This is a genomic window from Mesorhizobium sp. M1329 (assembly GCF_040318035.1).
In the GTDB taxonomy this organism is placed as follows: domain Bacteria; phylum Pseudomonadota; class Alphaproteobacteria; order Rhizobiales; family Rhizobiaceae; genus Mesorhizobium.
Genome location: NZ_JAMYLN010000010.1, coordinates 1 through 56,249, shown reverse-complemented (window position 1 = coordinate 56,249; position 56,249 = coordinate 1). Strand labels below are relative to the sequence as shown.

General features: G+C 63.2%; 56 protein-coding genes, 1 tRNA gene and 2 riboswitches (1 of these 59 running past the window's edge). Of the genes, 15 read left to right on the top strand and 42 right to left on the bottom strand.

The window, feature by feature from the left end; translation table 11 throughout:
- Positions 1 to 822: the 3' portion of a pyridoxal phosphate-dependent aminotransferase gene (locus NKH21_RS12520; RefSeq protein ID WP_352865236.1), read on the top strand. Its footprint begins 360 nt before the window's first position; 822 of the gene's 1,182 nt are visible here — the last part of the coding sequence; its start codon lies beyond the left edge, outside the window; its stop codon occupies positions 820 to 822.
- Positions 819 to 3,278, top strand: coding sequence for a GcvT family protein (locus NKH21_RS12515; RefSeq protein ID WP_352865234.1), 2,460 nt, complete (start codon positions 819 to 821; stop codon positions 3,276 to 3,278). The genes NKH21_RS12520 and NKH21_RS12515 overlap by 4 nt, the downstream gene beginning before the upstream one ends.
- Positions 3,279 to 3,284: 6 nt before the next feature.
- On the opposite strand, the gene NKH21_RS12510 is transcribed toward NKH21_RS12515, so the two are convergent.
- The 6 genes from NKH21_RS12510 to NKH21_RS12485 all read right to left on the bottom strand — a co-directional run bounded on the left by NKH21_RS12510 (position 3,285) and on the right by NKH21_RS12485 (position 9,636).
- Positions 3,285 to 3,866: an NAD(P)H-dependent oxidoreductase gene (locus NKH21_RS12510; RefSeq protein ID WP_352865231.1), complete on the bottom strand. Its 582-nt coding sequence runs from the start codon at positions 3,864 to 3,866 to the stop codon at positions 3,285 to 3,287.
- Positions 3,867 to 4,088: 222 nt separating this feature from the next.
- The gene (locus tag NKH21_RS12505) at positions 4,089 to 5,486 is read right to left on the bottom strand and encodes an FAD-binding oxidoreductase (RefSeq protein WP_352668648.1); all 1,398 of its coding nucleotides are present in this window, start codon (positions 5,484 to 5,486) and stop codon (positions 4,089 to 4,091) included.
- Positions 5,486 to 6,787: a cytosine deaminase gene (locus NKH21_RS12500; RefSeq protein ID WP_352865467.1), complete on the bottom strand. Its 1,302-nt coding sequence runs from the start codon at positions 6,785 to 6,787 to the stop codon at positions 5,486 to 5,488. The genes NKH21_RS12505 and NKH21_RS12500 overlap by 1 nt, the downstream gene beginning before the upstream one ends.
- 160 nt (positions 6,788 to 6,947) lie before the next feature.
- Entirely contained in the window at positions 6,948 to 7,799 is an 852-nt protein-coding gene (locus NKH21_RS12495) for an ABC transporter permease (protein ID WP_352865228.1), read from the bottom strand.
- Entirely contained in the window at positions 7,786 to 8,628 is an 843-nt protein-coding gene (locus NKH21_RS12490; protein ID WP_352865225.1) for an ABC transporter ATP-binding protein, read from the bottom strand. The genes NKH21_RS12495 and NKH21_RS12490 overlap by 14 nt, the downstream gene beginning before the upstream one ends.
- Before the next feature lie 3 nt (positions 8,629 to 8,631).
- A complete protein-coding gene (locus NKH21_RS12485) occupies positions 8,632 to 9,636 on the bottom strand; it encodes an ABC transporter substrate-binding protein (RefSeq protein ID WP_352865222.1) in 1,005 nt (334 codons plus the stop codon).
- 276 nt (positions 9,637 to 9,912) lie between these two features.
- On the opposite strand from NKH21_RS12485, the gene NKH21_RS12480 reads away from it, so the two are divergent.
- The gene (locus tag NKH21_RS12480; RefSeq protein ID WP_352865220.1) at positions 9,913 to 10,296 is read left to right on the top strand and encodes a RidA family protein; all 384 of its coding nucleotides are present in this window, start codon (positions 9,913 to 9,915) and stop codon (positions 10,294 to 10,296) included.
- A gap of 99 nt (positions 10,297 to 10,395) precedes the next feature.
- Positions 10,396 to 11,199 (top strand): creatininase family protein, encoded by an 804-nt coding sequence (locus tag NKH21_RS12475; RefSeq protein WP_352865217.1) that lies wholly within the window; start codon positions 10,396 to 10,398, stop codon positions 11,197 to 11,199.
- Here the strand turns inward: NKH21_RS12475 and NKH21_RS12470 are convergent, their stop codons facing one another.
- Together NKH21_RS12470 and cobD are read right to left on the bottom strand one after the other, a co-directional pair.
- Positions 11,200 to 11,709: a tyrosine phosphatase family protein gene (locus NKH21_RS12470; RefSeq protein WP_352865215.1), complete on the bottom strand. Its 510-nt coding sequence runs from the start codon at positions 11,707 to 11,709 to the stop codon at positions 11,200 to 11,202.
- Positions 11,706 to 12,764, bottom strand: coding sequence for a threonine-phosphate decarboxylase CobD (gene cobD, locus NKH21_RS12465; protein ID WP_352865212.1), 1,059 nt, complete (start codon positions 12,762 to 12,764; stop codon positions 11,706 to 11,708). The genes NKH21_RS12470 and cobD overlap by 4 nt, the downstream gene beginning before the upstream one ends.
- Here cobD and cbiB point away from each other — a divergent pair.
- Entirely contained in the window at positions 12,763 to 13,734 is a 972-nt protein-coding gene (gene cbiB / locus NKH21_RS12460) for an adenosylcobinamide-phosphate synthase CbiB (RefSeq protein ID WP_352668625.1), read from the top strand. The genes cobD and cbiB overlap by 2 nt on opposite strands.
- A gap of 433 nt (positions 13,735 to 14,167) precedes the next feature.
- Here cbiB and cobO read toward each other — a convergent pair whose 3' ends face one another.
- The 5 genes from cobO to NKH21_RS12435 form a co-directional block, all read right to left on the bottom strand.
- Positions 14,168 to 14,785, bottom strand: coding sequence for a cob(I)yrinic acid a,c-diamide adenosyltransferase (gene cobO / locus NKH21_RS12455; protein WP_352865209.1), 618 nt, complete (start codon positions 14,783 to 14,785; stop codon positions 14,168 to 14,170).
- A gap of 1 nt (position 14,786) precedes the next feature.
- Positions 14,787 to 15,308 (bottom strand): bifunctional adenosylcobinamide kinase/adenosylcobinamide-phosphate guanylyltransferase, encoded by a 522-nt coding sequence (gene cobU / locus NKH21_RS12450; protein WP_352865206.1) that lies wholly within the window; start codon positions 15,306 to 15,308, stop codon positions 14,787 to 14,789.
- Entirely contained in the window at positions 15,301 to 16,071 is a 771-nt protein-coding gene (locus NKH21_RS12445) for a CbtA family protein (protein ID WP_352865204.1), read from the bottom strand. The genes cobU and NKH21_RS12445 overlap by 8 nt, the downstream gene beginning before the upstream one ends.
- A 15-nt stretch (positions 16,072 to 16,086) precedes the next feature.
- A complete protein-coding gene (locus NKH21_RS12440) occupies positions 16,087 to 16,266 on the bottom strand; it encodes a CbtB domain-containing protein (RefSeq protein WP_292663404.1) in 180 nt (59 codons plus the stop codon).
- Positions 16,267 to 16,302: 36 nt separating this feature from the next.
- Positions 16,303 to 16,499, bottom strand: a riboswitch (cobalamin riboswitch).
- 358 nt (positions 16,500 to 16,857) lie between these two features.
- Complete coding sequence (locus NKH21_RS12435; RefSeq protein ID WP_352865201.1) at positions 16,858 to 18,057, bottom strand: MFS transporter; 1,200 nt, start codon at positions 18,055 to 18,057, stop codon at positions 16,858 to 16,860.
- Between the two features lie 246 nt (positions 18,058 to 18,303).
- Here NKH21_RS12435 and NKH21_RS12430 point away from each other — a divergent pair, with 246 nt between their 5' ends.
- Both NKH21_RS12430 and NKH21_RS12425 read left to right on the top strand, forming a co-directional pair.
- Positions 18,304 to 19,302 carry a heparan-alpha-glucosaminide N-acetyltransferase gene (locus tag NKH21_RS12430; RefSeq protein ID WP_352865464.1) on the top strand — a complete coding sequence of 333 codons (999 nt, stop codon included), beginning with the start codon at positions 18,304 to 18,306 and terminating at the stop codon, positions 19,300 to 19,302.
- A gap of 16 nt (positions 19,303 to 19,318) precedes the next feature.
- Positions 19,319 to 19,825, top strand: coding sequence for a methyltransferase family protein (locus tag NKH21_RS12425; RefSeq protein WP_352865199.1), 507 nt, complete (start codon positions 19,319 to 19,321; stop codon positions 19,823 to 19,825).
- A gap of 18 nt (positions 19,826 to 19,843) precedes the next feature.
- Here the strand turns inward: NKH21_RS12425 and NKH21_RS12420 are convergent, their stop codons facing one another.
- Positions 19,844 to 20,230, bottom strand: coding sequence for a MerR family transcriptional regulator (locus NKH21_RS12420; RefSeq protein WP_023676566.1), 387 nt, complete (start codon positions 20,228 to 20,230; stop codon positions 19,844 to 19,846).
- A 139-nt stretch (positions 20,231 to 20,369) separates the two neighbouring features.
- Positions 20,370 to 21,788, bottom strand: coding sequence for a magnesium transporter (gene mgtE / locus NKH21_RS12415; protein ID WP_352567561.1), 1,419 nt, complete (start codon positions 21,786 to 21,788; stop codon positions 20,370 to 20,372).
- A 276-nt stretch (positions 21,789 to 22,064) separates the two neighbouring features.
- Here mgtE and NKH21_RS12410 point away from each other — a divergent pair, with 276 nt between their 5' ends.
- On the top strand, positions 22,065 to 22,286 hold the full coding sequence (locus NKH21_RS12410) for a hypothetical protein (RefSeq protein WP_352865196.1): 222 nt from the start codon (positions 22,065 to 22,067) through the stop codon (positions 22,284 to 22,286).
- 191 nt (positions 22,287 to 22,477) lie between these two features.
- On the opposite strand, the gene NKH21_RS12405 is transcribed toward NKH21_RS12410, so the two are convergent.
- Both NKH21_RS12405 and NKH21_RS12400 read right to left on the bottom strand, forming a co-directional pair.
- A complete protein-coding gene (locus NKH21_RS12405) occupies positions 22,478 to 22,960 on the bottom strand; it encodes an SRPBCC family protein (RefSeq protein WP_352668608.1) in 483 nt (160 codons plus the stop codon).
- Positions 22,957 to 23,274, bottom strand: a complete 318-nt coding sequence (locus tag NKH21_RS12400) for an ArsR/SmtB family transcription factor (RefSeq protein ID WP_023720727.1) — start codon at positions 23,272 to 23,274, stop codon at positions 22,957 to 22,959. The genes NKH21_RS12405 and NKH21_RS12400 overlap by 4 nt, the downstream gene beginning before the upstream one ends.
- Before the next feature lie 278 nt (positions 23,275 to 23,552).
- Between NKH21_RS12400 and NKH21_RS12395 the strand changes: the two genes are divergently transcribed.
- Positions 23,553 to 24,533, top strand: coding sequence for a phosphatase PAP2 family protein (locus NKH21_RS12395; protein ID WP_352865193.1), 981 nt, complete (start codon positions 23,553 to 23,555; stop codon positions 24,531 to 24,533).
- A gap of 46 nt (positions 24,534 to 24,579) precedes the next feature.
- On the opposite strand, the gene NKH21_RS12390 is transcribed toward NKH21_RS12395, so the two are convergent.
- Together NKH21_RS12390 and NKH21_RS12385 are read right to left on the bottom strand one after the other, a co-directional pair.
- Entirely contained in the window at positions 24,580 to 25,647 is a 1,068-nt protein-coding gene (locus NKH21_RS12390) for a cyclic nucleotide-gated potassium channel (RefSeq protein WP_352668601.1), read from the bottom strand.
- Positions 25,648 to 26,057: 410 nt separating this feature from the next.
- Positions 26,058 to 26,142: transfer RNA gene (locus NKH21_RS12385), tRNA-Leu, on the bottom strand.
- Positions 26,143 to 26,318: 176 nt separating this feature from the next.
- Here NKH21_RS12385 and lipB point away from each other — a divergent pair.
- The gene (lipB, locus tag NKH21_RS12380; RefSeq protein ID WP_352865191.1) at positions 26,319 to 27,062 is read left to right on the top strand and encodes a lipoyl(octanoyl) transferase LipB; all 744 of its coding nucleotides are present in this window, start codon (positions 26,319 to 26,321) and stop codon (positions 27,060 to 27,062) included.
- Positions 27,063 to 27,450: 388 nt separating this feature from the next.
- On the opposite strand, the gene NKH21_RS12375 is transcribed toward lipB, so the two are convergent.
- From NKH21_RS12375 to NKH21_RS12265, 23 genes are all read right to left on the bottom strand, one after another.
- A complete protein-coding gene (locus NKH21_RS12375) occupies positions 27,451 to 28,134 on the bottom strand; it encodes an ABC transporter ATP-binding protein (RefSeq protein ID WP_352865189.1) in 684 nt (227 codons plus the stop codon).
- A complete protein-coding gene (locus NKH21_RS12370) occupies positions 28,131 to 29,417 on the bottom strand; it encodes a lipoprotein-releasing ABC transporter permease subunit (RefSeq protein WP_352865186.1) in 1,287 nt (428 codons plus the stop codon). The genes NKH21_RS12375 and NKH21_RS12370 overlap by 4 nt, the downstream gene beginning before the upstream one ends.
- Positions 29,414 to 30,742, bottom strand: a complete 1,329-nt coding sequence (gene proS, locus NKH21_RS12365) for a proline--tRNA ligase (RefSeq protein ID WP_352865184.1) — start codon at positions 30,740 to 30,742, stop codon at positions 29,414 to 29,416. Before proS ends, NKH21_RS12370 begins: the two co-directional genes overlap by 4 nt.
- Before the next feature lie 560 nt (positions 30,743 to 31,302).
- Positions 31,303 to 31,587: a DUF1467 family protein gene (locus NKH21_RS12360; protein WP_292663027.1), complete on the bottom strand. Its 285-nt coding sequence runs from the start codon at positions 31,585 to 31,587 to the stop codon at positions 31,303 to 31,305.
- Positions 31,584 to 31,988 (bottom strand): methylmalonyl-CoA epimerase, encoded by a 405-nt coding sequence (mce, locus tag NKH21_RS12355; protein WP_352669998.1) that lies wholly within the window; start codon positions 31,986 to 31,988, stop codon positions 31,584 to 31,586. Before mce ends, NKH21_RS12360 begins: the two co-directional genes overlap by 4 nt.
- 141 nt (positions 31,989 to 32,129) lie before the next feature.
- Positions 32,130 to 33,800, bottom strand: a complete 1,671-nt coding sequence (locus NKH21_RS12350; protein WP_352865181.1) for a ribonuclease J — start codon at positions 33,798 to 33,800, stop codon at positions 32,130 to 32,132.
- A 102-nt stretch (positions 33,801 to 33,902) separates the two neighbouring features.
- Positions 33,903 to 34,724 (bottom strand): biotin--[acetyl-CoA-carboxylase] ligase, encoded by an 822-nt coding sequence (locus tag NKH21_RS12345; protein WP_352865178.1) that lies wholly within the window; start codon positions 34,722 to 34,724, stop codon positions 33,903 to 33,905.
- A 4-nt stretch (positions 34,725 to 34,728) separates the two neighbouring features.
- Positions 34,729 to 36,165: an NADH-quinone oxidoreductase subunit NuoN gene (gene nuoN / locus NKH21_RS12340; protein ID WP_352669989.1), complete on the bottom strand. Its 1,437-nt coding sequence runs from the start codon at positions 36,163 to 36,165 to the stop codon at positions 34,729 to 34,731.
- An 18-nt stretch (positions 36,166 to 36,183) separates the two neighbouring features.
- Positions 36,184 to 37,689, bottom strand: a complete 1,506-nt coding sequence (locus tag NKH21_RS12335) for an NADH-quinone oxidoreductase subunit M (protein ID WP_352865175.1) — start codon at positions 37,687 to 37,689, stop codon at positions 36,184 to 36,186.
- On the bottom strand, positions 37,689 to 39,662 hold the full coding sequence (gene nuoL / locus NKH21_RS12330; protein ID WP_352669984.1) for an NADH-quinone oxidoreductase subunit L: 1,974 nt from the start codon (positions 39,660 to 39,662) through the stop codon (positions 37,689 to 37,691). Before nuoL ends, NKH21_RS12335 begins: the two co-directional genes overlap by 1 nt.
- A 10-nt stretch (positions 39,663 to 39,672) precedes the next feature.
- Positions 39,673 to 39,981: an NADH-quinone oxidoreductase subunit NuoK gene (gene nuoK, locus NKH21_RS12325; RefSeq protein ID WP_023676620.1), complete on the bottom strand. Its 309-nt coding sequence runs from the start codon at positions 39,979 to 39,981 to the stop codon at positions 39,673 to 39,675.
- 1 nt (position 39,982) lies between these two features.
- Positions 39,983 to 40,603, bottom strand: coding sequence for an NADH-quinone oxidoreductase subunit J (locus NKH21_RS12320; protein WP_352669982.1), 621 nt, complete (start codon positions 40,601 to 40,603; stop codon positions 39,983 to 39,985).
- Positions 40,604 to 40,722: 119 nt separating this feature from the next.
- Positions 40,723 to 41,214, bottom strand: coding sequence for an NADH-quinone oxidoreductase subunit NuoI (gene nuoI / locus NKH21_RS12315; protein WP_352745068.1), 492 nt, complete (start codon positions 41,212 to 41,214; stop codon positions 40,723 to 40,725).
- Positions 41,211 to 41,468 carry a hypothetical protein gene (locus tag NKH21_RS12310; protein ID WP_352865170.1) on the bottom strand — a complete coding sequence of 86 codons (258 nt, stop codon included), beginning with the start codon at positions 41,466 to 41,468 and terminating at the stop codon, positions 41,211 to 41,213. Before NKH21_RS12310 ends, nuoI begins: the two co-directional genes overlap by 4 nt.
- Positions 41,468 to 42,511, bottom strand: coding sequence for an NADH-quinone oxidoreductase subunit NuoH (gene nuoH, locus NKH21_RS12305; protein WP_292663045.1), 1,044 nt, complete (start codon positions 42,509 to 42,511; stop codon positions 41,468 to 41,470). The genes NKH21_RS12310 and nuoH overlap by 1 nt, the downstream gene beginning before the upstream one ends.
- A 2-nt stretch (positions 42,512 to 42,513) precedes the next feature.
- Positions 42,514 to 44,595, bottom strand: coding sequence for an NADH-quinone oxidoreductase subunit NuoG (gene nuoG, locus NKH21_RS12300; protein WP_023676624.1), 2,082 nt, complete (start codon positions 44,593 to 44,595; stop codon positions 42,514 to 42,516).
- A gap of 74 nt (positions 44,596 to 44,669) precedes the next feature.
- Entirely contained in the window at positions 44,670 to 45,365 is a 696-nt protein-coding gene (locus NKH21_RS12295) for a helix-hairpin-helix domain-containing protein (RefSeq protein WP_352865165.1), read from the bottom strand.
- Between the two features lie 78 nt (positions 45,366 to 45,443).
- Positions 45,444 to 46,748, bottom strand: a complete 1,305-nt coding sequence (nuoF, locus tag NKH21_RS12290; protein ID WP_023676626.1) for an NADH-quinone oxidoreductase subunit NuoF — start codon at positions 46,746 to 46,748, stop codon at positions 45,444 to 45,446.
- A gap of 10 nt (positions 46,749 to 46,758) precedes the next feature.
- Complete coding sequence (gene nuoE, locus NKH21_RS12285) at positions 46,759 to 47,829, bottom strand: NADH-quinone oxidoreductase subunit NuoE (protein ID WP_352865162.1); 1,071 nt, start codon at positions 47,827 to 47,829, stop codon at positions 46,759 to 46,761.
- Positions 47,830 to 49,020, bottom strand: a complete 1,191-nt coding sequence (locus NKH21_RS12280; protein WP_352669969.1) for an NADH-quinone oxidoreductase subunit D — start codon at positions 49,018 to 49,020, stop codon at positions 47,830 to 47,832. It abuts the gene before it with no gap.
- Positions 49,021 to 49,623 carry an NADH-quinone oxidoreductase subunit C gene (locus NKH21_RS12275; protein ID WP_352669967.1) on the bottom strand — a complete coding sequence of 201 codons (603 nt, stop codon included), beginning with the start codon at positions 49,621 to 49,623 and terminating at the stop codon, positions 49,021 to 49,023.
- A gap of 5 nt (positions 49,624 to 49,628) precedes the next feature.
- On the bottom strand, positions 49,629 to 50,210 hold the full coding sequence (locus NKH21_RS12270) for a NuoB/complex I 20 kDa subunit family protein (RefSeq protein ID WP_292664697.1): 582 nt from the start codon (positions 50,208 to 50,210) through the stop codon (positions 49,629 to 49,631).
- Positions 50,201 to 50,566, bottom strand: a complete 366-nt coding sequence (locus NKH21_RS12265; RefSeq protein WP_023720750.1) for an NADH-quinone oxidoreductase subunit A — start codon at positions 50,564 to 50,566, stop codon at positions 50,201 to 50,203. Before NKH21_RS12265 ends, NKH21_RS12270 begins: the two co-directional genes overlap by 10 nt.
- A gap of 335 nt (positions 50,567 to 50,901) precedes the next feature.
- On the opposite strand from NKH21_RS12265, the gene NKH21_RS12260 reads away from it, so the two are divergent.
- The 5 genes from NKH21_RS12260 to NKH21_RS12240 all read left to right on the top strand — a co-directional run.
- Complete coding sequence (locus tag NKH21_RS12260) at positions 50,902 to 52,122, top strand: winged helix-turn-helix domain-containing protein (RefSeq protein WP_352865158.1); 1,221 nt, start codon at positions 50,902 to 50,904, stop codon at positions 52,120 to 52,122.
- A 28-nt stretch (positions 52,123 to 52,150) separates the two neighbouring features.
- The gene (locus NKH21_RS12255) at positions 52,151 to 52,846 is read left to right on the top strand and encodes a DUF6348 family protein (RefSeq protein WP_352865155.1); all 696 of its coding nucleotides are present in this window, start codon (positions 52,151 to 52,153) and stop codon (positions 52,844 to 52,846) included.
- Positions 52,847 to 52,905: 59 nt separating this feature from the next.
- A riboswitch (cobalamin riboswitch) is annotated at positions 52,906 to 53,109 on the top strand.
- Between the two features lie 38 nt (positions 53,110 to 53,147).
- A complete protein-coding gene (locus NKH21_RS12250; RefSeq protein ID WP_352865152.1) occupies positions 53,148 to 53,582 on the top strand; it encodes a DUF1636 family protein in 435 nt (144 codons plus the stop codon).
- A complete protein-coding gene (cobW, locus tag NKH21_RS12245; RefSeq protein ID WP_352865150.1) occupies positions 53,579 to 54,619 on the top strand; it encodes a cobalamin biosynthesis protein CobW in 1,041 nt (346 codons plus the stop codon). Before NKH21_RS12250 ends, cobW begins: the two co-directional genes overlap by 4 nt.
- An 18-nt stretch (positions 54,620 to 54,637) precedes the next feature.
- On the top strand, positions 54,638 to 56,249 hold a 1,612-nt coding region (locus NKH21_RS12240), incomplete at its 3' end, for a cobaltochelatase subunit CobN (RefSeq protein ID WP_352865147.1).

Below are 56,249 nucleotides of genomic sequence, written 5' to 3'. Positions count from 1 at the left end.
ATCGTCGTCGCGCCCTATTACGCCACCTATCCCAATACCTTCAGTGCGGCGGGCGCCGAGTTCAGCGTCGTCGAGACCCCCGCCGAGGATGGCTTTCAGCCGCGCGCCGCCGACATTCGCGCCGCACTTCGGCCGAACACCCGCGCCATCCTGATCAACACGCCCAACAACCCGACCGGTGCCGTCTATTCGCGCGAGCGCCTGGAAGAGCTAGCGCAGATCTGCCGCGAGCATGACCTCTGGCTGCTGTCGGACGAAGTCTACTGGACGCTTGGCGGTGGCGAGCACGTCTCACCACGCTCGCTGCCCGGCATGGCCGAACGCACGCTGGTCATCAATTCGATGTCGAAGAGCCATGGCATGACCGGCTGGCGCATGGGCTGGCTGACCGGGCCGGAACCAATGGTCTCGCTGTTGACCGACCTCAATCTGGTGATGACCTACGGCCTGCCGGCCTTCATCAGCCTGGCCTGCGCCGAGGCGCTCGAAAATGGCTACGGCGTCAAGGAGATCGCCGAGCGCTACGCCGCGAGGCGCACCGTCGTCCTCGATGCCATGCGCGGTATGAACAACATCACCGTGCGCGGCTCCGAAGGCGGCATGTATGTGATGCTCGACATATCGGCGATCGAGCCGGACGACGAAAAATTCGCCTGGGCTTTCCTCGACCAGGAAAAGGTCGGCGTCATGCCCGGCTCGAGCTTCGGCGAGGCTGCAGCCGGCCACATCCGCTTCAGCCTCTGCCAGCCTGAGCCGGTGCTGATGGAGGCTGCCACGCGCCTGCGCCGCTTCGCCTCCAGCTATGGTCGCGAGGCCGCATGAACGCCCTACCCCCGAAAGCCATCCCCACCAAAGCAAGGGCGGTCATCATCGGCGGCGGCGTCTCCGGTTGCTCGGTCGCCTATCATCTGGCCAAGCTTGGCTGGACCGATGTCGTGCTGCTCGAGCGCAAGCAGCTGACGTCGGGCACGACATGGCACGCCGCCGGCCTGATCGGCCAGTTGCGCGGCTCGCAGAACATGACGCGGCTGGCGAAATACTCGGCCGACCTCTACGTCAAGCTGGAGGCCGAGACCGATGTCGGCACCGGCATGCGCCAGATCGGCTCGATCACCGTGGCGCTGACGGAGGAGCGCAAGCACGAGATCTATCGGCAGGCATCTCTCGCCCGCGCCTTCGATGTCGACGTACGCGAGATTTCGCCCAACGAAGTCAAGCAGATGTACCCGCATCTCAATGTGTCAGACGTGGTCGGCGCCGTGCACCTGCCGCTCGACGGCCAGTGCGACCCGGCCAACATCGCCATGGCCTTGGCCAAGGGCGCGCGCCAGCGCGGTGCGACGATCGTCGAAAACGTCAAGGTCACCAAGGTGCATACCAGGGCCGGCCGCGTCACCGGCGTTTCCTGGGCGCAAGGCGACGAACAAGGCACGATCGAAGCCGATGTCGTCGTCAACTGCGCCGGCATGTGGGCACGCGAACTTGGCGCCCAGAACGGCGTCACCATCCCGTTGCACGCCTGCGAGCATTTCTATCTCGTCACCGAGCCGATCCCCGGGCTTTCCCGGCTGCCGGTGCTGCGCGTGCCGGACGAGTGCGCCTACTACAAGGAAGATGCCGGCAAGATGATGCTCGGCGCTTTCGAGCCGGTGGCGAAGCCCTGGGGCATGAACGGCATAAGCGAGGAGTTTTGCTTCGACCAGTTGCCGCAGGACATGGACCATTTCGAGCCGATCCTAGAAATGGGCGTCAATCGCATGCCGATGCTCGCCACCGCCGGCATCCACACCTTCTTCAACGGCCCCGAGAGTTTTACCCCCGATGACCGCTACTATCTCGGCGAGGCGCCGGAGCTTTCCGGCTACTGGATGGCGACCGGCTACAATTCGATCGGTATCGTCTCCTCCGGCGGCGCCGGCATGGCGCTGGCGCAATGGATCAATGATGGCGAGGCGCCGTTCGACCTGTGGGAGGTCGACATCCGCCGCGCCCAGCCGTTCCAGAAGAACCGCCGCTATCTCAAGGAGCGCGTCTCCGAAACGCTCGGCCTGCTCTATGCCGATCATTTTCCCTACCGGCAGATGGCAACCTCGCGAAACGTGCGCCGTTCGCCGCTGCATGAGCACCTGAAGGCCCGCGGCGCGGTGTTCGGCGAGGTCGCCGGCTGGGAGCGCGCCAACTGGTTCGCGCAGGAGGGCCAGGAGCGCGAATACCGCTATTCCTGGAAACGGCAGAACTGGTTCGGCAACCAGCGCGAGGAGCATCTGGCGGTCAGGAACGGCGTCGGCCTGTTCGACATGACCTCCTTCGGCAAGATCCGCGTCGAAGGCCGCGACGCCTGCGCCTTCCTGCAAAGGCTCTGCGCCAACGACATGGACGTGGCGCCGGGCAAGATCGTCTACACCCAGATGCTCAACCAGCGCGGCGGCATCGAGAGCGATCTCACTGTCTCGCGGCTGTCCGAGACCGCCTTCTTTCTCGTCGTGCCCGGCGCGACGCTGCAGCGCGACCTGGCCTGGCTGAGAAAACATCTTGCCGACGAGTTCGTCGTCGTCACCGATGTGACCGCTGCCGAAGCCGTGCTTTGCCTGATGGGGCCGGATTCGAGGAAGCTGATCCAAAAGGTCAGCCCGAATGATTTCTCCAATGACAACAATCCGTTCGGAACGTTTCAGGAGATCGAGATCGGCATGGGCCTGGCCCGCGCCCACCGCGTCACTTATGTCGGCGAGCTCGGCTGGGAGCTTTATGTCTCGACCGACCAGGCTGCCCATGTTTTCGAGGCAATCGCGGAAGCCGGCACCGATGTCGGCCTGAAACTATGCGGCCTGCACACGCTGGATTCCTGCCGCATCGAGAAGGCGTTCCGGCATTTCGGCCACGACATCACCGACGAGGACAATGTGCTGGAGGCAGGCCTTGGCTTCGCCGTGAAGACGGCCAAGGGCGATTTTCTTGGCCGCGATGCCGTGCTGAGGAAAAAAGAAAGCGGATTGAGCCGGCGGCTGGTGCAGTTCCGTCTGAAAGACACGCAACCCCTGCTCTTCCATAACGAGGCGATCCTGCGCGACGGCAAGATCGTTGGCCCGATCACCTCGGGCAATTACGGTCATCATCTCGGCGGCGCCATCGGGCTTGGTTACGTGCCTTGCAAGGGCGAGAGCGAGGCGGATGTGCTGTCGTCGTCCTACGAGATCGAGATCGCCGGCGAGCGCTTTGCCGCCGAGGCCTCGCTCAAGCCGATGTACGATCCGAAGGCGGAACGGGTGCGGATGTAACGCACCTCAGAACGCGTCCATCCTGGCCGCGACCTTCGCCACGAACCTCGCCCGTTTCTCGTCGGTCGACAGGTTCATCGAGTATTGCGCGAGGTAGGAAACCGACCCGCCGGGCTTGATGGTCGCACGCAGCACCCGCTTGACCAGCTTGCGCGGCGGGTCACCCATCAGCATGGCGCGGAACCGGCTGCCGCCATAGGTGGTGACCGCGACCACCTTGCGGATGTTGTGCAGCGACGGCTGCACCTTGCCGTCGACCAGCTTGAATGACACGCCGGGCAGGAAGACGCGATCGAAAAAGCCTTTCAGAATGGCCGGATAGCCGAAGTTCCACACCGGAAACGACAGCACCAGCGCCTCGGCCCGCAGCAAGCGCTCGACATAAGCCGACGCCGGATCGCCGGCACTGCGCACGTCGTGATAGGAGAGCCGTTCGGCCCGCGTCAGCCTGGGATCGAAACCCTCGGCATAGAGATCGCAATCGTCGACGACATGGCCGGCCGCCTTCAGCCGCTCGATGATGGTCCGGTGCAGGCCGGCATTGAAGCTGGTCTCGACCGGATGTGCATAGAGGACGAGGATGTTCACCCAAGTCCTCGCAGGCCGGCGCGAGGCACCCCCCTCTGCCCTGCCGGGCATCTCCCCCTCAAGGGGGGAGATCGGCTATCAGGATCGCTTTCGCCAGTTGACGATGTTGGAAGATGGTCGAGACGATGGAACTGCCAATCTCCCCCCTTGAGGGGGAGATGCCAAGTGGTGGCAAAGAGGGCAGGCCAGAGGGGGGCATAGCGCCATACGCCCGTCATCGTCTCAACCCGTCTTCTCCAGCCCCTTGAACAGGAACGACTTGCCCGAGCGATAATCATAGTCCGGGTTTTCCCAGGCGATCATCTTGCCCGGATTGAGCAGCCCTTGCGGGTCGGTCTCGCGTTTGAAAGCCAGTTGCACTTCATCCGTCCGCTTCATGCCGCCTTCTTCCAGCGTGTAGCGATGCGGGTTGAAGATCCAGCAGCCATTGTCCTCGTGGATGCGGATGATCTCGTCGAGCCGCTCCGCCGTGGTGAAGCGGACCAGCGGCAGCCCGGCGATGCCGATGGCGCCGTCGAAGCGGATGAATTCGAGATGCGCCGGCACCTCGTCGCCGAAGCGTTCGACCATCGCCTTGACGTGACCGAGGTGGTCCGGCGACGGATAGCGGGTCTGCAGGTAGGTGATCGTCGGATCGACCCGGATGGCACGCAGCGTGGTGTGGTTCCAGGTCAGCTCATAGGCCGGCGGCAGCCCTTTGAGATCGGCCTCCTCGTCGGCACGAAAGACGATCTCGCCCTTGCTGCGCGCCGTGAAGGCAAGGAAGGCATCCATCGCATGCGGCGCGATCATCAGGACGACGATGCTTTGGCCGCGCCGGAAAAACCGCTGGTGGCGCTTGAAGTAATCGTAGGGGATAGGTGCTGCGATCGGCGTGATCAGCTTCGCCAGTATGCCGTCCTGGATGGCGAGATCGTTGCCGAAGCCGGCCGCATCCATGAAATCGTCGAAGCCGACGATGACGTCGATCCAGTCATAGCTGGCGGTCAGCGGCATCTCGACTTCGGTAATGATGCCGTTGGTGCCGTAGGCGTGCATGACCTTCAGCACATCCTCGCCGGTGAGTTCCATCACTCGCGGCTGTGCCTCCATCGTCACGGTCCTCAGCCGGATGACATTACCGAGGTCGCGCAGTCCGCCCCAGCGGATCGAGCCGATACCACCGGAGCCGCCGGCGACGAAGCCGCCGATCGATGCGGTGTTGTAGGTGGACGGCGACATACGGAGCTCCTGGCCGGAATGCGCCCGCGTCGCTCTGTCGATGTCGGCGAGTACGGCGCCGGGGCCGGTGACGACACGGCCCGGCGCGATCGCCTTGACCGCGTTCATCTCGGCGAGATTGAGCACGACGCCGCCGGATAGCGGCATCGCCTGCCCGTAATTGCCGGTGCCGCTGCCGCGCGGCGTTACCGGCACGCCATGCCGGTGGCAGGCGGCGAGAACGCGGACGACCTCGTCTTCGGTTTTCGGCGTCACGATCAGGTCGCCGGTGACATGCTCGAGCTGCTGCTTCAGCACCGGGCTATACCAGTAGAAGTCGCGGCTCTTCTGCTGGACGATCGCCGGATGGTCGTCGACCTTGAGGCCGTCCAGGTCGCGCTTGAGCGCCGCAATATCCATCATTCCACCATCAGATCATCGAGTTCGACATAATCGGGCAGCTGGCGCTCGATCGCATGCCCGTCGCGCACGACAATGCGATCCGATTCGGGCCGCGACAGCAATTCCGTCCAGCTTCGCCCCTTGAAGACGACGAAATCGGCCGGCGCTCCGGCGGCAAGCGTGCCGAAACCGTCGAGCCGCATCACCTTGGCCGGCGTCGCGGTGACAGCTTGCGGCCAGTCGGCAACGGGATGGTCTAAATGCAGGATGCGCGTCGCCATGCGATAGACCTCCAGCATGTCGAGATCGCCATAGGCGTAGAACGGGTCGCGCGTATTGTCGGAGGCGACGGCGACGGCAATGCCGCGCGCCTTCATCTCGTGCAGCAGCGTCACCCCGCGCCAGCGCGGCGTTGTCTTGTCGCCGCGCCGGTCCTGCAGATAGAGATTGCACATCGGCAGCGACACCACCGCCAGGCCGGCTTTGGCGACCTTGTCCAGCGTGTCGAGCACGTCGAGGTCGGGCTGGCGCGCCAGCGAACAGCAATGACCGACAAGGATGTTCCCGTCAAAACCGTTCCAGAGGGCGGCTTCGGCAATCTTCTTCAGCGAGATCGCCGAGACATCGTCGGTCTCGTCGGCATGGAAATCGAGGTCGAGGCCATGCTTGATCGCCTGCTCAAACACCTGGTCGAGCAGTTCTTCGAGATCCGGCACCATGTAGGTGACGACGCCGAGCACGCCCTTGGCAGCGGCCACCCGTTTGGCCAGCCTCTCGAACCATTTCCTGTCGCGCACGCCCTCGATGCCGAGCAGACAGGCCGCCTGCAGCTCGATGCGGCCGCGCCATTTCTCCCGCATCGTCTCGAACACCGGCCAGGAGATCTGTTCCTGCGGCGCAACGCTGTCGAGATGCGTGCGCAGCGCCTTGGTGCCATGCGCATAGGCCGAGCGCAGCGAAAAATCCATGCGACGCGCAACGTCGTCGGCGCTCCAGCGCGCCGCGCGGTCGGCGCCCGTTGCGTTCAGCGCGCTCATGAAGGTGCCGTCCGGGTTGGGCTTTCGAGGCCAGATATGGCCCTTGTCGATATGGGTGTGGCAGTCGACGAAGCAGGGCAGCACGATGCGGCCGCCGAGGTCGGTGGCGTCTGCCGGTGCCTTGGATCGGCTATGTCCGACAATATTGGAGATTCTGCCGTCTGCGACGGCGATATCGGCAAGCGCAAATCCGTCGGCCTCGAACGGAGCGGCGAGCCCTGGTGTCAGTGACGCGTGAAGCCGGACGTTGGTGAGTACGAATTGACCGGATTGAGGGATCATCGTTGAGGTCATCGCTGCCCCTCATCCGCCTGCCGCCACCTTCTCCTCGTATAGTGACGGGGAGAAGGGATTGCCCGCAACGCTGGCGCCCCCCTCTCCCCGTTCTCCACGGGGAGAGGGTAAGGGTGAGGGGCAGCGCCTGCCTGCGAGAACAACTCCATCACCGCTCCTGCCTCAGCGCGCTCTCGTGCCAGCGCCGCAAAATGAGATGCGATATCAGCGACAGCACCAGGAAGATCAGGATGCCGGTGAGCGAGATCAGGATCAGCGCCGCGAACAACCTTGGTGCATTGAGCCGGTAGCCGGCCTCGATGATGCGCGAGGCGAGGCCGGACGACTGGCCGGTGGCGCCGGCGACGAACTCGGCCACCACCGCGCCGATCAGCGACAGGCCGCCGGCGATCTTCAGCCCGCCGAGGAAATAAGGCATCGCCGCCGGCAGCCGCAGGTAGCGCAATTGCTGCCAGCGGGTGGCGCCGTTGAGCTTGAACATGTCGCGCAGATTGCGGTCGACGGAATTGAGGCCGAGCGTGGTGTTGGAGAGGATCGGGAAGAAGGCGACGATCCAGGCGCAAAGCAAAAGCTTTGTCGTCTGGTTGTCGACATAGATGTTGATCAGCGGAAAGATCGCGACGATCGGCGTCACCTGGAGCACGATGGCGAACGGAAAGAACGACATCTCCACCCATTTCGACTGCGCGAACAGCACCGCCAGCCCGACACCGCCGACCACGGCAAGAGCCAAGCTGAGGAAAGTGATCCGAAGCGTCACCAGCAGTGAGGAGAACAGCAGCCCGGCATCGTCATGCAGCGTCTGCAGCACCACGCCGGGACGCGGCAGGATGTATTTCGGGATGTCGTTCCAGACACAGATGCGGTCCCACAGCCAGATCGCCAGGACCATGATCGCCAGCGGCAGCAGCCATCTGCCGATGCGCTCGAAGCGCTCCTGGCGGACGCGGCGCGCCTCCTCCGGGTCGAGTGCCAAGACTGGTTCTTCAATGGCCGTCATGATGCGGTCCGGCAGTTGAGTTGATGGCGCCGATCAGCACGTCGGACGCCTGGCGGCAGAGCGCGGCATAGTCGGGCGAGGTGCGAAACGCCTCGTCGCGCGGATAGGGCGCATCGACGGCAAGCTCGGCAAACACCCGGCCCGGCCGCGCCGCCATGACGACGACGCGGTTGGAGAGGAATACGCTTTCGAAGACGCTGTGGGTGACGAAAACGACGGTAAAGCGCTCATCCTGCCATAGCTCCAGCAGGTCGTTGTTGAGCTTGAAGCGGGTGATCTCGTCGAGTGCCGCGAACGGCTCGTCCATCAACAGAATGCGCGGCTTGGTTACCATGGCGCGGGCGATCGAGACGCGCATCTTCATGCCGCCCGACAGTTCGCGCGGCACCGCATTCTCGAAGCCGGTCAGGTGAACCCGCGCCAGCATCTCCATCACCGCCGGCGTCGCCTTGGCCCGCGACACGCCCTTCAGCCGCAGCGGCAGCCAGACATTGTCGAAGACATCGGCCCAGGGCAGCAGCGTCGGCTCCTGGAAGACGAAGCCGATATTCGAACGGTCGCCGATAGTCGAACGATCGAGGCCGCCGCTGCCGCGCCAGTCGAGCACACCCGAGGTCGGCGTCGACAGGCCGGCGATCAGCCGCAGCGCCGTCGATTTGCCGCAGCCCGACGGCCCGAGCAGGCTGAGGAAATCGCCTTCCCGGATCGTCAGCTCGACATTGCTGAGCGCGGTGACGCCGTTGGAAAACACCTTGCCGACGCCACGCAGCGCCAACAGCGTCTGCCCCGATACGCTTCCTGGCTGTTGCGCCACTTTCTCCAGCTTCACGGCCTACTTCTTCAGGTCGAGCCCGACGCTCTTGTTGACGAAGGCCAGCGTGTAGGCCTTCTTGATTTCGACGCCCGCCGGCGCGACCTTGGCCTTCACCATCTTGTCGTAAAAACTCTGGATGCGCGCGTCGCTCATGGCGCCGATGCCGAGCTTTTCGCTGTCGCCGGAATCGACCACGCCGAACTTCTTCAGCTGCTCGATCGAGAAGGCGATCTGCTCATCCGTCATGTCCGGATTTTCCTTTTTGATCATCTCGTTGGCGGCCTTGTTGTCACCATAGAGATAATTGTACCAGCCCTTGGCCGAGCCATCGACGAAGCACTGGACCACCTCGGGACGCTTGTCGATCGTCTCCTGCATGGTCTCGACCGTCGTCGCATATGTGTCCCAGCCATAGTCGGCCAGCAGAAACTGGTTCGGCGTGAAACCGCCCTGCTTCTGGACGGCGAATGGCTCCGAGGTGACGTAACCCTGCTGGATCGACTTCTTGTTGGCGATGAACGGCGCCGGGTTGAAGGTGTAGGGCACGCGCTTGGCGGCATCGAAGCCGAGGTCAGTAACCATCCACTGGAAGAAGGTCTGCGCACCTTCGTCGCCGAGGATGTACTGGTCGGCGTTCTTCAGGTCTTCCCATTTGTCCAGCCCCTGCCCGGGATGGGACATGATGACCTGCGGGTCCTTCTGGAAGTCGGCGGCCACGACGCGCATCGGTATGCCTTGCTGCACGGCATCGAAGGCCGACAGCAGATTGCCGCCCATGTAGAAATCGATCTTGCCGGCCAGCAGCAGCGGCCGGCCGCTGACCTGTGGGCCGCCCTGCATGATTGTCACGTCGATGCCGCAGGCGGCATAGGTACCATCCACCACGGCCTGATAGTAACCGCCATGTTCCGGCTCGGCCAGCCAGTTGGTGCCGAAGGTGACTTTTTCGTTCGCTGCCGCGGCAAGCGTGCCTGCGCCAAGCAGCACGATCGCGCTGGCTGAAATCTTGAGTTTTCCGTACATCCACACCACCCTTTGTTCGCTCCGCCGCGTCACGCGCCGGGCTCGACACCATTGTTTCAAGAAGCAAGACACATGCCACCGGCGCGTTGCGCCGGGACCGCCCGCTTGTGCAATGCCCGCCTGTGCAATGGCGGCGCGAAGGCCGGACGGGTCATGCTGTACGAAAGGCATCGTGCCTATTTTTTGATCGCCTGTCCATAATCGCCCTCGTGACATGCACCGCCATCTTGATGCCCGCATCGATCCCGCTTTACGCTGCTGTGAACGGAGATTGCCATGTTCAAATTTCTCACGCCGAAGTCGATCAAGCCGCCCTTCGCCCGCTACAGCCATGGCGTCGAATTGCCGCCAGGCAAGCGACTGGTGCTGTGTTCGGGCCAGGTCGCGATCACAGCGGACGACCAGATCCCGGACGAGGCCGGCGCCCAGGCCGAGCTCTGCTTCCAGAACATAGCGGCGATCCTCGGCGAGGCCGGGCTCGGCCTGTCCGACATTGTCCGCATCAACGCCTACGTCACCGACCGCGCCTTCCTGCGTCCCTATATGGAGGTTCGCGACCGGCTGTTCGCCAGCCCTGCGCCCGCCTCGACGCTGATGATCGTGTCCGGTTTTGCGCGGCCGGAATTCAAGGTCGAGATCGAGGTCATCGCGGCGGGATGATCGACAGGGTCGGAATCGACAGGCAGATGATCTCCAGTTACACGACAAGGTTGGCGCTGCCCCTCATCAAGCGCGCATTCAGTCTCCTCGAGGTTCAAAATGGCCGGAACAAAAAAACGCGTATGGTGGGGCGACTACCGGACAACCGAATACGCGACCGTCGATCCGGAGGCGACGATCGCCATCCTCCCGGTGGCGGCGATTGAGCAACACGGCCCGCATCTGCCGGTCTCGACCGACACTTCGATCATGAACGGCATGCTCGACACGGTGATCGCCCGCCTGCCCGGCGATCTCGACATCCGCATCCTGCCGGTCCAGGCGGTGGGCAAGTCGAACGAGCACCTGCATGCGCCCGGCACCCTCACTTTGCCGGCGACGACCCTGGTCGAGGCGTGGACCGAACTCGGCCTGTCGGTCGCGCGCGCCGGCGTCCGAAAACTGATTGTCGTCAACTCCCATGGCGGCAATGAAGAGATCATGGGCATCGTCACCCGCGAATTGCGCGTGCGGGCAAAGATGCTGGCGGTAAAGACCAGCTGGCAGCGTTTTGGCCGGCCGGCCGGCATGTACACCGACCTCGAAGACCGCCACGGCATCCATGGCGGCGACGTCGAGACCTCGCTGATGCGGCACTTCCGGCCCGACCTCGTCGATATGGGGAAGGCCGACAATTTCGTGTCCAAGGTCGCCCGCGCCGAAAAGGAATTTTCGCTGCTGCGCCACACCGGAACGCACGCCTTCGCCTGGATCGCCAGCGACCTCAACCCGAATGGTGTGGTCGGCGACGCCAGCATTGCCACCGCCGAAAAAGGCCGACTCACCGCCGAACATCAGGCCGACGGTTTCATCAGCCTGCTGAGGGACGTGCGCAAGGCAAAGCTGGCGGACTGGCTGGCGTAGTTACCCCTCGATCTTCAACGCAAACGGCGTGCCCTCAAACGCCTCAGTGCCGCGCCCGATCGCCTCAATGGCGCGGCTCATGCGGCCGTTGCGCTCGAGCAGTGCGTCGGCAATTGCGATCAGCCGCGGATTGGGCGTCGCGGTGGGCGACAGCGCGCGCAGAGTCTCAGCCAATTCGGCTTCGTCGCGCTTCGGCGCCAGCGCTGCCGCGATGATATAGGCCGAAGCGGTCGAGCGGCTGATGCCGGCGTAACAATGCACGACCAGCGGCCGCGAGCGATCCCATTGGCGCGCGAAATCGAGCAGGTTCAAGACATGCTCCTCGCCCGGCATCGTCATGCCCTCCTGCGCCACCGCAATGTCGTGCATGACCAGATGCAGATGGTTTTCCCTGGTGATCGAGGCCGGGCGCACCACCTCGGTGCCGGCAGCGAGCAGCGAAAGCAGCCGCTCGGCCCCGGTCTTCGTTACCGTTTCCTCGACTTTGGACAGCGAACAGACGTGGATCATTGGGTCGTTTCTCCCTTGGCATCATCGTCGCGCCGCGAGGCCCAGCCGGCAAGCGCTGATTCGAGCCGCCGCCATTCTTCGTCGGCTCCCGGCAGGCCGGCGCGCAGCACATCCGGCCGGCCGGCGAAATGCCGAAGCAGGATGCCGCGCTGGCCAAGCGCCGAAAACAGGCCGGCGGCGTTCGCCAGCCTGAGATAGCGGAACAGCGTGGTGCCACCGGCGACAGGCACGCCGAAGCGGCCGAACAACGTATCGAGCCGTGCGGCGTCCTCGACCAGACGGAGCCGCATCCCGGCCTGCCAGCCGTTGTCGGCAAGCGCCCTTATGCCATATTCGAGCGCCGGCCCGGCAACCGCCCATGGCCCGAATTGCGCCTCCAGCCGCTCGACCGTCAGCGCGTCGGCCAGTGCAAAGCCAAGCCGCAGGCCGGCCAGGCCGAAGAACTTGCCGAACGAGCGCAGCACGACGATGCCGCCCCGGTCGACCTCGCCGGCCAGGCTTTCGCTGCGCGGGCCGACATCCATGAATGCCTCGTCGACGACCAGCAGCCCGCCTCTGGCGCGTAATGTCCCGGCAAGTCGAAGCAATCTTTCGCGCTCGACGACGCGCCCGTCCGGGTTGTTGGGATTGACGACGACGGCAAGGTCGGCCGCCGCCAAGGCTTCGAAATCATCGACTTCAGCCGCCGCATGGCCGGCGATGGCCGCTGCCCGCCGATGCTCGGCATAAGTCGGCCCGAGCACCAGCGCCTTGCCCGGGCTGACCAGCGAAGCGACGCGCGGCAACAGGACCTGCGTGCCGGGCGCAGCTGCGACATTCACTGCCGACGGCGCGCCATAGGCGCTTGCCGCGACCGCAGCCAATTCACGGGTACGCGCGGCTTCCGGCAATCGCGACAGGGCGGTGGCGGGCAAATCGAAAAGCGGGTAGGAGTGCGGATTGATCCCGGTCGAGAGGTCGACGAAAGGCAGCGGCGCGTGAGGGAAAAGCGCCCTCGCCCGGCCAAGGCTTCCGCCGTGGTCCACTACTGCCGTCACTCCATCAAGAGACTTCATGTCGATCCTGATCGCTTTCCTGTCGCTGGCCATCGAACTTGTACTCGGCTACCCGGCCCGGCTCTTCGATGCCATTGGCCATCCCGTCACCTGGTTCGGCAGGCTGATATCCTTTCTCGACCGCAGGCTCAACCGCGCCACTGATTCCGACGCCGACCGTCGCCGCTGGGGCGTCGTCGCGTTGCTGGTGATCGTGCTGGTGCCGGCCGCCGTCGCCCTCTGGCTCGAGATCGTGCTTTGGAGCATTCCCCTCGGCTTGTTGGTCACCGCAATCCTGGCGACGTCGCTACTGTCGCAGAAGAGCTTGGCCGAGCATGTCGAAGCGGTCGCCGACGCACTCGACAGCGGCGGACTGGACATGGGCCGCATCGCCGTCTCGCGGATCGTCGGCCGCGACCCGGAAAAGCTCGACAGGGCCGCTGTCTGCCGCGCCGCGATCGAAAGCCTGGCCGAGAATTTCTCCGACGGCATCGTCGCGCCGGCCTTCTGGCTCGGTGTCGGCGGGCTCGCCGGCGGCGTCGCCTACAAGGCCGCCAACACCGCCGATTCGATGATCGGTCATCGCACCCCGCGCCACGAGGCCTTCGGCTGGGCGGCGGCGCGCTTCGACGACTGGATCAACCTGCCGGCGTCGCGGCTGACGGCGCTGCTGATCGTGCTAGCGGCTTTCCTGGTCAAGGGCGCCGACGCCAAAGCCGCCTGGCACGCCGTGCGGCGCGATGCGAAAAAGCACCGCTCGCCCAATGCCGGCTGGCCGGAAGCAGCGATGGCCGGCGCGCTCGGCCTGGCGCTCGCCGGCCCCCGTTCCTATGACGGAGTCATGGTCGAAGACGCATTGATGGGCGAAGGCGGCCGGCGCGACGACGTCGAGAGCACCGACATCCGACGGGCGTTGAAACTCTACCGCGTCGCCGACTTACTGCTGATCGGGCTGTTCGGGGTGGTCGCAGTGGTTGTCATACTGGCGTGACCTGCGCTCGAGATCGAGCGCAAACAGAAAACCCGCCATGCGGCGGGTCGTTGGAGCCAATTGGCACTATACCGCAATTAGTAGCATAGCTGCCGGCACAAAGCAAGAACAAAATAGGGCTACGCCGCAAAATAATCGCTTCAGGTCGGCGCTGCCCCATTGCAGACGCTTAACGTTCGAAGTTGGCGAAAGACGAAGCGACATCCGATCTCCCCCCTTGCGGGGGAGATGTCCGGCAGGACAGAGGGGGGTGGGCCGGATCGCCAATTTTTCGATTTAGCCCTATTCCGAATAGCTTGATTGCCTGGCAAGTCGGCGGGACAGCACCCCCTCTGCCCTGCCGGGCATCTCCCCCGCAAGGGGGGAGATTGGCAGCTTCGTCGACGGCACCGCATCGGCATTCTGGAGGGCGCCTACCGATCGCCAACACTCCTCAGAACTCGATCCCCTGCTGCGCCTTCACGCCGGCGGAAAAGTGGTGCTTGGTCACGCCCATCTCGGTGACCAGATCGGCCGCCTCGACCAATGCCGGCTTGGCATTGCGGCCGGTGACGACGACATGCAGGCCTTCGCGACGCGCCTTCAGTGCCGCGACCACCTTTTCGAGGTCGAGATAGTCGTAACGCAGCGCGATGTTCAGCTCGTCGAGCACCACGAGGCTGATCGACGGCTCGGCCATCAGCTCCAGCGCTTTCGCCCAGGCGGCCTCGGCCGCCGCGATGTCGCGCTTCAGGTCCTGCGTCTCCCAGGTAAAGCCCTCGCCCATCGCGTGCCAGACGACACGATCGCCAAAACTAGCAAACGCGTCTTTCTCGCCGGTGTGCCATTTGCCCTTGATGAACTGGACGACGCCGACGCGCTTGCCATAGCCGAGCATTCTGAGCGCCAGACCGAAGGCGGCCGTGGTCTTGCCCTTGCCCGGTCCGGTGTTGACGATCAGCAGCCCCTTCTCGACCGTCTTGGCCGCGACCTCGGCGTCCTGCACCGCCTTGCGCTTGGCCATCTTGGCGCGGTGGCGTTCCTCGTCCTTGGGATCGATAGCATCAGCCATGTCATTTCACCTTGAGCGGCAGCCCCGCCACCATCAAAAGCACTGTGCCCGCGACGGCCGCGACCTCCTGGTTCAGCCGGCCGGCGGCGTCGCGAAACCGTCTTGCCAGCGCATTGTCCGGCACGATGCCCTGGCCGACCTCGTTGGACACCACGAACCAGGGCCCACGCGGCCGCGACAGCACATCCGCCAGCCTCCGGCATTCGGCCTCGACATCATGTTCGGCCAGCATATGGTTGGTCAGCCACAGCGTCAGGCAATCGATCAGCGCCGGCTGGCCGTCAGGCAGCGCTCCGACCGCGCCGGCAAGGTCGAGCGGCGCCTCGATGGTCGTCCAGCCGGCACCGCGGCGCGAGCGGTGCAACGCGATGCGCTGGCGCATCTCTTCGTCATAGGCTTGCGCCGTGGCGATATAGCTCCAAGGCGGCGGACGGGCCGTTACCAGCCTCTCGGCATGCGCGCTCTTGCCGGGGCGCGCACCGCCGATGACCAGGGTCAGTGCCCCGGCAGCGCGGTCAGGCAAAGCTGTCGCGCAGGCTGGTCGCCGTGCCGGTGAAGCGTCCGCGCACCACGCCGACGACCGCGCCGAGCACCAGCCAGAACACCAGATTGGTCAGCGTCACCGCCACCACGAACTGATGATGCAGGCCTTCCGGGATCGCCGTCTCGAAACTGTCGGGCTGCGGCGCGCCGACGATATGCGGCGCGACGATCAACGCCACGGCAAGGACCGCCAGCGGCAGCGATCTGCGGAAGGCGATAAGGCCGAGACCGGCCGCGGTCGCCACCACTGTTGCCCACCACCAGATCTGGCGTTGGACAAGGTCGGCCGTCGGCATCGCCGGCAATTCCGGCGGCAGGCCGAGGCCCGGCGCCAGCGTGAACACGGCAAAGCCGGCCAGCCCCCAGAACAGGCCCTGGCGCCAATTGCCGATGCCGCCGGCGAATTCCGAAACCGCAACCAGGACCAGCGCAAAGCCGATGCCGGTGACGATATTGGCAACGACGCTGAAGCCGAAGCGCTCGAAACCGTCGGCCGGTGCCCAGCTTTCCTCTTCCGCCGGAGCCATTGCTTCAGCCGGCGCGGCGCTGCTCATAGCCGTCGTGCCCGTGGCAGCCGGTGCCGCAGGTGCCGCGGCATGGTCATGGCCGCCGCCGGCCTGTTCGTAGACTTCCGCTTTGAGGATGAGCGGCACCGTGGCATAGGCCTGCATGCAGGCGAGAACGACGCCGGCCACAAGCCCTGCGATCGCCGCGATGAACACGACGTTGCGAAACAGTGTCATGATGTCAGCCCCTTGTTAGTGGCAGGGAAAGCCCATCGAATGGCGATAGTCGTGCGCGGCATTGTGGACCGCATCGATATGCGAGAAGCCGACAAAGCCCATGACGAAAATGCCGAGGAATGCAGCAAGCGCCAGCTGCATGAAACGCGACTGCGAGGAGGCGGAAGCGCCGAGCGAAACGGAAGCGGTATTCATGTCTTGTCCTTTCGCCCTCCACCCGAGGGCATAGAAGTCAGTTTCCTGTCGCCGGCAGGTCTCCTGGCTCGCGGATCAGCGCCCTTCCCCACCTTCCCGAAGGCGAACCTTCAGTGGCATATGGAGAGGACTACCGCACACAGTTGCGGGGGCAGCCACGGCATTGGGCAAACAACTTGCCCTCACCGCATTCCCTCTTGGTTCCAAACGGAACCGACGACATCAGCGACTATAGGCAGAATCGCCGCGCCCGGCAAACCAAATTCCGCCGGATCGTGTGGCGAATGCGCCGCCCAGGTAATCGGTTTTGGTTCAACTTCGGCCCTCACTTCGAAGCATTGCGCTGCCCTCACCTGCCTGCCAGCATCCTCTCCCTGTATAGTGACGGGGAGAGGGGCGCTGTTGTCGGCAGTTTCGCCAATCGCCAAGGTGTCGATGGTGCGCCGACGGTGCGGTCAGCCCCTTTCTCCCGGTCGCGATAGGGGGAGAATTGCGCTCGATGCGCCACAAAGCCGGCGTGCTGATGCCGGAGGAATATGATTTGCACCGCTTCCACAACTGGGTGCGCGAGCGCCATGCGGCGCTCGAACATCAAAGCGATTTGGGCAGATAGCGCCACGTGACGAAGCTGCAGATCGCCGCCAGCAGGCCGAGTGTCGCGAAAACCGCGCCCAGTCCGAAAAACGCCAGCACCACGGAATAGACCAGCGGCGGCGTCAGCTCGGAAAAGTCGAGATAGGTGCGGTAGACCGCCGCCATCTGTGCCCGCTCATACGAGCGCACCGAGCGCATGAAGGCGGTCGAGCCCAGCGCATCGAGCGCGATGGTGAAGAAGGCACCGCAAAGCAGCAACGCGCCGGTGACCAGCGGTGCGGCCTCGCCGACGGCACCGGCCGCCAGCAGCGTTGCCGACATCGCGAAATAGGCGAACGTCATAGTCCGCCGGCCGCCGAAACGCTTTCCTGCCCTGCCCCAGAAGATGGCCATGAACAAAAGCGCATTGCCGGCCGAAACCAAGAGGCCGCCGGCGAGCTTGCCCTCGCCGGTGATCACCATGAACAGCGGCCCATAGACGAAGAATGTCGTCCAGAAGCAGGAGCGGCCGAAGGCGATCAGCCAGGCCAGCCTCAGCCTTGGCTGCGCGACGAAGCGGCCGATATTGGCCAGCGGATTGACCGGCCGCGTCTTGCCGGGGCGGATCGACGGATTGTCGCCAAGCCGGTAAGTCCAGAACAGCGCCAGCAACGCCATGGCGAAGACGGCCACCGCGCCATGCGCGGCATAGATGCCGAAACGCGTGTAGAGGAAAATGCCGAGCGTCGGCCCGGCGGTCCAGGCAAGCATCGACCACGCCATGCGCAGCGACTCGGCCTGCATGAAATCGGTCTTGCGGATATGGTCCATGATGTAGAGGTTGAGCGTGATCGCCAGCGCGCCGGCGCCGACGACGCGGCAGAGCATGCCGACCACCTGGCCGGCCAGCGTATGGGTGACCAAGAACAGCGAACCGGCGGCCAGCAGGCAGGCGCCGGCGGTATAGACCCAGCGCCGGGCAAAGCGGGCGATCAGCATCGGCATGAACAGCGTCGCCGACAGGCCGAGCATCGCCACGATCGTGTAGAGGATCGAAACGATCTGCTCGTTGTGCAGGATCTCGTAGGCCTGGATCGGGATGACGCTGGATACGGTGGCGCGCGCGAAGGATTCGACCGCATAAAGCGAGGCGAAGGTGCGGGCATCCGCCGGCCGCAAGGCCGCAAGCCAGATCGGATGGCGCACATGGGTAGCCATTGCTTTCCCCGAAGCAGAATCGCCCGAAGCAGGGCTTGGAGCACAAATCTGCCGCGGCGATTCCTTGCCGGGTAACAGGAAACCGACGCCTTCACGGCAAAAAGCGAAGCCGGCCAAAGGCTTTCCGGCTCTGGCCTAAAGCAGCTCTGATGCCGACCGGCACCAACGCGACGCAAGGCCCTGCTTCTTTTGACGGTGGCAACCGTGATAGTCGTCTTGCCGGGGCTGAACCAACACAGCGAGATCATGAGCATCGACACGCCGAGCGCAGCCGTTCAGGATCAACCGAAGTCGACGCGCATCGCCGCTATCGACATAGCACGCGGCATCGCATTGCTTGCCATGGCGAGCTATCATTTCACCTGGGACCTCGAATTCTTCGGCTACACCGATCCCGGCCTCACCGCCTTCGGCTGGTGGAAAATCTACGCGCGCTGCATCGCCTCGAGCTTCCTGTTCCTGGTCGGCATCAGCCTCTATCTCGCCCATGGCAAAAAAATCCGCTGGACCGGCTTCTGGAAGCGCTTCGCCATGGTTGCCGGGGCAGCGCTCGCAATATCGCTGGTCACCCGCATCGGCATGCCCGACGGCTTCATCTTCTTCGGCATATTGCACGAGATCGCGCTCGCCAGCCTGCTCGGCCTGGCGTTCCTGCGGCTCCCGGCGCTGCTGACGCTTGCCGGGGCGGCCCTCGTTATCGCCGCGCCTTTCTACCTGCGATCCGAGCTTTTCGATCATCCGGCTTTGTGGTGGGTCGGCCTGTCGGCGACCAACCCGCGCTCCAACGACTACGTTCCGCTGCTGCCCTGGTTCGGCGCCGTACTTGCCGGCATCGCGGTTACCAAGCTCGCCGCCACCTCCGGCGCGCTGACGCGGCTGTCGGCCTTGACGCCGGGCCGCTGGGCAAACCCGCTGGTCTTCATCGGCCGGCACAGCCTTGCCTTCTATCTGATCCATCAGCCGGTGCTGATCGGCTCGGTCTGGCTGTTTTCGCAATTCATGCCGGCGCAGGCCGAAACCAGGGAGGTGAGTTTTCTGAAATCCTGCCAGGTATCCTGCGAGCAGGCACGCGACACCGAGTTCTGCTCCAGCTATTGTGCCTGCATGCTGGACACTCTCCAGGGCGAAGCCTCGCTTGGCCGGCTCTACAGCAACGACCAGTCCCCGGAGTGGAAGGCGCATATTGGCGAGCTCGCCGGCACCTGCACCGCCCAAACCGAGGCGGCGGAACCGGGAACGCGCTAATCGAGGGAGGACAATAATGAGCGACAGTCACCCGAAACCCGTGCAGCAAAATCCTGGGCAGCCGAAGCTGGGGCACATCCCATGGCCGCCGCTGATCTATATCGCCGCCATCATCATCAGCGTCGCGCTAGGGCTGTTCTATCCGCTGCCGTGGATCGGCGATCTTCTCGGCGACATCCTGTTCGCCGCCGGCCTTGTAGGGTTGGTGGCGGTCGCCGCGCTCTGGTTCACGGCAATTCGCACCATGATCCGCGCCAAGACGACGCTCAACCCGAACGGCGTGCCGGACCATCTGGTGACCGCCGGACCCTTCGCCGTCAGCCGCAACCCGATCTACCTCGCCAACACGCTGCTGCTGGTCAGCCTCGCCTTTGTCACTGGGATCGCCTGGTTCCTGCCGCTGGCGGTCATCGCGGCGTTCCTGACGCAGAAGCTGACGATCGAGAGCGAGGAGAAGGTGCTGACGGCCAAATTCGGCAAGAAATACCGGGACTACGCCAAAAGGGTGCGGCGCTGGATTTGAGCCGAGGCTGACGCCGGCTTAGGTGGTGACGCCGAGTTCCACCAGCCGCTCGACGCAGGACTCCTCGGCCTGGTCGAGCTCGGCCAGGGTCTCTTCGAGGTCGCGGCGTTTTTGGCGCAAATCCTCGCGCTTTTCCTCGATGCGCTTGATCATCAATTTGAGCTGGCCGACCTCGCCGGGCGGCTCCCTGTACATCTGGATGATTTCGCGGATCTCGTTGATCGAGAAGCCGAGCCTCTTGCCGCGCATGATCTGGCGGATGAGATGCCGGTCCGACGGACGGAACAGCCGGGTGCGGCCGCGCCTTACCGGCTGCACCAGCCCTTCGTCCTCGTAGAAGCGCAACGTCCGCGTCGACACGTCGAATTCGCGGGTCAGCTCCGTGATCGAATAATATTCCCGCATCGTCACTCCAATGCCCCGGCCACGCCGCGAGTTCCAACTGGCCGGCGCCGCCGGCGCCCGGGCGCGCACCAGAATCGGCGTACAAGGCACCTTCCAAAGCCTCGCACGACATTTACGTAAAAGTCAATTGAGGTGCCGTTCAGCTTACGCCGAACCACCATGTGGCAAGCCCGAGAAAGGCAAAGAAGCCGACGACATCGGTGACCGTGGTGACGAAAACCGCCGAAGCCACAGCCGGGTCGATCTTGAAGCGGTCGAGCAGCAGCGGGATCAGGATGCCCGCCAGAGCCGCCACGAACATGTTGATGATCATCGCAGCCGCGATGATGCCGCCGAGATTGCGATCGTGGAACCAGGCAGCAGCGACGAGGCCGATCAGGATGGCGAAGATGATGCCGTTGATGAAGCCCACCCCGATTTCGCGGCGGATGATGCGGCCGGCATTGTAGATGTCGAGGTCCCTGGTCGCCAGCGCCCGCACCGTGACCGTCATGGTCTGCGAGCCGGCATTGCCGCCCATGCCGGCGACAATCGGCATCAGCACCGCCAGCGCCACGATATGCTCGATAGTGCGGTCGAACAGGCCGATCACCGAGGCAGCCAGGAAAGCCGTCAGAAGATTGACCAGCAGCCAGGGTACGCGCGAGCGCGAGGTCGAAAAGATGCTGTCCGAGAGTTCTTCGTCGCCGACGCCGCCCATGCGCAGCAGATCTTCCTCGGCCTCCTGCTGGATGACGTCGACGACGTCGTCGATGGTCAGCACGCCGACCAGCCGCTCGTTCTCGTCGACGACGGCAGCGGACAGAAGATCGTATTGTTCGAATTCGCGCGCCGCCTCCTCCTGGTCCATGGTGGCCGGGATGGCATGCCTGGTCTCATGCATGACTTCCTCGACCTTGACCGAGCGCTTGGTGCGCAGGATCTGGTCGAGGTCGATGGCGCCGAGCAGCTTGAAGCTCGGATCGATGACGAAGATCTGGCTGAAACGGTCAGGAAGATTGTTGTCCTCGCGCATGTAGTCAATGGTCTGGCCGATCGTCCAGAAGGGCGGCACCGCGACGAACTCCGTCTGCATGCGGCGGCCGGCGGTCTCTTCGGGATAATCGAGCGAGCGCCGCAGCCTGATCCGCTCGGTGAACGGCAGCTGCGACAGGATCTCGTCCTGGTCCTCCTGGTCGAGGTCTTCGAGAATGTAGACGGCATCGTCGGAATCGAGATCCTGCACACCTTGAGCGATCTGCGCATTGGGCAGACTGTCGACGATGTCGCGGCGGATCGCCTCGTCGACCTCGGTCAGCGCGGAAAAGTCGAAATCCTTGCCCAGCAATTCGACCAGCGCGCGCCGCTGTTCCGGGTGCAGGGCCTCGAGCAGGTGACCGAGTTCCGACTGGTGCAGATCGTCGACTTCACGCTTCAGCGTCAGTGTATCGCGATCGGCGATCGCGGCACCGATCTGGGCGAGGAACGACGAGAGGATGACGCCGTCCTCGTCATAGATGTCGGCGCGGCGCTCCTCGGCCGCCCTGGCGCCGGTCATATGTTCGTCCTGGCCTTCCACCAGCGCCTCCAGCCATCGGATTTCCGGATAAGGTGCCTGTCAGGTCTAGACCATGATCCTGAAAAGTGGAAACCGGTTTTCCGAAAAGATCTTGGTCGAACACAAAGATGGAGCGGCGGCATGATTCGCTTGAGAATCGGCCTCTCTGTGCGCAACGGACGGATATCAGACCACCTTGCGAGCTGCCGGTTGCCCAAGGTTGATAATTCAAGATTGAAAATTAGATAATTCTAATTTAGTATCTCTATAATTATCACTAATAAATGGAGGGTGTTTATGGGGAAGTATCTGTTTACCAGCCTTGCGTTGGTTTGTTCGGGAATAGTTTTGAGCCCGATTACCGCCGAGGCAAAGGCCTTCAAATCTTTTCAGGGCAAGGAATGCAAGCCTGACTACAAACGGCTTTGCCCAATGACACCGATCGGCAAATGCGACCTTCAGAGCATGATCGAGCAGTTGTCACCCGCCTGCAAGGCCTTCGTCGAGAAGCACCGGTAATCCAGCTCTGGTACCGCCGCGGACCAACCGCCGGGTGGCCTGCGACAACGCTAGGTGTGGGTGTGCCCGCCGTTCCGGTTGGGGGCATCGTTCACCCAACAATATTGGTCCCAGTGGCCGGGCAGAGCGGCACATGCTGCACCGGGAATGAGGCGAGGCCGACGGTGCGACGGCCTCGCTGGTATTCCCGATCAGGCGGCGTGGCGCTTGGCCTCAGCCGCATAGCGGTCCAGGAGACCGCTCCAGCCACCCTCGGATTCGAAAGCCTGGCGCATTGCCTCTGCGGTTTCGCCCATGTTCTCCAGAAGCCTGTGCTCGAGTTCCACACGCGTCGCGTTCTCGCCGAGCGCGACAAAGCGAATCTCGACTTCGGTCAGCAATGCCGGATCGTAGCGCCAGCCGGCTCCAATGCGCCAGGCGAGCGTCAGCCTGGACGGCGGATCCCAGGCGAGAACCTCGCCCCAATCGCATTGTGACCCATCCTCGCCGATCTCGTACCAGCGGCCGCCGGCTTTCGGTTCGATCACCGCGGTCGTCAGGGCGGATTTGCCGATCGAGTGCGAAGCCGGCCACCAGCGCCCGAATCCTGTGGTGAACACATCGAATGCCTTGTCGAGCGGCACCTCCACCGTAACCGACTTCCTGACCGGCGCGGGCTTGATCATGGTCGTCATTTCCTCTTCTCCTTGCTGTTGTCGACTTCCCGCTTGAAGGCGTCGAGCGCATCGCCCCACATGCGGTCGAGCCAGGCGCGCATCTCGCCGAGCCCATGCGGGTCGAGATGATAGATGTTGCTGGCACCCTTGGGCTCTGCGCGGACCAGCCGGGCCTCCTTCAAGACCTTGAGGTGCTGCGATACGGCCGGCTGCGAGACCGGAAGCACTCGCGTCAGATCGATGACCGAGCGTGGCCGATCGGCAATGAGCTCGAACACCTTGCGGCGCGTCGGATCGGCCAACGCCACCATTCCTGCATAATCATAAACCATGACTTATGATAAGCTAAAACTTATGATACGTCAACTGAGGGAGCGGTGGACCGGTGTTTAAACACCCGGCCGGTTCGGCCCCCGAGGCTCGGGGGCGTTCCTTCACAAGGGGGCATGGACAGCAACGCGGATGCAAGATTGCTCAGGGAAACAATCCACCCGCGTGCGGGCCGGACGGCAAATGTCGATCACCGGGGAAAAAGTAAACCCGGCGGCAAGGTTTTTACCTTATCGGGTATGTGTCTCTCCGGCGAAACGTTAAGAACGGGTAAATTGGTTTGGCCCTCACCACGGAAGCCTCTCGCTACAGGCCCTCCGCCATATGGCAATTGCGCCTCTCCCTGTTCATGGCGACATACGTTTTAGGCGCATCTGCACTATATCCAGAAGTATTCTATACGTCAGCCTCAATCTATTCTCACAAGTTTCTTGTTGGCATTCCGGTGTTGTTTATCGGTGGCGTCTGTTGTGCCGCGCTAATCCATGGCCGGCGGCAACCGGTTCGCTACGCACTGGATTTGGTTCAAGGGCGCTGGCGCGGCTGTCTGCTGGTGCTGCTGTTCTTCTTTGCCAGCTTGACCGCGTTCTCTACCTACAAGATCGCCATCCCGTCCGTCGTCCCATACTTTGCCGACAACTGGTTGGCCGACGCTGATGAATGGCTGCACGGGATGCCGCCATGGGAGATCGTCCATAAGCTCGACAGCAACAATTGGTCGTTCGTCGTCTTCAACAGCTATGAAGTCATTTGGTTTTACCAGTGGTTCGGCACCATCCTTTTCGTGTCGCTCTGGTCGGACGAGATTGCCCGCATCCGCTATCTCTGCGCAGCAGCGCTGACGTTGTGCGTTCTCGGAACGGTCTTGGCCCTGGCGCTGGCATCGGTCGGACCGGTTTACTACCACCACTTTGTTGGCGTGGATCGCTTCCACGGATTGAATGCAGCCTTGGACAGACTGGACCATAGTTACATGGTGCGGGAACCCGCGGCATATCTCCTGATGGCTTACCAGAGCGGCCGGCCAAGTCTCGGCGGCGGCATCTCGGCCATGCCAAGCATGCATGTCGCCTTTACCGCATTGAACGCCTATTTGCTGTCATCGATCAATCGCTGGCTTGGCGTTCTGGGTTGGACCTTTGCAGCCCTGATCCTGTACGGATCGGTGTTCACTGGCTGGCACTATGCCGTGGACGGCTACGCATCGATCGTTGTTGTGTCGGTGATCTGGTGGGCGACTGGACGCCTGGTGCGCGAATAATTATGTGCGCTTGTGGATAGATGGCCACGCCGAACACCTAGTACGGTCAACCCTTAGGCGCCGCACCGCGCCGCTCGAGTGCGGTCTTGCGGATGATTTCTGCGATCTCCGGGCTGCTGCTGCACAGCATCTGGAAATCCGCCGCGTGCAGCGACAGGAGTGAGACCACCGTTGTGGCGCTGACGGTCGCCGAGCGCGGTTCGCCGGTGATCAGCGCCATCTCGCCGAAGAAGGCGCCAGGGCCCAGCTCCACCGGGTTCGGCGTCGCGACGCTGACGCGCCCCTCCACGACGAAGAACATCTGATCACCGGTCTCGCCATTGCGGCAGATCACAGCGCCCGCCGGCACGATGCGGGGTCGTAATGCGCGCACGATCTCGACTAGTGTGGCCGGGCCGAGCTTCTGAAACAACGGCACGGCGGCGATCAATTGCCAATTGCGGACGAAATCCTCGCGACGGACTTCTTGATAAAAGCCTGTGGCAAGAATGCCAGCCCAGAGCGCGAAGATGCCGATGCCACTCATCATGACCGCCCCGGCAAGGACGCGGCCGGCGAAGCTTTGCGGAATAGCGTCGCCATAGCCGGTAGTAGACAGCGTGACCACCGCCCACCACATTGCCTGAGGGATGCTTCCGAACTTTTCCGGTTGGACGTCGCGCTCGATGACATAGGCCGCGAGCGAAACACCGAACAGAACGATGCTGAAGACCGTGGTGACGCCGATCAGGTTACGCGCTTCGTTGGCCAGGATCCTGCCCAGCAGCGGGAAGAAAGTCGAGTCGCGCAGCGGTTTCAGCAGCCAGACAGCACAGTAGAGGCTCCGGTCAGGCGTGCCGACGAGCAGAAATGCGGCGAGTGGAACCAAAACCGCGAGCATATCAATGGCAATTGCCGGCGTCCTGACCCGAACGTCTCCCGCCCGGCGCTTGAGGACCGTCTCAGCCAGTTGCAGGAGATAGACGCCCCAAATGACCGCAAGCACGGTAGCCAGAGCCAGTCTGCTTCGTCCGGACATATCCGGTGTCGTGAGCGCAGCCACCGCCACGAGCCCAGTCGCAGCCAGCAGCGCGTTGAGCGGTGCGTAAATTCTTAAGAAAGGCAGTACCGACATTCTATGCTCACGAGCGGCTACTATCCTCCAGAGTAGGATGCCTTCAAGGTAAGCGCAAAGGTGCTTACTTTCGCTGCGATGTTCATCACCAACGGTGAACTCAGATGTCCGGGAAAGTGAACAGACAGGCTACAACGCAGCCCTGATCCTGTACGGATCGGTGTCCACTGGCTGGCACTATGCCGTGGACGGCTACGCATCGATCATCGTTGTGTCGGTGATCTGGTGGGCGACCGGACGCCTGGTGGCGAATAATCGAATAATTATGTGCGCTTGTCGGTAGATGGCCATGCCGCCGATGGCCACTTCGCATCGACCAAACTCGCGACCGCAATCAGGCAAAAAGCACGTGCCCTGACAAGGGCGCTCCCTGCCGTGCTCGGGTAAGAGATTCCGCTTTCGAATGTAATTGGTGCGGTCGAGAAGACTCGAACTTCCACGGGTTGCCCCACAGCGACCTCAACGCTGCGCGTCTACCAATTCCGCCACGACCGCACGTGGTAGGAGCCGGAAACAACCGGCCCGCGGCGTGTAGCAAATCGTTTCCGGTGAAACAAGTGCGCGGCCAGCAATAATCGGCCGAACATCGGCATAACTCTTCAAGGGCCGAGCGTGCCCGGAACTGGACGTTTATACCGATTGCCGCCATATGAGTGGCGAGACGAGATATCATGACAGAACGCAGCCAGATCGCCACGTCGTTCCTGCCCTCCCCCGGCTCGGCACCGGTCGAATGGCGCATCGAACCAGGCCTCACCGCCTACCCCGATGCGCTCGCCGTGATGGAGGCGCGCGCCGAGGCCATCCGCAGCGGCACCGCCGTCGAGATGGTCTGGCTGGTCGAGCACCCGCCGCTCTACACGGCCGGCACCAGCGCTCGCAGCGAGGACCTGATCGAGCCGGAGCGTTTCCCGGTCTTTGCCGCCGGGCGCGGCGGCGAATACACCTATCATGGGCCGGGCCAGCGCGTCGCCTATGTGATGCTCGACCTGAAGCGGCGGCGCGAGGATGTCCGCGCCTTCGTCGCCGCACTCGAACAATGGATCATCGGCACGCTCGCCGCCTTCAACGTACGCGGCGAACGCCGCGAGGACCGCGTCGGCGTCTGGGTGGTTCGGCCGGACCGCCCCGCTTTGCCCGACGGCTCGGCGGCCGAGGACAAGATCGCCGCCATCGGCATCAGGCTGAGGCGCTGGGTGAGCTTTCACGGCATCGCCATCAATGTCGAGCCGGACCTCAGCCATTTCAGCGGCATCGTGCCGTGCGGCGTCCAGGATCACGGCGTCACCAGCCTTGTCGACCTCGGCCTTCCCGTGACCATGGCCGACCTCGACCTGGCGCTGAAATCCGCTTTCGAGGACGTGTTCGGGCCCGCCGCGGTGTCGCCTGTCGAAGTGTCCCGCAAGGCCGGCTGAAACACTCGTCGAACGCCTGCGCCGAGGTGCGAAGGCGGCCCTCGCTCATCAGCGTCGAGCTACATCCTCAGCCATTCCTCACATCGCGCCGATCCAGATTGCCATAGAAATGAGGAACGTGCTCATGCACACCAGCGAGACGACATCCTGAACAAGATCGGTCATAACTCTCTCCTGTTGTTAGTATGTTCGTATTTTGTTCTAATTTTGTTCGAATGTCAACGATCCCAATCCCGGCATGTCCGGAATTGGGATTGGTCATTTTCGGCAGGGTTAAGAAAGGGTTGAGAGGGAGATTGCCGACGTTTCGGGTCGACAGCGCCCGCAGAAAGCGGCGGGACGGCGCACGCCAGCTCGCAGGCCGTCATCGCCTCAATTGCGGCGTACCCTAAAGCGGCACGACCTTGCCGTCGGCCAGCGTCACGCGGCGGTCCATGCGCGAGGCAAGCTCGTGATTGTGGGTGGCGATCAGCGCCGCCAGGCCCGATTGCCGGACCAGCGCTGCCAGCGCCTCGAACACATAGGAAGCGGTCACCGGGTCGAGATTGCCGGTCGGCTCGTCGGCCAAAAGCACCAGCGGCGCATTGGCGACGGCACGCGCAATGGCGACCCGCTGCTGCTCGCCGCCAGAGAGCTCGGAAGGGCGATGCTGCGCCCGCTTGCCGATCTGCATATAGTCGAGCAATTGCGCCGCCCGCTCGGCCGCCTCCTTGCGCGGCAGCCCTTTTATCAGCTGCGGCATCATGATGTTTTCCAACGCCGAGAATTCAGGCAACAAATGATGGAACTGGTAGACGAAGCCGATATCGTTGCGGCGGATCGCCGTGCGCTCGTCGTCGGAAAGCCGGCCGCAGGCGCGCCCCGCCAGGATCACGTCGCCGGCGTCCGGACGCTCCAGCAGCCCGGCCGTATGGAGCAACGTCGACTTGCCGGTGCCCGACGGCGCCACCAGCGCCACCATCTCGCCACGCTTCAGCGAAAAATCGGCGCCGTTCAGGATGGTCAGCTTGCGCGGCCCCTGCACATAGTGCCGCTCGACGCTCTTCAACTCGATAATGGCCTCGGCCATCATTCGTACCTCAGCGCTTCGACCGGATCGAGCCTGGCCGCGCGCCAGGCCGGAAACAGGGTCGCCAGGAACGACAGCGCCAGCGCCATGAGAACGACCGAGATCGTCTCGCTGGCATCCATCCGGGCCGGCAGCTGGCTTAGGAAATAGAGCTCGGGATTGAACAGCCGCTCGTTGGCCAGCCAGGAGAAGAACTGGCGGATGCGCTCGACGTTGAGGCAGATCACGATGCCGAGCAGCACGCCGGCGATGGTGCCGACAACGCCGATCGCAGCCCCTGTCATCAGGAAGATGCGCAGGATCGCGCCGCGCGTCGCGCCCATGGTGCGCAGGATGGCGATGTCGTGGCCCTTGTCCTTCACCAGCATGATCAGCCCCGAAATGATGTTGAGGGCCGCCACCAGCACGATCAGCGTCAGGATCATGAACATGACGTTGCGCTCGACCTGCAGCGCGTCGAAGAACGTCTTGTTGCGTTGCCGCCAATCGACAAGGCTGATCGGCCGCTGCGCCGCCACTTCGACCTTCGGCTTCAGTGCGTCGATATTGTCGGGATTGTCGGCGTAGATCTCGATCGTCTGCGCCCTGCCGTCCATGTTGAAATAAAGCTGCGCTTCCGAAAACGGCATGTAGACGATGGAGCTGTCATATTCCGACATGCCGACCTCGAAGATCGCGGTGACCGGATAGCCCTTCATGCGCGGCGTCGTGCCGAGCGGCGTGATGTCGCCCTCGGGCGAGATCAGCGTGATGGTATCGCCGAGCACAAGGCCGAGATTTTCGGCCATGCGGCTGCCGATGGCGACGCCCTCGCCGGTGTCGAAGCCGACGATCGAGCCCTCTTTGATGTTGTTGGCGACGATGGTGATCTTGCCGAGATCCTCGCCGCGTATGCCGCGCACCAGCGCGCCGGTGCCGCCGCCGACATTGCCTTGCGCCAGCACCTGCCCGTCGATCAGCGGAATGGCGTATTTGACGCCGGGCACGCCGTTGATGCGGCCGGCGAGCTGGGCATAGTCCTCCAGCGGCATGTCGAGCGGCTGCACGATCAGGTGCCCGTTGACGCCAAGGATGCGCGTCAGCAGTTCGGCGCGAAAGCCGTTCATCACCGCCATCACAACGATCAGCGTGGCAACGCCCAGCATGATGCCGAGGAAGGAGATCGAGGCGATCACCGAGATCACCGTCTCCTTGCGGCGCGAGCGCAGATAGCGCCACGCCACCATGCGCTCGAAGCCGGAAAAGGGTCCTGCCCCCGAAGGCTTGGCTGCTGCCGCTTTGTTCATGCGGCGGCACCGAAACGCTTTTTCACGTCGCCGATCGGCAGCGTCTCGCGCTCGCCGGTCTTGCGGTTCTTGATCTCGACTTCGCCGGCGGTGACGCCGCGCGGACCGACGATTACTTGCCACGGGAGCCCGATCAGGTCGGCGGTGGCGAACTTGCCGCCCGGCCGCTGGTCGGTGTCGTCGTAGAGCACCTCCTTGCCGGCGGCGGCAAAGGCGGCATTCAGCTCGTCGCAGACGCGGTCGCATTCGGCATCGCCAGCCTTCATGTTGATCAGGCCGACATCGAACGGTGCCACCGCTTCCGGCCAGACGATGCCGTTATCGTCGTGGCTGGCCTCGATGATCGCCGCGACCAGTCGGGACGGGCCGATGCCGTAGGAACCGCCAGAGACGAAATGATCCTTGCCGTCCGGCCCGGTCACCTTGGCGCCCATCGGCTTGGAATATTTGTCGCCGAAATGGAAGATATGGCCAACCTCGATGCCGCGCGCCGAGACCCGGTCGCCGGTCGGCACCTTCTCCCATGCCGCCTCGTCATGCATCTCGTCGGTGGCGGCATAAGGCGTCGTCCACGTCTTAACGATCTCGGCGATCTCGGCGTCGTTCGAAAAGTCGGTATCCGCCCCCGGCACCTCAAGCGAGAGATAGTCGCGATGGCAAAACACCTGGCTCTCGCCGGTGTCGGCCAGAATGATGAACTCATGGCTGAGATCGCCGCCGATCGGCCCCGTGTCGGCGCGCATCGGAATGGCCTGCAGCCCCATGCGGGTAAATGTCCTGAGATAGGACACGAACATGCGGTTATAGGCGGCTTTGGCGCCTTCATAATCGAGGTCGAAGGAATAGGCGTCCTTCATGAGGAACTCGCGCGAACGCATGACGCCGAAGCGCGGGCGCACCTCGTCGCGAAACTTCCACTGGATGTGATAGAGGTTGAGCGGCAGGTCCTTGTAGGACTTGACGTAGGAGCGGAAGATCTCGGTGACCATCTCCTCGTTGGTCGGCCCGTAGAGCATATCGCGGTCTTGCCGGTCCTTGATACGCAGCATCTCCTTGCCGTAATCTTCATAGCGGCCGCTTTCGCGCCACAGCTCGGCCGATTGGATGGTCGGCATCAGGATTTCGAGCGCGCCGGCGCGATTCTGCTCCTCGCGAATGATCCGGCAGACCTTGTCCAGCACCCGCTTGCCGAGCGGCAGCCAGGAAAAGCTGCCCTGCCCCTGCTGGCGGATCATGCCGGCGCGCAGCATCAGCCGATGCGAGACGATCTCGGCCTCGCGCGGATTTTCTTTGAGAATGGGCAGGAAATAGCGCGACAAACGCATGGACTGGTCCGTGAGAGAGGATGGCGGCGCCGGAATCGGCGCAGCGCTGGCTTGCTTGCCCCGGCTTCATAGCCATTTCATGGCGGAATGGAAACCCGGCCCAGGCGCTGCATAGACGCCGCAATTGCCGCACACGGCTTGCTGGGCGTTTCGCAAGCAACGCCTGCCGTACTATTGTGCACTGCAGCACGAGATTGCCTGTTTCCGGGCAAAATTCTTCGTGACATTTTCACCCGCCTTAGGCTAGTGTGCCCCCATAACCGAGAGGGTAGAGAAAAATCTGCTCTCCTACGCGGTCAAAGTCTTGGGAGGATGCGATCTAGGCGCGGTAACTCGCTGCCGCCGGACACCGGAAACAGATCGGACGCGTTTAAATTGCAAGGCCTCGCGCCTTGCATTTTTTTTGTGCAATCATTTGGTTAGCACGACAGATTACCAAACTACATGACGTTGCGTCAGCCCAAACCCGCCCCGGCCTTTACTTTGGGTTGACCTTGCTGGCGCAGCTTGATTTCAGGGCGTCGGCTAGGCTGGGATAGCCGGACACGGTAGGTAGCCGGCTAATGCGCTGGGCTCTGGTTGAAATCCGGCACGATGTGCGGGATGTCGTCGATACCGAGACCAAGCCCTCTCGTGATGCCGTAGAAGATACCCATGAGGACCAGCGTGGCGATTGTCGTGCGTAGCGCCGCGCGCAACATGTGCGGTCCGCGCGGTGCACTCGGAACCGTGCCAAGCGTCACGTCCTGGTCTTCGTCCTGCGTCCGCATGCTGAACGGCAGGACGGCGAACAACACCACCCACCATGTGGCGAAGAACAGGGCGACAAACGAAACCCAGCTCATGCTTGCTCCAGTTCGACCAGCGTGCCGAAGAAATCCTTGGGGTGCAGAAACAATACCGGCTTGCCATGTGCGCCGGTCTTCGGATTGCCGTCGCCCAGCACGCGCGCGCCGCTGGCCTTGAGACGGTCGCGCGCCGCAACAATGTCGTCCACCTCATAGCACACGTGGTGCATGCCGCCGGACGGATTCTTCTCGAGGAATGCGGCGATCGGCGAGGCTTCGCCGAGCGGCTCGAGCAACTCCATCCTGGTGTTGCCGACGTCGACGAACACCACCGTAACGCCATGCTCCGGCAGCCGCTGCGGCGCAGTCACGCGGGCGCCAAGCGTATCGCGATAGACCGCCGCAGCCGCAGCCAGATCCGGCACGGCAAGCGCAACATGGTTGAGACGTCCGAGCATAGAGTACTCCCGGGTTAGGGGAGTAGGGGAGTAAGGCAGTAGGGGAGTAGGGAAAAACTGGATCTAGAAGTGCATCTGTTTGCGCTCCTACCTGCTACTTCCCTATTCCCCTACTGCCTTACTCCCCTACTCCCTTGTTCGTCACCGCGTGACGAACACTGTCACCAGCGGCTTCTTGCCCCAGGCTTCGTTGGCCGCGCCACGCACCGCGCGCCGCACCGCCTCCTGGACCAGGTCGAGGTCTTTTCGGCGCTGGCGGGGGATGGAGTCCACGGCGCCGATTGCCGCATCGATCATCAGGTCTTCCAGGCTCTCGCCGCTGCCGTCGGCCTCGGCGACGCCGATGGCGACGAGATCGGGATCGCCGGCAAGCTCGTATTTGTCGTCGAGCACGACATTGACGGCGACATGTCCGGCGAAGGACAGCTTGCGGCGGTCGCGAATACCCATCGCCTGGTCGGTGCCGATCAGCCTTCCGTCCTTGTAGATGCGGCCGAACGGCACCTGGTCGATAATGGCGGCGGCACCCGGATACAGCCTGAGCATGTCGCCGTCGCGCACCTGCGCCACCTGGCCGATGCCGGACGTCGACATCAGCGAGCCCTGCGCTACCAGATGCGCCGCCTCGCCATGCACGGGAACGCCGATCTGCGGCCGCACCCATTCATACATCTTGCGCAATTCGCTGCGGCGTGGATGGCCGGAGACATGCACCAGCGCATCGCCATCCTCGATGATCTTGATGCCGAGATCGATCAGGCGGTTCTTGATCTCGAGGATCGCCTTCTCGTTGCCGGGAATGGTGCGCGAGGAAAACACCACCGTGTCGCCGGCCGTCAGCGCTACCGACTTCATCTCGTCGCGCGACAGCTTGGCAAGTGCGGCAAGCGGCTCGCCCTGGCTGCCGGTGCAGATGATGACGAGGTTTTCGCGCGGGATGAAGCCGTAATCCTCCTCGGCGATGAATTCCGGCAAGCCGTCCATATAGCCGAGTTCATCAGCCACATCGATGACGCGCTTCATCGAACGGCCAAGCACCAGGCACTGGCGGCCGGCATCCCGCGCTGCCCTGGCGATGGAGACGATGCGTCCGACATTGGAGGAGAAGCTGGTGACGGCGACCCGGCCCTTGGCGTTCTGGATGACGCTCTTGAGACCCTCGCCCACGGCCACTTCGGACGGCGATTCCCCTTCCCGCATCGCATTGGTGGAATCGCAGATCAGCGCCAGCACGCCCTTGTCGCCATAGGCGCGGAAGCGCGCCTCATCGGTCATCGGCCCGACCGTCGGCGCCGGATCGATCTTCCAGTCGCCGGTATGGATGACGACGCCGGCCGGCGTGGTGATCGCCAGCGACATCGGTTCGGGAATGGAGTGCGCGACGGGGATGGCCTCGATCTCGAACGGACCGACGGTGAATTTCTCGCCAGCCCGGTAGATCGTCACCGGGATCTTCGGCGCCCCTGGTTCGCCCTGCCGCTTGGCTTCCAGCAGGCTGGCGCTGAACGGCGTCATCCACACCGGCGCCTTGAGCTTCGGCCAGATGTCATGCAACGCCCCGTAATGGTCCTCATGCGCATGGGTGATGACGATGCCGCGCAGATTGGCGACATTCTCCTCGATGAAGCGGATGTCGGGCAGTACCAGGTCGACGCCGGGCAGGGTTGCATCGGGAAAAGTAACGCCGACGTCAACGACGATCCATTCGCGCGCATTGGCCGGCCCATAGCCGTAGAGGGCGAAGTTCATGCCGATCTCGCCGACACCGCCGAGCGGCACGAAGACAAGTTCGGCGTTTTCCGCTATCGCCATGGTCTTTCCTTCCTTGCCGGTTAAAATTGTGGGCCGGTCAAAATTGTCGGCCGGTCAAATTCAAGCTGGTCAAATACCTGGCCAGTCAAACGTATTGGCCAGTCAACCGCCAGCCGAGGCAACCGCGCCGAAATGCACGTCGCCGGCAGCGATCGTCAGAACCGAACCTTGATCGTCGCGGATCACGAAACGGCAGTCCTCGTCAATGGTCTCGAAGGTGCCGCGCACCACATTACCGTCAATTCTGACAGCAACCTGCCCGCCAAGCCCCGCCGCACGCGCCAGCCACCGCCGCCTGACGGCGGCAAGCCCACGCCCTTCGTTCCACAGCCGCGCATTCTCGCTCCACGCATCCGACAGCGCCAGAAACAGCGTCTCGGCATCGCAAGCAGACCCCAGCGCGTTGAGCGACGTCGCTGGATAGGGCAAATCCTCAGGGTATGCCACCACGTTGACGCCGATGCCGACAGCCACCGCCCAACGGTCGCCATCCAGCATCGCCGATTCCAGCAGGATGCCGGCGAGCTTGGCGCCCGAGGCAAGCACATCGTTCGGCCATTTCAGCTCGAAACGGTTCTTGCCTTGGCTCGCACCATCGAGGCCGATCGCGATCCTGCCCTTCGGCACGACGGCGTCGAGCGCGTCGGCCAGCGCCAGTCCGGCAACGAAGCCGAGCGTCGCGGCAAGTCGAAGCTCGGTGTTGGTAATCACCAGCAGCGTCGCGGCCAGATTGCCCTCGGGCGTCGCCCAGGCGCGGCCGCGGCGGCCACGCCCGGCCTCCTGCTTTTTTGAGACGACCCAGAGTTTGCCCGGATCGCCGGCCCGCGCGTGCTCCAGCGCCAGCGCGTTGGTGGAGCCGACCGTATCGTGCGCCTCGAGCCGGAACCCTTCCGAAGCCGCGGTTGGAGCAAGCCTGAACGTCATTCCGTTAGAAGAAGGTCTTGGCCGCGGCTGCCGCGTAGGTTCCGATCGGGCCGCCGATCAGCACGTAGAACAGCACGAAGGCGCCACAGACACCGAGCACGACGCGCAGTTCGGTCGCCATCGGCACGAAGCCGCCGACCGGTTCGTCGAACCACATGATCTTGATGATGCGCAGATAATAATAGGCGCCCACCACAGAGGCGAGCACGCCGATGATCGCCAGCGCGTAGAGATTGGCATTGATGGCGGCGAGGAACACGTACCATTTCCCCCAGAAGCCGGCGAGCGGCGGGATGCCGGCCAGCGAGAACATCAGGATGGTGAGGATCGTCGCCATGATCGGATTGGTCGCCGACAGGCCGGCGAGATCGCTGATCTGCTCGACATTGCCCTCCTTGCGTCGCATGGCGAGGATGAAGGCGAAGGTGCCGAGCGTCATCACCAGGTAGATCAGCATGTAGATGGCGACGCCGCGCACGCCGTCCTGGCTGTTGGCGGCAAGGCCGACCAGTGCATAACCCATATGGCCGATGGAGGAATAGGCCATCAGCCGTTTGATGTTGGTCTGGCCGATGGCCGCAAAGGCACCGAGCGCCATCGAGGCGATCGAGATGAAGACGATGATCTGCTGCCAGTCGGCGGCGATCGGCTTGAAGGCGCCCATGGTGACGCGCACCATCAGCGCCATCGCCGCCATTTTGGGTGCCGCCGCCAGAAAAGCCGTCACCGGCGTCGGCGCGCCTTCATAGACGTCGGGCGTCCACATGTGGAACGGCACCGCCGAGATCTTGAACGCAAGGCCGGCCAGCACGAAGACCAGGCCGAAGACGAGGCCAAGCTGGCGCTCGCTGCCGCTCAACGCCGCGGCGATCTCCTGGAAGCCGGTATTGCCGGTGTAGCCGTAGACCAGCGAGATGCCGTAAAGCAGCATGCCCGACGACAGCGCGCCAAGGACGAAGTATTTCAGCCCGGCCTCGGTCGAACGCAGATTGTCGCGGTTGATCGCCGCCAGCACGTAGATCGCCAGCGACTGCAGCTCGAGGCCGAGATAGAGCCCGATCATGCCGTTGGCCGAGATCATCAGCATCATGCCGAGCGTGCAGAGCAGGATCAGCACCGGATATTCGAACTTGTCGAAACGCTCCGCCTGGGCAAAGCGGACCGACATGACCAGCGTCACCGCCGAGCCGATCAGCGCCAGCACCTTCATGAAGCGGGCGAATGGATCCTGGATGAAGGCTTCGCCATAGGCGTTGCCCTGCCCCGGCGACAAGATCAGCCAGGCGCCGGCGATCACCAGCACGGCGACTGCAAGGCCGCTCACCGTGACGGTGGTGTTGGCGCGCGAATAGGCGCCGAGCATCAACAGCGCCAAGGCGCCGATGGCGAGGATCAGCTCTGGCGTCGAGAGCGACAGGCTGGAGAGAAGGTCCGGCGTCATGGTTCGCAAAACCCCCAGTCAGTTCGCCGCCGCGGTCTGCGCGGCGCCGATGGATGCGGTGACATTGGTGACGAGCGCCTTGACCGATTCGGCCGTCGCGTCGAAGATCGGCGCCGGGTAGACGCCGAAGAAGATGACCAGCGCGACCAGCGGATAGATGATCACCTTCTCGCGCGTCGACAGGTCGAGCAGGCCTTTCAGGCTGTCCTTGGTCAGCGCGCCGAAGATCACCTTGCGATAGAGCCAGAGCGCATAGGCCGCAGACAGGATGACGCCGGTGGCGGCGAAGAACGCCACCCAGGTGTTGACCCGGAACACGCCGAGCATGGTCAGGAACTCGCCGACGAAACCGCTGGTGCCGGGCAGGCCGACATTGGCCATGGTGAAGATCATGAACACGGTTGCATATTTCGGCATGTTGTTGACCAGCCCGCCATAGGCGTCGATGTCACGCGTGTGCATGCGGTCGTAGACAACGCCGACGCAGAGGAACAGCGCGCCGGAGACCAGGCCGTGCGACAGCATCTGGAAGATCGAACCCTGGACGCCTTCCTGGTTCATGGCGAAGATGCCCATGGTAACGAAGCCCATGTGAGCGACCGACGAATAGGCGATCAGCTTCTTCATGTCCTCCTGCATCAGCGCCACCAGCGAGGTGTAGATGATGGCGACGACTGAGAGCGTGAAGATCAGCGGCGCGAACATTTCGGATGCGATCGGAAACATCGGCAGCGAAAAACGCAGGAAGCCGTACCCGCCCATCTTGAGCAGGATGGCGGCCAGGATCACCGAGCCGGCCGTCGGCGCCTCGACATGCGCGTCCGGCAGCCAGGTATGCACCGGCCACATCGGCATCTTCACCGCAAAGGAGGCGAAGAAGGCAAGCCATAGCCAGGTCTGCATATTGGCCGGGAAATTGTGCGTCAGAAGCGTCGGGATGTCGGTGGTGCCGGACTGGAAGAACATCGCCATGATGGCGAGCAGCATCAGCACCGAGCCGGCCAGCGTATAGAGGAAGAACTTGAACGAGGCATAGACGCGCCGCTTGCCGCCCCACACGCCGATGATGATGAACATCGGGATCAGCCCGGCTTCGAAGAAGACGTAGAACAAGACGATGTCGAGCGCGCAAAACACGCCGATCATCAGCGTCTCGAGCAACAGGAAGGCGATCATATAGGCCTTGACGCGCTTCTCGATCGATTCCCACGAGGCGAGGATGCAGAGCGGCATCAGGAAGGTAGTCAGGATGACGAACAGCATGGAGATGCCGTCTACGCCCATATGGTAGGAGATGCCGGAATCCAGCCAGGCAAACTTCTCGACGAACTGGAAGCCAGGCTGCGAATTGTCGAAGCCGGTCCAGATAAACAGCGAAATCACGAACGTGAACGCAGTCGTGAACAGCGCGATGGCGCGGATGTTGCGGCGCGCGTTCTCGCTGTCGTCGCGCACGAAAAGGATGAGCAGCACACCAACCAGCGGCAGGAAGGTGACCAGCGATAGGATCGGCCAGGCGGTCATCAGAGCATCATCCAGGTGACGAGTGCGGCAACGCCGATCAGCATGGCGAAGGCATAGTGATAGAGATAGCCGGTCTGCAGCTTGACGACCCGGTTGGTGACGTCGACGACGCGCGCCGAAATGCCGTCCGGCCCGAGCCCGTCGATGACGGTGCCGTCGCCGGTCTTCCACAGGAAGCTGCCGAGGCGCTTTGCCGGCCGCACGAACAGGAAGTCGTAGAGCTCGTCGAAATACCATTTGTTGAGCAGGAAGGCGTAGAGCAGGCGATGGTTGGCGGCGACGCTCCGAGGCATTTCCGGCGCGCGAATATAGAACTGCCAGGCAATCGCAAAGCCGATCAGCATGGCGATGAACGGCGACAGCTCGACCCACAACGGCACTTCGTGGATTTCGTGCAGGATGTGGTTGTCCGGCAGCGTGAACAGCGACGCCTTCCAGAATTCGGCATAGCCCTCGCCGATGAAGGCGCCGTGGAAGATCACGCCGGCGAACAGCGCGCCCGCCGCCAGGATGAACAGCGGCACCAGCATGACCGGCGGCGATTCATGGACATGGTGCATGACCTCGTGGCTGGCCCGCGGCTCGCCATGGAAGGTCATGAAGATCAGCCGCCAGGAATAGAAGGAGGTGAAGCAGGCCGCGATCACCAGCAATATAAAGGCAAACGCGGCGACCGCGTTGTGGCCGGCGAAGGCCGCTTCGATGATGGCGTCCTTGGAAAAGAAGCCCGCCGTGCCGATGATCGTGACCGGGATGCCGACACCGGTCAGCGCCAGCGTGCCGATCACCATCATCCAGTAGGTCGTCGGGATGAGCGTCCTCAGGCCGCCCATCTTGCGCATGTCCTGCTCGTCGGAGACGGCGTGGATGACCGAGCCCGAGCCGAGGAACAGCAGCGCCTTGAAGAAGGCGTGGGTGAACAGATGGAAAATCGCCGCCCCATAGGCGCCGACGCCGAGTGCCACGAACATGTAGCCGAGCTGCGAACAGGTCGAATAGGCGATGACGCGCTTGATGTCGTTCTGGACGAGACCGACGGTCGCCGCGAAGAAGGCGGTGAAGGCGCCGATGAAAGTGACCACCGTCAGTGCCGAATGCGACAGCTCGAACAGCGGCGACAGCCGCGCCAGCATGAACACCCCTGCCGTGACCATGGTCGCGGCATGGATCAGTGCCGAGACCGGCGTCGGGCCTTCCATGGCATCCGGCAGCCAGGTGTGCAGCGGCACCTGCGCCGACTTGCCCATCGCGCCCATGAACAGGAGCAGGCAGACGACCGTCATCGCAGCCTGCTTATCGAGTGCATAGCCGAGGAAGGTCAGCACGGCCGCACCTTGCGGCGCGCCTTCCGCCGGAATGAACGTCGCCGCATTGGCGAAGATGGTGCCGAGATTGACCGAGCCGAAAAGCACGAACACGCCGAATATGCCGAGCGCAAAGCCGAAATCGCCGACGCGGTTAACGATGAAGGCCTTGATCGCAGCCGCATTGGCCGACGGCTTCTTGTACCAGAAGCCGATCAGCAGATAGGAGGCAAGGCCGACGCCTTCCCAGCCGAAGAACATCTGCACGAGGTTGTCGGCCGTCACCAGCATCAGCATGGCGAAGGTAAACAGCGACAGATAGGCGAAGAAGCGCGGCCGGTCCGGGTCGTGATGCATGTAGCCGATCGAGTAGATATGGACCAGCGCCGACACCGTATTGACGACGACCAGCATCACCACCGTCAGCGTATCGATCCGCAGCGCCCACGACGCTTCGAGGCCGCCCGACTGGATCCACCGCATCACCGGCACGGTGAACACTTCGCCGCCGCCGAAGCCGACGGAGAACAAGGCGACCCACGACAGCACAGCCGCGATCACCAGGAAGCCGGATGTGATGTATTCGGAAGCCTTGGCACCGAGCGAGGTGCCGAACAGGCCGACGATCAGAAAGCCGAGCAGCGGAAGGAAGACGATGGCCTGATACATGGTGGTTCCGTCAACCCTTCATCATGTTCACGTCTTCGACCGCGATCGAGCCGCGGTTGCGGAAGAAGACGACGAGAATGGCAAGGCCGATCGCCGCTTCGGCCGCGGCCACCGTCAGCACGAACAATGCGAACACCTGGCCGACCAGATCGCCGAGCGCCGCCGAAAAGGCGACGAAATTGATGTTGACCGCAAGCAGGATCAGCTCGATCGACATCAGGATGACGATGACGTTCCTGCGGTTCAGGAAGATGCCGAACACGCCGAGCGTGAACAGGATCGCCGATACGGTCAGGTAGTGCGCGATGCCGACGACCATCTCAGACTCCTTCGCCCGTCTTGACCTTGCGGATTTCCACCCCGGTTGCCGCCGTGCGGCCGACCTGGGCGGCGATCGACTGCCGCTTGACGCCCGGCTTGTGGCGCAGCGTCAGCACGATGGCGCCAATCATCGCGACCAGCAGCACCAGCCCCGCAATCTGGAAGTAGTAGAGGTAATCCGTATAGAGGATGTCGCCGAGCGCTGCCGTGTTGGAGCGCGCGGCCAGGTCCGGAATGGGCTTGGCGACCGTCGCCGCCAGTTTCGGCGCGAATGTATAGCCGCCGAGCACGACGATCAGCTCCGCCGCCAGGATCAGCCCGACCAGCGCGCCGATCGGCGCATATTGCAGGGCGCCTTCCTTCATTTCAGCGAAATCGACGTCGAGCATCATTACGACGAACAGGAACAGCACCATGACCGCGCCGACATAGACGACGAGCAGGATCATCGCCAGGAACTCGGCGCCGGTCAGCATGAACAGGCCGGCGGCGTTGAAGAAGGTCAGGATCAGGAACAGCACCGAATGCACGGGATTACGCGCCGAAACGACCATGAACGCCGATGCCACCGCGACAAAGGCGAAGAGGTAGAAAAAGGCCGCCTCTAGTCCACTCAGCATGGGTTCCCCCGGGGTTTCCTGTCAGAACAGGACGTTCGTCCTGTTTTTTGCCACCGCCTCCGGTTGGCAAGTTGCGTGTTCCTTAAACGAGGGCCCTCGCCCCGTCCATGCGTCAAATATCAGCGGTAAGGCGCATCCAGCGAGATGTTGCGCGCCAGTTCGCGCTCCCAGCGGTCGCCATTGGCCAGAAGCCGATCCTTGTCGTAATAAAGCTCCTCGCGCGTCTCCGTCGCGAATTCGAAATTCGGCCCCTCGACGATGGCGTCGACCGGGCAGGCTTCCTGGCAGAAGCCGCAATAAATGCATTTCACCATGTCGATGTCGTAGCGCACGGTACGCCGTGTGCCGTCATTGCGGCGCGGGCCGGCTTCGATGGTGATGGCCTGTGCCGGGCAGATCGCCTCGCACAATTTGCAGGCGATGCAGCGTTCCTCGCCGTTCGGATAACGGCGCAGCGCATGCTCGCCACGAAAGCGCGGGCTGACCGGCCCCTTCTCATGCGGATAGTTGATCGTCTCCTTCGGCGCGAAGAACTGGCGCATCGACAGGAAGAAAGCGCTGACGAAATCCTGCAAAAGCAGCGACTTGGCGGCCTGAGATAGCGTACTCATTCAGCACCCCCAAATATCTGTATTGCAGCGATTGCGCCAATGAATCCGAAAAGGACAGGCATCTGGAAACGGTACATAAGCCTCGTAAGCGACGCCATTTTCTGCTTGTCCCAACCAAACACCGGAACTCGGTAGTTTGCTGCCAACCTTCGGTCCTGTTGCCGCAAGACGTAGGGCAGCACAACAATGTTGCCAAAGACCGCAACGAGCACGCCGACAACTGCACCCAGAAAACCAACGGTCAGATTGCCCATCACGCAAACCCCGTGATCTTTAGGAATGCGGCGGTGGCGACCACCATGAACAGCGAGATCGGCAGGAAGACCTTCCAGCCGAGCCGCATCAGCTGGTCGTAGCGGTAGCGTGGCACGAACGCCTTCACCATCGAGAACATGAAGAACACCAGGCAGACCTTGAGCACGAACCAGATCAGCCCCGGCACCCAGGTGAACGGCGCGAAGTTGAAGGGCGGCAGCCAGCCGCCAAGGAACAGGATGGTGGCCAGCGCGCACATCAGGACGACGGCGACATATTCGCCGAGGAAGAACAACAGGAACGGCGTCGAGGAATATTCGACCATATGGCCGGCGACGAGTTCCGATTCGGCTTCCACGAGGTCGAAGGGCGGACGGTTGGTTTCCGCCAGCGCCGAGATGAAGAAGACGATGAACATCGGGAACAGCGACAGCCAATGCCAGTCGAGGAAGGTGTTGGGCAGGCCGAGCCGGGTGCCCAACCCGTCCTGTTGCGACAAGACGATGTCGGACAGGTTGAGCGAGCCGACGCAAAGTAGCACGGTGACTATGACGAAACCGATGGAGACCTCGTAGGACACCATCTGCGCCGCCGAGCGCAGCGCGCCAAGGAACGGGTATTTCGAATTGGACGCCCAGCCGCCCATGATCACGCCATAGACCTCGAGCGAGGAGATGGCGAAGACATAGAGGATGCCGACATTGACGTTGGCGATCGCCCAGCCCTCATTGACCGGGATCACCGCCCAGGCAGAGATCGCAAGCACCGCCGACACCAAGGGCGCCAGCAGGAAAACGCCCTTGTTGGCGCCGGACGGGATCACCGGCTCCTTGAAGACGAATTTCAGCAGATCGGCGAAGGCCTGCAGCGTGCCCCACGGGCCAACGACATTCGGGCCTCGGCGCAATTGCACCGCCGCCCAGATCTTGCGGTCGGCGTAAAGCACATAGGCGACGAAGATCAACAGAACGACGATCAGCACGACCGACTTCAAAAGGATCAGCAGCGCCGGCAGCACGTAGAAGGAGAAGAAGGTGTCCATGTCTACTCCGCCGCCTGCCTGAAGCCGTTCTTCGCCAAAGCCGAGCACTCGGCCATCACCGCGGAAGCCCGCGCGATCGGGTTGGTCAGGTAGAAATCCTTGACCGGCGAGGTGAAGGTGCCCTTGTTCAGCCGCCCGCCGAGCTTGGCCACCCTGGCGATGTCGGCCGGATCGCCGGCCGCGACATGGTCGATGCGGGCAAGATGCGGGTATTCCGCATAGAGCTTAGCGCGCAGCTGCGGCAGCGAATCGAACGGCAGCTTCTTGCCGAGCACATCCGACAGAGCTCTGAGAATAGCCCAGTCCTCGCGTGCTTCGCCGGGCGCGAAGCCCGCCCGGTTGGTCTGCTGTACGCGGCCCTCGGTGTTGACGAAGGTGCCCGACTTCTCGGTATACGCTGCTCCCGGCAGGATGACGTTGGCGCGATGCGCGCCCTTGTCGCCATGCGTGCCGATATAGACGACGAAAGCGCCGCCGGTCTTGGCCATGTCGATCTCGTCGGCGCCGAGCAGGAACAGCACGTCGGTCTCGCCCAGCATGCCGGCGACGTTCCTGCCGCCCTCGCCCGGCACGAAGCCGACATCGAGGCCGCCGACGCGCGCCGCCGCGGTGTGCAGCACGGCAAAACCGTTCCAGTCGGCCCTTGCGGCATTGACGGCGACGGCGAGCTTCGCCGCCTGGCCAAGCACGGCCGCGCCGTCCGGACGCGCCAGCGCACCCTGTCCGACGATGATCAGCGGATGCGTCGCCTTCTTCAGCAGCTGGAAGAATTTGCCGTTGCCGTCGGCCAGATCCTTCAGCGATTCCGGCCCGGCGCCGAGCTGCTCGTAATCATAGCGCGTATCGCCGACATCGCCGATAACGCCGACCGGCAGATTGCCGGCCCGCCAGCGCTTGCGGATGCGAGCGTTGAGCAAGGACGCCTCGAAGCGCGGATTGGCGCCGATGATCAGCACCGCATCGGCCTGTTCGATGCCTTCGATGGTCGGGTTGAACACATAACTCGCCCGGCCGAGCGACGGATCGAGTGCGGCACCGTCCTGGCGGCAGTCGGTGTTCTTCGAGCCGAGCGAAGCCATCAGAAGCTTCAGCGCGTAGATCTCCTCGACGGCGGCAAGATCGCCGGCAATGGCACCGATCTTTTCGGGTGCGGCATTCGACACCGCTTCCTTGATCGCGGCAAAAGCCTCCGCCCAGCTTGCCGGGGCCAGTCTGCCGTCCTTGCGCACATAGGGGCGGTCGAGGCGCTGCGTGCGCAAGCCGTCCCAGATGAAGCGGGTCTTGTCGGAAATCCATTCCTCGTTCACCGCCTCGTTGGTACGCGGCAGGATGCGCATCACTTCGCGGCCCCGGCTATCGACGCGGATCGCCGAGCCGACGGCGTCCATCACGTCGATGGATTCTGTCTTGGTCAGTTCCCAAGGCCGTGCCTGGAACGCATAGGGTTTGGAGGTCAGCGCGCCGACCGGGCAAAGGTCGATGACATTGCCCTGCAGCTCCGAAGTCATCGCGCTTTCGAGATAGGTGGTGATCTCGGCATCCTCGCCGCGGCCGATCAGACCAAGCTCCGATATGCCGGCAATCTCGGTGGTAAAGCGGACGCAGCGCGTGCAATGGATGCAGCGGTTCATGATCGTCTTGACCAGCGGCCCGATATACTTGTCTTCGACCGCCCGCTTGTTCTCGTGGTAGCGCGAGGAATCGACGCCGAACGCCATCGCCTGGTCCTGCAGGTCGCACTCGCCGCCCTGGTCGCAGATCGGGCAATCCAGCGGATGGTTGATCAGAAGGAATTCCATCACGCCTTCCCTGGCCTTCTTGACCATCGGCGTGTTGGTGAAGATTTCCGGCGGCTCGCCGTTCGGGCCCGGGCGCAGGTCGCGCACGCCCATGGCGCAGGACGCCTGCGGTTTGGGCGGCCCGCCCTTGACCTCGATCAGGCACATGCGGCAATTGCCGGCGATCGACAGCCGCTCGTGGAAGCAGAAGCGCGGCACTTCCGCGCCGGCGTCCTCGGCCGCCTGCAGCAGCGTGTAATGGTCGGGTACAGTGATCTCTTTCCCGTCGACCTTGAGCTTTGCCATTTCGCCTCAAACCCCTGCGGACGTTCCGCAATCTTTCCTTCCGGGCGCAGCCGAGACCGCGCACGACATTGAATTCACTTTTTGGCCCCGGCCAACGCGGCCGCCTGACCGATCCAGCCGTCACGGCCGATGCGGCCCTTCAACGACAGGTAATCTTCGACCCAGGCGATCTCTTGCGGCGTCCACGCGGCAATCTGGGCGTATGTCCAGATGCCAAGGCCGTTCAGCACCTTTTCCAGTTTCGGCCCGATGCCCGATATCGCCTTGAGGTCGGCCGGCTCGGTTGGCCGGTCCATCGGCTTGGGCTGCTTGAAATCCTCCGGCATCAGCCCGGCCGACGCATCCGCTGCAACGGTGCTCGCATTCGCTAGGCTCCGCGCCGCACTGCTCGTCGCAATGTCGGTCACGTCGTTGGCGAAGGACTGCGCCTCGGCAATCAGGGTTTTGGTGGCTGCGCGCGCCTTTGTCGAGGAGCTTTTGCCGGTCGCAGAAAAGCGGTCAGTTCGGGCCTCGGAATCCTCGGCAACCGGCTGCCAAAGCCGCTGCGAGGTCTCGGCCGCGCCTGAAAGCACGCCCATCCAGATACCAAAGGCGTGGTTGGCGAGGCCGATGCCGAGTGCCGTCATCGCCGCCGCGCCCGCGACAGGATGCGCCAGGAGATTGACGGCATTGGCCATCTCCTTGGGCATCATCCTGGTCAGATCCTGGTTCATCTTCAACAACGGGTCCATTTCGGGCGTAAAATCGTCGGGTGTCGAAAACAGCGACATAGGTGGTCTCCTGGTCGTTTCCGTCTGCCCCGCGCTCGTTTCCTCGTTTCGGACATTCGCCCGCATTTTTGAATTCTTCTATTCCGCCGCAGCCAGCACCGGTTCGGCGCGGTGTGCGTTGCGCGAAAACTCGTCGATGCGCCGCTCCACCTCGCCGCGGAAATGCCGCATCAGGCCCTGGATCGGCCATGCCGCGGCATCGCCCAGCGCACAGATCGTGTGGCCCTCGACCTGCTTGGTCACGTCGAGCAGCATGTCGATCTCGCGCTTCTGCGCCTCGCCGCGCACCAGCCGTTCCATCACCCGCCACATCCAGCCGGTGCCCTCACGGCAGGGCGTGCACTGGCCGCAGCTTTCGTGCTTGTAGAAATAGGACAGCCGCGCGATCGCTTTCACGATATCGGTGGATTTGTCCATGACGATGACAGCTGCCGTGCCGAGGCCCGATTTCAGGTCGCGCAGCGCATCGAAATCCATCGGCGCGTCGATGATCTGCTCGGCCGGCACCAGCGGCACCGAGGCGCCGCCGGGAATGACCGCCAGCAGATTGTCCCAGCCGCCGCGAATGCCGCCGCAATGCGTCTCGATCAGTTCGCGGAACGGGATCGACATCGCCTCTTCGACGGTGCACGGATTGTTGACGTGGCCGGAGATGCAGAACAGCTTGGTGCCGACATTGTTGGGCCGGCCGAAGGACGAGAACCAGGCGGCACCGCGGCGCAGGATGGTCGGCGCGACCGCGATCGACTCGACATTATTGACTGTCGTCGGGCAGCCATAGAGGCCGACATTGGCCGGAAATGGCGGCTTCAGCCGCGGCTGGCCCTTCTTGCCCTCGAGGCTTTCGAGCAGCGCCGTTTCCTCGCCGCAGATATAGGCGCCGGCGCCGTGGTGCATGTAGATATCGAAATCATAGCCGGACGTGTTGTTCTTGCCGATCAGCTTGGCCGCATAGGCCTCGTCGATGGCGCGTTGCAGTGCCTCGCGCTCGCGGATGAACTCGCCGCGCACATAGATGTAGGCGGCGACCGCGCCCATGGCGAAGCCGGCAAGCAGGCAGCCTTCGACCAGCGTGTGCGGGTCGTGGCGCAGTATGTCGCGGTCCTTGCAGGTGCCGGGCTCGGATTCGTCGGCGTTGACGACGAGATAGCTCGGCCGGCCGTCGCTTTGCTTGGGCATGAACGACCATTTCAGCCCGGTCGGGAAACCGGCGCCGCCGCGGCCGCGCAGGCCCGAAGCCTTCATCTCGTTGACGATCCACTCGCGCCCCTTGGCAACGATGCCGGGCGTGTTGTCCCAGGCGCCGCGCGCCATGGCGCCCGCCAGCGACTTGTCGAAGCGGCCGTAGATGTTGTTGAAGATGCGGTCTCTGTCCTGAAGCATTGCTCGTTCCTCAGACCGGCTTCTTGCCGGTCGGCCGGCTCCTGTTTCCGGGCGACGGCTTGGTCGCCTTGGCGGCAGCCTTCGCCGGTTTGACCTTGGCCTCCGGCGCCTTGAAAGCAGACGCCGGCTCGGCCTTGTTCTTGGGCCCTTTGCGCTGTTTCGAGACGTCCTCGACCTGCGGCTCGGCCTTGTTGGCATTGGCGGCCGAATGCAGCGGCGCTGCAACGCTCGCCGCCTTCTCCGCCGCGGGCGCGACTTTTGTCGCCGACGGCGATTTCAGCGCCGGGCTCGTCTCGACCGCATCGGTTTTCGGCTTGCTGGCATTCGAGGGCGCAACCGGCGCCGGCGCGGCAGGAGCGGCTGGCAGGGCCGGCGCCGCGGGTGCTGCGGCGGCAGCCGCCGGCGCCGTTTCCTTGGCGGCCTTGGTCGCCGCCCTGGTTTCCCGGTCGCGGGTCGCCTTTAGGATCGCCTTTTCGCTCTTGAGGGTCGTCAGGCCGCTGGCCGGCTCGGAGGTGACGCGGCCGTTTTGCGGCCCTGGCGTCACCGAAGCACCCTTGCCGGTGTCATAGAGGTCAATGATCTCGGCAAGCCGCTCCGGCGTCAAATCCTCATAGGTGTCCTTGAATATCATCACCATCGGTGCGTTGACGCAGGCGCCGAGGCACTCGACCTCCTCCCACGACAGCGTGCCCTTGTCGTTGGTGTGGAACTGGTCGTGATGGATCTTCGAGCGGCACACATCCATCAGCGCCTCCGAGCCGCCCAGCATGCAGGGCGTGGTGCCGCAGACCTGGATATGGGCGCGAGTGCCGACCGGATTGAGCTGGTATTGCGTATAGAAGGTGGCGACTTCCAGCCCGCGAATATAGGGCATGCCGAGCATGTCGGAGATCGTCTCGATCGCCGCCTTGGTCACCCAGCCTTCCTGCTCCTGCGCCAGCATGAGCAAGGGGATAATCGCGGATTGCTCGCGCCCCTTCGGATATTTCTTGATCCACTGCTTCGCCGCTGCCGCATTCGCCCGGTTGAAGGCGAAGGAGGCTGGCTGGAGGCTGGCTTCTGCGAGACGGCGGACTGACATTTAGCGATCGACCTCACCAAACACGATGTCGAGGGAGCCGAGAACGGCGGTGACGTCGGCCAGCATGTGGCCGCGGCACAAAAAGTCCATGGCTTGCAGATGCGCGAAGCCGGGCGCGCGCAGCTTGCAGCGATAGGGCTTGTTGGAGCCGTCGGAGACGAGATAGACGCCAAATTCGCCCTTCGGCGCCTCGACGGCTGCATAGACCTCGCCGGCCGGCACGCGGTAGCCTTCGGTGTAGAGCTTGAAGTGATGGATCAGCGCTTCCATCGAGCGCTTCATCGCCTGGCGCTTCGGCGGCACCACCTTGCCGTCGAGGTTGGACACCGGCCCGCTGCCCTCTTTGCCGAGCAACAGGTCGACGCACTGGCGCATGATTTTCGCCGACTGCCGCATCTCTTCCATGCGCACCAGATAACGGTCGAAACAGTCGCCGTTCTTGCCGATCGGAATGTCGAAATCCAGCTCGGCATAGCATTCGTAGGGCTGCGATTTACGCAGATCCCACGGCGCACCCGAGCCGCGCACCATGACGCCGGAAAAACCCCAAGCCCAGGCGTCCGCCAAGGAGACGGTGGCAATGTCGACATTGCGCTGCTTGAAGATACGGTTACCGGTCAAAAGCGCGTCGAGATCGTCGACCGACTTCAGGAACGGATCGATCCACTTGCCGATGTCCTCGATCAGCTTCTGCGGCAGGTCCTGATGGACGCCGCCCGGCCGGAAATAGGCGGCGTGCATGCGCGAGCCAGAGGCGCGCTCGTAAAACACCATCAGCTTTTCGCGCTCGACGAAACCCCACAGCGGCGGCGTCAGCGCGCCGACATCCATCGCCTGCGTCGTCACATTGAGGATGTGCGACATGATGCGGCCGATCTCGGAGTAGAGAACTCGAATAAGTTGCCCGCGCTTCGGCACCTCGATACCGAGCAGCCGCTCGGCGGCAAGCGCAAAGGCATGCTCCTGGTTCATTGGCGCGCAATAGTCGAGCCGGTCGAGATAAGGCACGGCCTGCAGATAAGTCTTGTGCTCGATCAGCTTTTCCGTGCCGCGATGCAAAAGCCCGATATGCGGATCGACGCGATCGACGACTTCGCCGTCCAGCTCAAGAACCAGCCTCAAAACACCATGCGCTGCAGGATGTTGAGGGCCGAAATTGATGTTAAAATTGCGGACGGAGGTTTCAGCCATTTACTGCTTTGCCTTCTCATCCCCGGGCAGCACGTAATCCGTGCCTTCCCAAGGGGACAGAAAATCGAAATTGCGGAATTCCTGCTTGAGCTCGACCGGCTCGTAGATGACGCGCTTGGCTTCGTCGTCGTAGCGCACCTCGACGAAGCCGGTCAGCGGAAAATCCTTGCGCAGCGGATGGCCCTCGAAGCCGTAGTCGGTCAGGATTCTGCGCAGATCGGGATGGCCCGAAAACAGCACGCCGTAGAGATCATAAGTCTCGCGCTCGAACCAGTCGGCGCCGGGATAAATGCCGGTGATCGACGGCACCAGCGTCTCTTCGTCGGCCTGGACCTTGATGCGGACGCGGATATTCTGTCTCGGCGACAGCAAATGATAGACGACGTCGAAGCGCTTTGCCCGCGACGGGTAATCGGCGCCGCAGACGTCGATGATCGAGATGAACTGGCATTTCGGGTCGTCGCGCAGGAAGGTCACCACCTCGATCAGGTCGCGCGGCTCGACCGAGATGGTGAGTTCGCCATAGGCGAGCACCGCCTCGCCGATCCGGCCGGTCAGCTTCTCGCCGAGATAGGTCGAGAGATCGTTCAACGCCTGGGTCATGCCGCTCACCGTTCGATCGTGCCGGTGCGGCGGATCTTCTTCTGCAGCAGAAGGATGCCGTAGAGCAGTGCTTCGGCGCTCGGCGGACAGCCGGGCACGTAGATGTCGACCGGCACGATGCGGTCGCAGCCGCGCACCACCGAATAGGAATAATGATAATAGCCGCCGCCATTGGCGCAGGAGCCCATCGAGATGACGTAGCGCGGCTCCGGCATCTGGTCGTAGACCTTGCGCAGCGCCGGCGCCATCTTGTTGGTCAGCGTTCCGGCGACGATCATGATATCGGACTGGCGCGGAGACGCGCGCGGCGCGACACCGAACCTCTCCGAGTCATAGCGCGGCATCGAGGTGTGGATCATCTCGACGGCGCAGCAGGCGAGACCGAACGTCATGAACATCAACGAGCCGCTGCGCGCCCAGGTGATCAGCGCCTCGGTCGAGGTGACGAGAAAGCCCTTGTCAGCGAGCTCGTTGTTGATCTCCAGGAAGAACGGATCATCCTCCCCTACCGGCCTGCCGGTGTTGGGGTCGATGAGGCCCTTGGGCTTCGGCGCGACGAGCGTGCCGGAATTGTCGCTCAATCCCATTCCAGCGCTCCTTTCTTCCATTCATAGGCAAAGCCGATGGTCAGCACCGCCAAAAACACCATCATCGACCAGAAACCGAGCATGCCGATCTGACTGAACGACACCGCCCAAGGAAACAGGAAGGCCACCTCCAGGTCGAAGATGATGAACAGGATCGACACCAGGTAGAAGCGGATATCGAACTTCATGCGGGCGTCGTCGAACGAGTTGAAGCCGCACTCATAGGCCGAAAGCTTTTCCGGATCGGGGTTGCGGTAGGCCACCAGGAAGGGTGCGGCGAGCAGCGCCAGCCCGACCACCAGCGCCACGCCGATGAACAGGACTATGGGCAGGTACGAACCTAAAAGTGCGTTCATGCTGCAGTTTCCGTTGGCGGCCAATCCACTCTGATTACAGCACCGGACCCACTTGCGGAAGCGTGACAGTTTAACCACTGAACCGTTTTAAGGGGGCTCTATGCTGCAACGCGGCGAGGGTTAGCGCAGCGCTTTCGGCGAAGCAAGTCAAACCTTGTTCAAATCGCGGTGCTGGGCGGCATATCCGGCAAAACTGGTCCGATCCGCTCCTGTTTGATTTCTTTCACTTTTCACTCCACTTTTCTCTCCTGACATGGATGCCGCCAAAACCCTGCTAGCATGGCACGGAATCGCAGGTTCTCTGCTCTGTCCAGCATCATCAGGATACCGCGTTGATGAAGGAAAAAATCTCGCTTCGCATGGCCCGTCGCATCGCGCTGGCGGCACAGGGATTCAACGACCCCCGCCCCGCCGGTACGCCCGACCGCAGGCATCTGGCCCGCGTGCTTGCCCGTACCGGCCTGCTGCAGATCGATTCCGTCAGCGCCGTGGTGCGCGCCCACTATATGCCGCTCTATTCGCGGCTTGGCCCCTACAAGCTGGCGCTGCTCGACGACGCTGCCGTAACGCGCAAGCGCATGGTCTTCGAATATTGGGCGCACGAAGCCTCGTTCCTGCCGGTCGAGACCTATCCGCTGATGCGCTGGCGCATGCAGCGGGCCGAGCGCGGCGACGAAATGTACAGCGGACTGGCCAAATGGGGCCGCGAGCACCCCGCCTATATCGAGGAGATCTATCGCCAGGTCGTCGATCACGGCCCGATCGCCGCTTCAGCCCTCGAAGGCCAAAAGGGCAATGGTGGCTGGTGGGGCTGGAGCCATGCCAAGCACGCCTTCGAATGGCTGTTCTGGGCCGGCCGTATCACCACAGCGCATCGCCGCGGCTTCGAGCGGTTCTACGATCTGCCGGAGCGCGTACTGCCGCCGGCGGTACTCACTCTGCCGGTTCCCTGCCCCGAGGATGCGCACCGCGAATTGCTGCGTATCTCCGCCCGCGCCCACGGCGTCGCCACGGCAGGCGATCTGCGCGACTATTTCCGCCTCTCGCCCGCCGATATCAAGGGCCGCCTCGAGGAGCTGGTCGAGGCCGGCGAGCTGTTACCGGTGAGCGTCGAAGGCTGGAACAAGCCGGCCTATCTCCACAAGGACGCCCGTTTGCCGCGCAGGATCGAGGCGCGCGCCTTGCTCGCGCCGTTCGATCCCGTCGTCTTCGAGCGGTCGCGCACCGAGCGGTTGTTCGACTTCCACTACCGCATCGAGATCTACACGCCGGCCGAAAAGCGCCAGTATGGCTATTATGTGCTGCCGTTCCTGCTCGGCGACAGCATCGTCGGGCGCGTCGACCTCAGGGCCGACCGTCCGGCCGGCGTATTGCGCGTCCATGCCGCCTATGCGGAGCCCGGCGCCCCGCCGCAAACTGCCGCCGAACTCTTCGAGGAATTGAAGCAGATGCAGGGCTGGCTCGGGCTTGAGCGCATCGAGGTGACGGCTGCCGGTGATCTTGGGCCGGCGCTGGCCAGTCAGATAGATGGCCAACCCCCACAGCGTCTGTCATAGACGCTCCAAGAAACCTGGTAGGTTTGTAATGGCATCGCACGAAGTGCTCGACATGATCCATGGTGCGCTGATTGCACATGGAATAGATGCAATACGTAGAGAGCAGGACGTCACGCTCCAGTCGAGGCAACTTCGGTTTGAGGCTGAGGTGTTCGAGACGGGTTCTAACGGTCGGCTCGTTCTTGAAATCTACATATTCTCTCCGCTGCTTGATGTTCAGCCGGTCATTGAATCATTTGCTGGCTTCGGCGACACGCGCGAAGAAGAATTGAATCAGGCGTTTGAAAAATTTATCCGTGGTGTTTTCCACGTGGCCATTGAGGGGCTGGCTGATCATGTCTGCGACGACATACAGGCCGAGGTAGAGATTTGGCAGCGAAGCAGCGCCCGTTGGAACATCTGGCGCAACAATGCCCGTTGGAAAATCTATGGCGGACCCGTCATTTCCCAAGCCACTACCGAGCTATGCTCGCTAAGCCGAGGCTATCCAGCATTCTATGCCAAGCTGGAAAAGCTGTTCACAGCTTCGGTACCCCCCGGAGGCCATTTTGTACGGACCTTTCTGGCAGGCTTGAACGGCACGCTTATTAGTGGCGAAGTCCTTCTGGACAACGCGGTTTGGCAAGAAGGTCAAAATCTGGCGATCAGTCATGATTGGGACTATGGCGATGGCTATCAAGCAATCCGGCAAGTTATCCTGGCACTGCCGGAAGGCGGGACATGACAGCCTTTGGCCGACATTGCCGCGTCGTAGACGTGCGTTGACACGACTGCCTCCACAAGCCTAAATCCATTCCAGACGGTCCCCTGCCCGCAACGGCAGGGGCCAAGAGGGAATGCGGTGCGAAATCTCGATTTCAAATCCGCGGCTGTCCCCGCAACTGTAAGCGACGAGCCAAGGCCGAAAACCACTGGGATATTCCCGGGAAGGCGGCACCCAGGCGATGACGCGCGAGCCAGGAGACCTGCCGTCTAGGACATAAGAATCCGATCGCCTGGCGGGTTTTCCGGGCAAGGAGCCTGATTTGGAACGCGACAGCAGTTTCCCGGCTGAGACAGCGGATTTATTGTCCGGCCATGGTGATTCCCCGGCCGGCGTTACCGTCATCGTCTGCTCGTCCTGCCGTGACGAGACCGGTTCGGACGCTCGTCCGCGCGCCGGCGAACTGCTCGCCGAGGACACGCGCCGCGCCGCTTCCAGCGAAAACATTAAAATCCGCACCGTCGAATGCCTCGGCAATTGCAAGCGCCGGCTCAGCGCCGCGATTTTGCGCGACGGCTGCTGGAGCTACGTCTTCGGCGACCTGACCGCGACCAGCGGCGCCGATCTCGTGACCGGCGCAAAGCTGTTCGCCACCTCGACGGATGGGCTCATTCCGTGGCGCGGCCGTCCCGATTGCCTGAAGCGCGGCCTGGTTGCCCGCATCCCTCCCCTTGACCTTTTGAAGGACCTGATATGACCACTGCCTCCCTTTCGCGCGTTCCCTGCACCGTCGTTACCGGCTTTCTCGGCGCCGGCAAGACGACGTTGATCCGCCATTTGCTCGAAAACGCCGGGGGCAAGCGGCTGGCCATCATCGTCAACGAGTTCGGCGACATCGGCATCGACGGCGAGATCCTGAAGGGCTGCGGCATCGACAGCTGCCCCGACGAAAACATCGTCGAGCTGGCCAATGGCTGCATCTGTTGCACAGTGGCCGACGATTTCGTCCCGGCGCTCGACCAGATCCTGTCGCTGACGCCGAGGGTCGACCACATCCTGATCGAAACATCCGGCCTCGCTTTGCCCAAGCCGCTGGTCCAGGCCTTCCAGTGGCCGTCGGTGAAAAGCCGCGTGACGGTCGACGGCGTCATCGCCGTGGTCGACGGACCGGCGCTGGCTGATGGCCGCGTCGCCAACGACATGGACGCCCTGCAGGCGCAGCGCGCGCAGGACGAGACGCTCGAACACGACGATCCGGTCGAGGAAGTATTCGAGGACCAGCTCGCTTGCGCCGACCTGATTATCCTGTCGAAGAGCGACCTGATGGACGCAGCCGGCTCGGCCCGCGCCAATGCCGTCATCGGCAAGCATGTTGCGCGGGCGGTGAAGATCGTGCCGACTTCGCAAGGCAAGGTCGACCCGTCGGTGCTGCTCGGCCTCGGCCTCGCCGTCGAGGACGACATCGAGAACCGCAAGACCCACCACGACGACGAGCTCGACCACGAGCATGACGATTTTGACTCGTTCGTCATCGACATCGCGTCCGTGTCCAACCCGGACGAGCTCGCACGACGCGTCGCCACGGCGGCGGAGGAGGAAAACGTGTTGCGCGTCAAGGGTTTCGTCGAAGTCGGCGGCAAGCCGATGCGGCTCCTGCTGCAGGCCGTCGGTCCGCGCGTCAACCACTATTACGATCGCGCCTGGACCGCCGAAGACGATCGCCGCTCGCGCCTTGTCGTCATCGGCCTGAAGGGGCTGAACCGCCCGGCGATCGAGCGTATCCTCGCCGGCTGACCCCAGGTACGAGCCGCGATGCACATCCTCACCACCACATCCGCCTCGCTCGACGATCTCGCCGAGCCTGTCGATCTCAGGCAAACGCCTGCGGATGTCGTGGCGCTGTCCTTCACCGACAGCGACCTGGCCGGGCTGGCGACGGCGTGGAAGGCAGATGCGCACCACCTGCCATCGATGCGGCTCGCCGCCTTGCGCGACCTGCGCCATCCGATGTCCGTCGATCTCTGGATTGACAGCGTCGCCCGCCACGCCAAGGTCATTCTGGTCCGCATCCTCGGCGGCTATGACTGGTGGCGCTATGGCTGCGATCAGCTCGCCGTTATCGCGCGAAATCGCGGTATCAAGCTCGCGCTCCTACCAGGCGAGAGCCACGACGAGGACTTGCGACTGATCGAAGGCTCGACGCTGCCGCGCGAGGAGTTGGACAGCTTGCTCGACTATTTCCGCGAAGGCGGTCCGGCAAATATGGCGGCGCTGGTGCAGAGGTTGGCAAGTCTCGCTGGATCGGGTGTGGCGGTCGCTGAACCGGTCAGCGTGCCAAAGGCGGGATTTTACGAGCCGGGACTGGGGGTCGTAGAACGCGGCGTCCCCCTCCCCCTTGAGGGGAGGGTCCGGCCGCAGGCCGGGGGTGGGGTCCTCTCCGAAGCGCGCCAACACTTTGAAGCGCACCAACAGGAAACGTCGAGCACTGCCGCGACGACCCCACCCGGCCCTTCGGGCCACCCTCCCCTCGAGGGGGAGGGGGACGTCGTGCCAATTCTGTTCTACCGCTCGATGCTGCTCGCCGCCGATGTCGCGCCGATCGACGCGCTTTTCGAAGCCCTGCGCCAACGCGGCATCACCCCCGTCCCCATCTTCGTCTCCAGCCTGAAGGACCCAACATCCCTCGCCTTTGTCGAAACTGCGCTTGCAACCCTGAAGCCTGCCGCCATCATCACCACCACTGCTTTCGCCTCCGGGGCCGAGCCTGGCATCGAAACCCTCTTCGACCGCGCCGGCGTACCGGTGTTCCAGGTCATCGTCGCGACCACCCGCCGCGACATCTGGCAACGTAACCAGCGCGGCCTGGCGCCCGCCGACCTTGCCATGCATGTCGTCCTGCCCGAGCTCGACGGCCGCATCCTGGCCGGCGCCATTTCCTTCAAGGATGAAAGCGAAACCGATCCCGCATTGGCCTTTCGCGCCTTCGCCAACCGGCCTGAGCCCGCCCGCGTGGCGCAAGTGGCGAACCGTGTCGAGGCCTTCGTGCGCCTGCAGCGGACGCCCCGCGCGGAACGCAAGCTGGCCATCCTGATCCCCGACTATCCGAGCGCCCCCGGTCGCACCGGCTACGCAGTCGGCCTCGACGTGCCGTCCAGCGTGCTGGCAATGCTGCATGACCTGAGGGAACAGGGCTACGCCGTTGAGGGGATTCCGCAAACGCCGCGCGAGTTGCTGGAGAGGTTAGAGCGCGGTGATAACGGGTTGACCTTGCACGATTACATCGCATTTTCGGCAGAATTGCCGACGGCGGCAATTGCTGCGGTGGAGGCGGCATGGGGTAAGGCGGAAGATGAGACAGGTTCGCGCGAGGCACCCCCCTCTGTTGGGGCCGGCCGGGGGGGGGGGGCCGACGGGGGGGGGTTTT

Coding starts and splice junctions, on each gene's coding strand:
- NKH21_RS12515 (WP_352865234.1), top strand. CDS start 819: ATGAACGCCCTACCCCCGAAAGCCATCCCCACCAAAGCAAGGGCGGTC.
- NKH21_RS12505 (WP_352668648.1), bottom strand. CDS start 5,486: ATGGATATTGCGGCGCTCAAGCGCGACCTGGACGGCCTCAAGGTCGAC.
- NKH21_RS12500 (WP_352865467.1), bottom strand. CDS start 6,787: ATGATCCCTCAATCCGGTCAATTCGTACTCACCAACGTCCGGCTTCAC.
- NKH21_RS12495 (WP_352865228.1), bottom strand. CDS start 7,799: ATGACGGCCATTGAAGAACCAGTCTTGGCACTCGACCCGGAGGAGGCG.
- NKH21_RS12485 (WP_352865222.1), bottom strand. CDS start 9,636: ATGTACGGAAAACTCAAGATTTCAGCCAGCGCGATCGTGCTGCTTGGC.
- NKH21_RS12480 (WP_352865220.1), top strand. CDS start 9,913: ATGTTCAAATTTCTCACGCCGAAGTCGATCAAGCCGCCCTTCGCCCGC.
- NKH21_RS12475 (WP_352865217.1), top strand. CDS start 10,396: ATGGCCGGAACAAAAAAACGCGTATGGTGGGGCGACTACCGGACAACC.
- NKH21_RS12470 (WP_352865215.1), bottom strand. CDS start 11,709: ATGATCCACGTCTGTTCGCTGTCCAAAGTCGAGGAAACGGTAACGAAG.
- cbiB (WP_352668625.1), top strand. CDS start 12,763: ATGTCGATCCTGATCGCTTTCCTGTCGCTGGCCATCGAACTTGTACTC.
- cobD (WP_352865212.1), bottom strand. CDS start 12,764: ATGAAGTCTCTTGATGGAGTGACGGCAGTAGTGGACCACGGCGGAAGC.
- cobO (WP_352865209.1), bottom strand. CDS start 14,785: ATGGCTGATGCTATCGATCCCAAGGACGAGGAACGCCACCGCGCCAAG.
- NKH21_RS12445 (WP_352865204.1), bottom strand. CDS start 16,071: ATGACACTGTTTCGCAACGTCGTGTTCATCGCGGCGATCGCAGGGCTT.
- NKH21_RS12440 (WP_292663404.1), bottom strand. CDS start 16,266: ATGAATACCGCTTCCGTTTCGCTCGGCGCTTCCGCCTCCTCGCAGTCG.
- NKH21_RS12435 (WP_352865201.1), bottom strand. CDS start 18,057: ATGGCTACCCATGTGCGCCATCCGATCTGGCTTGCGGCCTTGCGGCCG.
- NKH21_RS12430 (WP_352865464.1), top strand. CDS start 18,304: ATGAGCATCGACACGCCGAGCGCAGCCGTTCAGGATCAACCGAAGTCG.
- NKH21_RS12425 (WP_352865199.1), top strand. CDS start 19,319: ATGAGCGACAGTCACCCGAAACCCGTGCAGCAAAATCCTGGGCAGCCG.
- NKH21_RS12420 (WP_023676566.1), bottom strand. CDS start 20,230: ATGCGGGAATATTATTCGATCACGGAGCTGACCCGCGAATTCGACGTG.
- NKH21_RS12410 (WP_352865196.1), top strand. CDS start 22,065: ATGGGGAAGTATCTGTTTACCAGCCTTGCGTTGGTTTGTTCGGGAATA.
- NKH21_RS12405 (WP_352668608.1), bottom strand. CDS start 22,960: ATGACGACCATGATCAAGCCCGCGCCGGTCAGGAAGTCGGTTACGGTG.
- NKH21_RS12400 (WP_023720727.1), bottom strand. CDS start 23,274: ATGGTTTATGATTATGCAGGAATGGTGGCGTTGGCCGATCCGACGCGC.
- NKH21_RS12390 (WP_352668601.1), bottom strand. CDS start 25,647: ATGTCGGTACTGCCTTTCTTAAGAATTTACGCACCGCTCAACGCGCTG.
- lipB (WP_352865191.1), top strand. CDS start 26,319: ATGACAGAACGCAGCCAGATCGCCACGTCGTTCCTGCCCTCCCCCGGC.
- NKH21_RS12375 (WP_352865189.1), bottom strand. CDS start 28,134: ATGATGGCCGAGGCCATTATCGAGTTGAAGAGCGTCGAGCGGCACTAT.
- NKH21_RS12370 (WP_352865186.1), bottom strand. CDS start 29,417: ATGAACAAAGCGGCAGCAGCCAAGCCTTCGGGGGCAGGACCCTTTTCC.
- proS (WP_352865184.1), bottom strand. CDS start 30,742: ATGCGTTTGTCGCGCTATTTCCTGCCCATTCTCAAAGAAAATCCGCGC.
- NKH21_RS12360 (WP_292663027.1), bottom strand. CDS start 31,587: ATGAGCTGGGTTTCGTTTGTCGCCCTGTTCTTCGCCACATGGTGGGTG.
- mce (WP_352669998.1), bottom strand. CDS start 31,988: ATGCTCGGACGTCTCAACCATGTTGCGCTTGCCGTGCCGGATCTGGCT.
- NKH21_RS12350 (WP_352865181.1), bottom strand. CDS start 33,800: ATGGCGATAGCGGAAAACGCCGAACTTGTCTTCGTGCCGCTCGGCGGT.
- NKH21_RS12345 (WP_352865178.1), bottom strand. CDS start 34,724: ATGACGTTCAGGCTTGCTCCAACCGCGGCTTCGGAAGGGTTCCGGCTC.
- nuoN (WP_352669989.1), bottom strand. CDS start 36,165: ATGACGCCGGACCTTCTCTCCAGCCTGTCGCTCTCGACGCCAGAGCTG.
- NKH21_RS12335 (WP_352865175.1), bottom strand. CDS start 37,689: ATGACCGCCTGGCCGATCCTATCGCTGGTCACCTTCCTGCCGCTGGTT.
- nuoL (WP_352669984.1), bottom strand. CDS start 39,662: ATGTATCAGGCCATCGTCTTCCTTCCGCTGCTCGGCTTTCTGATCGTC.
- nuoK (WP_023676620.1), bottom strand. CDS start 39,981: ATGGTCGTCGGCATCGCGCACTACCTGACCGTATCGGCGATCCTGTTC.
- NKH21_RS12320 (WP_352669982.1), bottom strand. CDS start 40,603: ATGCTGAGTGGACTAGAGGCGGCCTTTTTCTACCTCTTCGCCTTTGTC.
- nuoI (WP_352745068.1), bottom strand. CDS start 41,214: ATGAGTACGCTATCTCAGGCCGCCAAGTCGCTGCTTTTGCAGGATTTC.
- NKH21_RS12310 (WP_352865170.1), bottom strand. CDS start 41,468: ATGGGCAATCTGACCGTTGGTTTTCTGGGTGCAGTTGTCGGCGTGCTC.
- nuoH (WP_292663045.1), bottom strand. CDS start 42,511: ATGGACACCTTCTTCTCCTTCTACGTGCTGCCGGCGCTGCTGATCCTT.
- nuoG (WP_023676624.1), bottom strand. CDS start 44,595: ATGGCAAAGCTCAAGGTCGACGGGAAAGAGATCACTGTACCCGACCAT.
- NKH21_RS12295 (WP_352865165.1), bottom strand. CDS start 45,365: ATGTCGCTGTTTTCGACACCCGACGATTTTACGCCCGAAATGGACCCG.
- nuoF (WP_023676626.1), bottom strand. CDS start 46,748: ATGCTTCAGGACAGAGACCGCATCTTCAACAACATCTACGGCCGCTTC.
- nuoE (WP_352865162.1), bottom strand. CDS start 47,829: ATGTCAGTCCGCCGTCTCGCAGAAGCCAGCCTCCAGCCAGCCTCCTTC.
- NKH21_RS12280 (WP_352669969.1), bottom strand. CDS start 49,020: ATGGCTGAAACCTCCGTCCGCAATTTTAACATCAATTTCGGCCCTCAA.
- NKH21_RS12275 (WP_352669967.1), bottom strand. CDS start 49,623: ATGACCCAGGCGTTGAACGATCTCTCGACCTATCTCGGCGAGAAGCTG.
- NKH21_RS12270 (WP_292664697.1), bottom strand. CDS start 50,210: ATGGGATTGAGCGACAATTCCGGCACGCTCGTCGCGCCGAAGCCCAAG.
- NKH21_RS12265 (WP_023720750.1), bottom strand. CDS start 50,566: ATGAACGCACTTTTAGGTTCGTACCTGCCCATAGTCCTGTTCATCGGC.
- NKH21_RS12260 (WP_352865158.1), top strand. CDS start 50,902: ATGAAGGAAAAAATCTCGCTTCGCATGGCCCGTCGCATCGCGCTGGCG.
- NKH21_RS12255 (WP_352865155.1), top strand. CDS start 52,151: ATGGCATCGCACGAAGTGCTCGACATGATCCATGGTGCGCTGATTGCA.
- cobW (WP_352865150.1), top strand. CDS start 53,579: ATGACCACTGCCTCCCTTTCGCGCGTTCCCTGCACCGTCGTTACCGGC.